Genomic DNA, 56,517 nt, shown 5'->3' with positions numbered 1-56,517 from the left:
TCACCCCGGGCGGCTCCTGGGTGCTCACCGACGGCGACCCGGACGCGTTGGCGATCAGCAACCGCCAGCTGCCCGCGGTGACGCCGGCGTCCGGTGCGGCGTTGGCCCTGCCCGCCGACCCGCAGCGCTCCGGCCAGCTGGTGGCGTTGTCGCCCGGCGCCGGGGAGGTGCTGGCCTCGGTGGATGTGGTGTTCCCGGTGCTGCACGGTCCGTACGGCGAGGACGGCACCGTCCAGGGGCTGCTGGAGCTGGCCGGGGTGCCGTATGTGGGCGCCGGGGTGCTGGCCAGCGCCGCCGGCATGGACAAGGAGTTCACCAAGAAGCTGCTGGTGGCCGAGGGGCTGCCGATCGGCGCGCACGCGGTGCTGCGGGGATCGCAGCCGACGCTGGACGCTGCGCAGCGGGAGCGGCTGGGGCTGCCGGTCTTCGTCAAACCCGCGCGCGGCGGCTCCTCGATCGGGGTCAACCAGGTGTCGCAGTGGAGCGAGCTGCCCGCCGCCATCGCCGACGCCCGCCGCCACGACCCGAAGGTGATCGTCGAAGCCGCGATCGCCGGCCGGGAGTTGGAGTGCGGGGTGCTGGAGTTCCCCGACGGCTCGGTGCGGGCCAGCACGATCGGCGAGATCCGGGTGGCCGGGGTGCGGGGTCGGGAGGACTCCTTCTACGACTTCGCCACCAAATACCTCGACAGCGGAGTCGCCGAGCTGGACGTGCCCGCCAAGATCGACGACGACGTCGCCGACGCGGTGCGGGCGCTGGCCGTCCGGGCGTTTCGGGCCATCGACGGCCAGGGGCTGGCCCGGGTGGATTTCTTCCTCACCGAGGACGGGCCGGTGATCAACGAGGTCAACACCATGCCCGGGTTCACCACCATCTCGATGTACCCGCGGATGTGGGCGGCCAGCGGCGTGGACTATCCCACCCTGCTGGCCACCATGGTGGACACCGCGCTGGCCCGCGGCACCGGCCTGCGCTGACCGGCCTAACCCACCGGCGCCGGATTGATCGGCACCGCGGCGAGGGTGGCCGCGATGAGATCGGAGAGCTGCTGGATGGGGGTCGGGCCCGACCCCGGCGGCAACGTCAACGCCACATACACCGGCCGGTCCACGGCGTACCAGGTGGTGCGGTCCTCGACGCCCACCCGGAACCACTGCACGGCGTTGACCACCTGGATCGGGGCGCTCGCGACGAAGTCGGCGGGCCGGTCCAGCCCGCAGCGCAGCACCACCGGCTCGCCGTCGCCGTCGGGACGCCAGGCGGCCGCGCCCGCGGGGGCCGGCTGGGCCACCTCGGCGCGCCGAAAGTCGCCGAGCTGCGGGGGCAGCGCGTCGAGCAGGGCGTGACAGGACGGGTCGGCGGCGTGCGGCGCCGGGACCGCGGCCAGGGCGACCGGTTGCTGCGCCGCCCGGTGGGACGCCGCCACCGCCAGCACCACCCCGACCGCGGCGACGGCCAGCAGCAGCGCGGCGATCAGCGCCGCGCGTGGGGGGCCGTCGGCCTCGGTCATCGCGTCGCCTCCTCGCCTGCGCCGCCTACACTCCAGCTGTGAACCGGGAGCCTGACCCCACCTTGGGCCAGTTGGGAGAGTTTCCCATGATCGACCGGCTGACCGCCGACCGCCGCCAGCCGGACACCACGTTGCTCGGTCCCGGCGACGACGCCGCGGTGGTGTCCGCCGCCGACGGGCGCACCGCGGTGTCGACCGACATGTTGGTGGCCGGCCGGCACTTTCGGCTGGACTGGTCGACCCCGCACGACGTCGGCCGCAAGGCGATCGCGCAAAACGCCGCCGACATCGAGGCGATGGGCGCGCGGGCCACCGCGTTCGTGGTGAGCTTCGGCGCCCCCGCCGACACCCCGGCCGCCCACGTCAGCGCGCTGGCCGACGGCATGTGGGCCGAGGCCGCGCGGCTGGGCGCCGGCATCGTCGGCGGCGATCTGGTCCGCTGCCCGCAGTGGGTGGTGTCGGTGGCCGCGCTGGGCGACCTGGACGGCCGCGCGCCGGTGCTGCGCTCGGGGGCGCGGGCCGGATCGGTGCTGGCCGTGGCCGGCGAGCTGGGTCGCTCAGCCGCCGGGTACTCCTTGTGGCACAACGATATTCGTCGATTCGACGAGTTGCGGCGACGGCATCTGGTGCCCGAACCGCCGTACGGTCAGGGCCGGCGCGCCGCCGAGGCCGGGGCCCAGGCGATGACCGACGTCTCCGACGGCCTGATCGCCGACCTGGGCCACCTCGCCCACGCCTCCGGGGTGGGCATCGACGTCAGCCTCGACGCGTTGGCGCCCGACCGCGACGCGCTGCGGGCCGCCGCCGACGCGGTGGGCGAGGACGCGTGGTCGTGGGTGCTGGGCGGGGGAGAAGACCACGCCCTGGTGGCCTGCTTTGCCGCCGCCGTGCCGGCGGGGTGGCGGGTGATCGGGCGGGTGTTCGACGGCCCGGCCCGGGTGCTCGTCGACGGCCGGGAGTGGGACGGGCACCCGGGCTGGCAGTCGTTCGACGGGTAGCTGATTGGTCTGGTTATTGACCAATCCTGGGCTAGACTTCGGTCTATGACGATCGCCTCCACACCGGTCCCATTGTCCGAGGCCAAAGCCCGGCTTTCCGAGCTCGCCCGGCGGGTCCGTCAGCAACACGAGCGCATCACTTTGACCCGCAACGGGGAGGCGGAGGCCGTCTTGCTGTCCGTGGATGACCTCGAGGGCATGGAGATGACATTGGAGATTCTCGGTGACCCCGACGCCGTTGGGCGGATCTCGGAGAGCCTGGCAGCGTTGAGCCAGGGCGAGCCCGGCGTGGATATGGCGACCGTTCGTCGGGATCTGGCGCGTCGTCGCACCAGCGGGGCGTGACCGCACCGGAGCAGCGTTACGAAATCCGATTTCAGGCTGCGGCACGAAAAGCAATTGCCCAGCGGCTTCCGGAAGCTGTCGCTGCTGCCGTGCTGAAGTTTTGCGATACCGCGCTTGCCGCCAACCCGCGTCGGGTCGGCAAGTCGCTGTTCGGGCCGCTGGTCGGGTGTCACGCGGCCCGGCGGGGCACGTATCGCATCGTCTACCGAATCGACGAGGCCAGCCGCGTGGTGCACGTCCTCGACGTCGACCACCGTTCGCGGATCTACCGTCGGGACCGCCCTGACCGCTGGGCATCGTCAATCGGCCTGGGAGCCCCTACGTTCAGTGCGCCGGTCTAGGGTGTTGCGGGTGACTGCACGCCCGCTCAGTGAACTCGTCGAGGAAGGTTGGGCCGCCGCCCTGCAGCCGGTCGCCGACCAGGTCGCCGCCATGGGGAAATTCCTGCGAGAGGAGATCGCGGCCGGGCACCACTACCTGCCCGCCGGCCCGAACGTGTTGCGCGCCTTCACCTCTCCGTTCGACGCGGTGCGGGTGCTGATCGTCGGGCAGGATCCGTACCCGACGCCCGGGCATGCGGTGGGGCTCAGCTTCTCGGTGGCCCCGGAGGTGCGGCCGTTGCCGCGCAGTCTGGAGAACATCTTCGCCGAATACGCCAGCGATTTGGGTTATCCACGGCCGTCGTGCGGGGACCTCACCCCCTGGGCCCAGCGCGGGGTGCTGCTGCTCAACCGGGTGCTCACCGTACGGCCGGGCAACCCGGCGTCGCACCGCGGCAAGGGCTGGGAGGCGGTCACTGAGCGCGCGATCCGGGCGCTGGTAGACCGCCGGCAACCCATGGTGGCCATCTTGTGGGGCCGCGACGCATCGACGCTGAAACCGATGCTGGCCGGCCAATGCGTCGCGATCGAATCCCCGCATCCCTCGCCGTTGTCGGCGTCCCGCGGGTTTTTCGGGTCGCGGCCGTTCAGCCGCGCCAACGAGCTGCTGGCGCAAATGGGCGCCGACCCGATCGACTGGCGGCTGCCTTAGTTCAGCCATAAAACCAGGAAGCCAGTAAACTGGCTTCGTGAAGACCACGCTGGATTTGCCCGACGAGCTGATCCGCGCGATCAAGGTACGCGCAGCTCAGCAGGGTCGCAAGATCAAGGATGTGGTGGCCGAGCTACTGCTCCGCGGCCTGCAGAGTGGTGAACCGGCGGGTGTGCCCGCACAGCGGGTGCAGCTGCCGCTGGTGCACTGCGCACGCCCGGCTCGCCCCGAGTTGACGCCGGAACGCGTTGCCGCCGCCCTGGTCGACCAGGATGCCGAGTGGGCCGCCGCGGGTGATGATGCTGCTGTGTGACACCAACGTCTGGCTGGCGTTGACGCTTTCTGCGCACACGCATCACCCGGCCGCGCGGGCCTGGCTGGACACCGTCGACGAGCCCGCGGCCATCCACTTCTGCCGGGCAACGCAACAGTCGTTCCTCCGATTGCTGACGAACCGCACGGTCCTGGGTGCCTACGGCAACGCCGCGCTGACCAACGCCGAAGCCTGGTCGGTGTATGCCGCGTTGCGGGCCGACGATCGCGTCACGATGACCGCTCAGGAGCCCAGCGGTGTGGAGGCCAGGTGGAGAACATTCGCGGTTCGCGATTCCGCCTCACCCAAGGTCTGGATGGACGCCTATCTGGCCGCGTTCGCTGTCTCCGGCGGATTCGAATTGGTCACCACCGATACCGCTTTCCGGCGGTACCCGGGAATCGCGCTCCGGGTACTAGGTCAGTCGTGACAATTGCTCGAGGGCATCCGTGAGTGTGCGGCCTCATCCGCCCACACCGGCGTGTCGCGGATAAAGCTGCACAGCCGGCGGCCAGCGGCACTTAGCCGCGGGTGACTTTCCCGGCCTTGATGCAGGAGGTGCAGACGTTGAGCCGCTGCTTGTTGCCGCCGGGGCGGGTCACGGCGTGCACGGTCTGGATGTTGGGGTCCCAGCGCCGGCTGGTCCGGCGGTGCGAATGCGACACCGACTTACCAAAGCCGGGGTGCTTCCCGCAGATATCGCACACGGCAGCCATAACTGAACTCCTCGAAACGTCTGCTTGAGGGCCAACGACCGTAAGGGTGACCCGACAACCCGATAAGGATAGCCGTCGCGGCGGGCAAGTGCCAAAACGATCAACACCCGGCCCCGACCTTATGACCAGTGCTGTCGGCGTCACTGGCTAGGCTGGCGCCCATCGGAGGCGCGAGGAGGTGGGGCATTGGTGCGACGGTCGGAACGGCTGCTGGACGCGGCCGCGCTGCGTGATTGGGCCCACACCGCGGTCGGTGACCTGATCACGCACACCGACGAGATCAACCGGCTCAACGTCTTCCCGGTCGCCGACGCCGACACCGGCATCAACATGCTGTTCACCATGCGGTCGGCGCTGGCCGAAGCCAGCTCCGAGGCCGGCTCGGGGGACGTGGCCCGGGTCGCGGCCGCGTTGTCGGTGGGCGCCATCCACGGGGCCCGCGGCAACTCCGGGGTGATCTTGTCCCAGATTCTGCGCGGCCTGGCCGACGTCACCGCCAGCGCGGCCGCCGACGCCGACGGCGAACTGCTCGACATCAACCCCGCCGTGCTCGGGGCGGCGCTGCGCCACGGCGTCGCCCTGGTCGTCGCCTCGATGGGCGGTCAGGAGGTCCCGGGAACCATCGTCTCGGTGCTGCGGGCGGCCGCCGAGGCCGTCGAACACTGCGCCAGCGACGGGGAGGACCTACCGGCCGCGGTCGCCGCCGCCGGCGACGCCGCGGCCGTCGCGCTGGAGAAAACCCCCGAGCAGCTCGAGGTGCTCGCCGACGCCGGAGTGGTGGACTCCGGCGGGCGCGGCCTGCTGGTGCTGCTCGATGCGCTCAGTGCGACGATCACCGGGCGCGCCCCGGCCCGAACCGTCTACGAACCGGCGCCGCGGGCACCGCAGCCGCAGCCCCCCGCGGCGACCCCCGGCCCGCAATTCGAGGTGATGTACCTGCTGCACGGCTGTGACGCCGCGGCCGCCGATGTGCTGCGCGACCGGCTCGGGCAGCTGGGGGAGTCGGTGGCGATCGCCGCCGCCGGCGCCGACGCCGACGGATATTCGGTGCACGTGCACACCGACGACGCCGGCGCCGCGATCGAGGCGGGGCTGGCCTTCGGGCGCCCCAGCCGCATCCAGATCTCGGCGTTGATGCCCGGCGCGAGCGGCCTGCCGCCGGGCAGCTGGGTGCGGGAACGGGCCGTGCTGGCCGTCGTCGACGGCGACGGCGCCGCCGGGCTGTTCGGTGGGGAGGGCGCCTGCGTGCTGCGCCCCGACCCCGACGCCGCCGACCCGACCATCATCAGCGCGCATCAGCTGCTGCGCGCCCTGGTCGACACCGGGGCCGCGCAGGTGATGGTGTTGCCCAACGGCTACGTGGCGGCTGAGGAGCTGGTGGCGGGGTGCACCGCGGCCATCGGCTGGGGCATCGACGTGGTGCCGGTGCCCACCGGATCCATGGTGCAGGGCCTGGCCGCGCTGGCCGTGCACGAGGCGGATCGCCCGGTGGTCGACGACGGGTACAGCATGGCGCGGGCGGCGGGCGCGGCCCGGCACGGGTCGGTGCGCATCGCCACCGAGGAGGCGCTGACCTTCGCCGGGGCGTGCCGACCCGGTGATGGCCTGGGCATCGCCGGCGACGAGGTGTTGATCGTGGCCGACGACGTCGCCGCGGCGGCGATCGGCCTAATCGACCTGCTGTTGGCCGCCGGCGGTGAGCTGGTGACGGTGCTGGTCGGTGACGGCATCACGGCCACGGTGGGCGGGATTCTGGAAGCCCATGTGCACGACCATCATCCGGGAACCGAGTTGGTGGCCTACACCACCGGGCACCGCGGCGACGCGCTGTTGATCGGGGTCGAGTAGCCGTGGTGGCGCTCGGCGACCGGCTGGACTACGTGGTGGGCGCCCGCTCCGCCGACCGGCTCAACGAAGTCTTCGGCATCCGGACCGTCGACGATCTGCTGCGGCACTATCCGCGCAGCTACGTCGAGGGCACCACGGTGCGCGGCGCCGACGACGAGCGGCCCCCCGCCGGCGAACACATCACCATCGTCGACACCATCACGAACGCCGTGATGCGGGACATGACCAAACGCAAGGGCCAGTACCTGGTGATCACCGTGGGGCGCGGTCGAAGCAAGGTGACCGCCACCTTCTTTAACGCCAAGGGCCTCAAGTGGAAGCTCACCCCGGACACCAAGGTGATGCTGTCGGGGGAGGTGGGCTACTTCCGCAACACCATGCAGCTGACCCACCCGGACTTCCTGGTGCTGGATGCGTCGCAAAAATCGAACTTCGGCAGCGATTCGCTGCGCAACATCGCCGAGGCGTCGCAGGCGATCAGCGGGGAAGTGCTGCAGTCGGAGTTCGAGCGCTCCTGCTACCCGATCTATCCGGCCAGCACCAAGCTGCAGAGCTGGGACATCTTTGCCTGCGTGCGCCAAGTGCTCGAAATGCTCGACCCGGTCCCCGATCCGTTGCCGGAGGCGTTTCGCGCCGAGCACGGACTCCTCGGTGAGCAGGAGGCGCTGCGCGCCATCCATCTCGCGGAAAGCGACACGGAGCGCCAGCGCGCCCGTCACCGGCTGACGTTCGACGAAGCCATCGGCCTGCAGTGGGCGTTGGTGGGCCGCCGCCACGGCGAACTGTCCCGGTCCGGGCCCGCGGCACCGCACCGCTCCGACGGGTTGGCGGGACAATTGTTGCGCCAGTTGCCGTTTGAATTGACCGACGGTCAGCGTGCGGTGCTCGAGGTGCTGCACCGCGAAATCGCCGCCACCCGCCCGATGAACCGGCTGCTGCAGGGGGAGGTTGGATCGGGTAAAACCATTGTGGCGGTGGCGGCGATGCTGCAAATGGTCGACGCCCAGTACCAGTGCGCACTGCTGGCGCCGACGGAAGTCCTTGCCGCCCAGCATGTTCGATCCATCCGTGACGTGCTCGGACCGCTGGCGATGGGTGGTCAGCTGGGCGGGGCCGACGACGGCATCCAGGTGACGCTGCTGACCGGCTCACTGTCACCGGCGCACAAGAAGCAGGTTCGCGCCGAGATCACCAGCGGCCAGGCCGGGATTGTGGTGGGCACCCACGCGCTGCTGCAGGACGCGGTGGAGTTTCACCGGCTGGGCATGGTGGTGGTCGACGAGCAGCACCGGTTCGGGGTCGAGCAGCGAGACCAATTGCGTGCCAAGGCCCCCGACGGAATCACCCCGCATCTGCTGGTGATGACCGCGACGCCGATACCGCGCACGGTCGCGCTGACCGTCTACGGCGACCTGGAGACCTCGACGTTGCGCGAACTGCCGCGCGGACGTCAACCGATCACCACCAACACGATCTTCGTCAAGGACAAGCCGACCTGGCTCGGCCGGGCCTGGCAGCGCATCCGCGAGGAGGTCGCCGCCGGGCGGCAGGCCTACGTGGTAGCCCCCCGCATCGACGACACCGACAGCGCCGAGGAGGACGGCAGACCCTCGGCTACCGCCGCCGAGCTGTTCGCCCGGCTGGGCTCGGGCGAGCTGGCCGGCTTGCGGCTGGGCCTGATGCACGGACGGCTCAGCGCCGAGCAGAAGGACGCCGCCATGGCGGCGTTTCGGGCCGGCGACACCGATGTGCTGGTCTGCACCACGGTGATCGAGGTCGGTGTCGACGTGCCCAATGCCACCGTCATGGTGGTGATCGACGCCGACCGGTTCGGCATCAGCCAGTTGCACCAGTTGCGCGGCCGGATCGGGCGGGGCAGTCATCCCAGCCTGTGCCTGTTGGCGACCTGGGCCTCGGAAGGCTCCAAGGCCGGCCAGCGGCTGCAGGCGGTGGCCAACACGCTGGACGGGTTCGCGTTGGCCGACCTGGATCTCAAGGAACGCCGCGAAGGTGATGTGTTGGGCCGCAGCCAGTCCGGGCGCGCCGTCACCTTGCGGATGTTGTCGCTGGCGGACCACATCGACATCATCGAAGCCGCCCGCGACTTCTGCACCCGCGCCCACGAGAGCAATCCGGCCGATCCCGGATTGGCGCTGCTGGCGGCGCGGTTCATCGACAGCGAACGCATCGAATACCTGGACAAGTCATGACCGCCGGCGACGACGCAGAGCGCAGCGACGAGCAGGAGCGCAGATGAACCGCAAAGCGCTGCTGTGGCTTTCTGCGCTGACCGTGCTCGCGGTGGTGGTCGCCTATCAGGTGGTGTCCTCGGCGGGCAGCCACGCCAACGAGTTCCGCGCCCGGGCCGGCGTGCCGACCGTGCACGCCGGAGCCGACGTGTTGACCGGAATCACCGTGGTCGGTGCCCGCACGCATCGCTACGGCTACCACCGCGCGGCCTACGGCGACGCCTGGGATGACGAGAACGACGCCCCCGGCGGGCACAACGGATGCGACACCCGCGACGACATCCTCACCCGCGACCTGGTCGACAAGACGTTTGTGTCGACCAAACGGTGTCCCAACGCGGTGGCCACCGGCACCCTGCACGACCCCTACACCAACGTCACCGTCGCGTTCCGGCGCGGCGCCCAGATCGGGGCGTCGGTGCAGATCGACCACATCGTGCCGCTGGCGTTGGCCTGGGACTTCGGCGCCGACGCCTGGCCGTTCCGCCGACGGCTGCGGTTCGCCAACGACCCGGCCAACCTGCTGGCGGTGCAGGGGCACGCCAACCAGGACAAGGGCGACGCGCAGCCCGCGCTGTGGATGCCGGCCAATGCCGCGTTTCACTGCCAGTACGCGATGCAGTTCATCGCGGTGCTGCGCGGGTACGCGCTGCCGGTCGATCGGCCGTCGTCGGAGGTGCTGCGCACCGCGGCGGCCACCTGCCCGACCGGGTAGGGGGCCCTCCTAGATAGCGCGAGCAGACGTAAAAGCCCCCAAATCGGCGGAGATTTGGGGGCTTTTACGTCTGCTCGGCGGGCTTAGCCGGCGTAGGTCAGCGGGTCCTCGCGGAACCGGGTGCCGTCGTTGAGCCCGTTGAGGGCGTCCATGTGCTCGGCGGCCAACTCGAAATCGAAGATGTCCAGGTTGGCCGCGATGCGCTGCGGGTCGGTCGACCGGAACACCACCGCGTTGCCCAGCTGCACATTCCACCGCAGCAGCACCTGCGCGGGGGTGCGGCCGTACTCACCGGCCACCGACGTCACCGTCGGGTTGTCCAGCAGCCGGCCGACACCCAACGGGCTGTAGGCCTGGGTGACGATGTTGTGGCTGGTGTTGGCGCTGCGCAGCTCGGCCTGGTTGAGTAAGGGGTGCAGCTCGATCTGGTTGACCGCCGGCGTCTCGAAGCTGAGGTCGATGACGTCGGACAGCTGCTCGTCGGTGAAGTTGCACACCCCGATCGAGCGGGCGTGGCCCTCGCCCCGGCACTGGATCAGCCCGCCGAAGCTGGCCACGTACTCGCCCAGCGGCGGGGCGGGCCAGTGGATCAGGTACAGGTCGACATAGTCGAGGCCGAGGCGTTCCAGGCTGGCGTTGCAGGCCCGCTGTGAGGCCTCGAAGCCCTGGTCGGCGTTGGCCAGCTTGGTGGTGACGAACAGCTCGGCGCGGGGAATGCCCGACGCCGCGATCGCCCGGCCCACGCCGGCCTCGTTGCCGTAGACCGCGGCGGTGTCAATGGACCGGCAGCCCACTTCCAGGGCCGCGGCCACCGCGCGTTCGGCGTCGGCATCGGAGAGTTCACCGACGCCGACACTGAGCACCGGCAAGGTGTTCTCGTCGTTGAGACCGATGGTCGGGACAGCGGCGTCCGCACCAGACGTCATCTCACCTGCCTGTGTAGTTGAAGGTTCGTGGATCGGGGCCCCGTCGGGTGCCGTCGTCGAGCGAGGATATCGAAGCCATCTCCTCGGTGCCGAGTTCGAAATCGAACACGTCGAAGTTGCTCTCAATCCGTTCAGGATGGACCGACTTGGGGATCACGATATTACCGAGTTGGATATGCCACCTAATCAGCACTTGGGCCGGGGTTCGACCGCACGCGTCGGCGACGGCGGTGATCGTCGGGTGCGACAGCAGCTCGCCCTGGCCTAGCGGCGCCCACGCTTCGGTGGCGACGCCCAGCCGGGCGTGCGCTTCCCGCAGCGCGGTCTGCGGGAACCGGGGATGCAGCTCCACCTGGTTGACCGCGGGCACGATCCCGGTGGCGTCGATCAGTGCCCGCAGGTGTTCGGGTTCGAAATTGCTGACCCCGATGGACCGGATCCGGCCCTGGTCGCGCAGCTGGGCGAAGGCCTTGAAGGTCTCCACGAACGTGTTGAGCTGCGGGCACGGCCAATGGATCAGGTACAGATCCAAATAGTCGACGCCGAGCCGGTTCATGCTGGCGTCGAAGGCCGCCAGGGTGGCGTCATAGCCCTGATTGGCGTTCCACAGCTTGGTGACCAGGTAGACCGCCTCCCGCGGCAGGCCCGATCCGGCGATCGCGGCGCCGGTCTGGCGCTCATTGCCGTACAGTGCCGCGGTGTCGATATGGCGATAGCCGACCTGCAGCGCGGTGGCCACCGCCTGCTCGGTGTCGTCCGGCGGAATCTTGTAAACGCCGAATCCAACGGCGGGAATCGAATTACCGTCGTTGAGCGTGACTAAGGGAGCAGTCATGACACAGAGTGTGCCAGGCACGCGGTCCGCGCAGTCGGCGTCGCGGCCGAGGCGGTGGGCGGGCCGGCTGTCCCGCCCCGCGACCAGCGTGGGCCTGAAGGTCATGCCCTGGATCCCGCCCGGGATCAAGTGGCTGATGGCCGGCGGGCGGTCGGTCACCATCGACGGCAACACCTTGGACCGCACGCTGCAGGTGACGCTGGCCGGGCAGCGGGCGATGGGCATCAACGGCCTGATCATCGGCGGCGATCCGGTGTTGTCCCGGGCCCAGATGCGGCAGACCTGCCAGGCGATGGGCGGCGGCCAGATCCACGTCGCGGTGCGTGACCTGACGCTGCCCGGACCCGCCGGCGAGATCCCCGCCCGCCACTACCGTCCGCCCGGCGCGGACCCGGCGCCGCTGCTGGTGTTCTACCACGGCGGCGGATTCGCCATCGGCGACCTGGACACCCACGATGCGTTGTGCCGGCTGACCTGCCGCGACGCCGGCATCCACGTGCTGTCGATCGACTACCGGCTGGCGCCCGAGCATCCCGCCCCGGCCGCCGTCGACGACGCCTACGCCGCGTTCGGCTGGGCGCACGCCCACGCCGCGGACCTGGGCGCGGTCCCGGGCCGGGTCGCGGTCGGCGGCGACAGCGCCGGGGCGAACCTGGCCGCCGTGGTGGCCCGGCTGGCCCGCGACGCCGGTGGCCCGGCCCCGGTGCTGCAGTGGCTGCTGTATCCGATCACCGACGCCACCGCCCAGACCCGGTCGCGCACCCTGTTCGGGGACGGTTTCCTGCTGACCAAGCGCGACATCGACTGGTTCCAGGACCAGTACCTGGACGGCTCCGAGTTGGCGCCGACCGACCCGCGGGTGTCGCCGCTGCTGGCCGAGGACCTGTCCGGGCTGGCGCCGGCGCTGATCGCCACCGCCGGGTTCGATCCGCTGCGCGACGAGGGGGAGCAGTACGCGGCCGCGCTGCGTGCCGCCGGCACGGCCGTTGACCTGCGGGCCATGGGCTCGCTGTGCCACGGGTTCGCCAGCCTGTTCCCGCTGGGCGGCGACAGCGCCGTCGCGACAGCGGAGTTGATCTCGGCGCTGCGCGCGCACCTCAGCCGGGGCTAAACGGGCCAGGTCGTCGCCGGTACTCTGGTAACGCCGTCGTCGGCACACGCCGCGACCGTCCCCGCAACCAGCACACGAGGATCAGCGAACCTGTGGCCAACAAACCCAAACGCCCCGCGCGCTTCGACCTGCAGGCCGCCGGTCGCCGGCGCAATCTGATCATCCAGATCTCGCTCATCGCGCTCGTCGTGATCTTCGCGGTGGCCGTGGTCGGCTACATCGTCTACAAGAAGCCGCCCACCGGGGACCGGGCGGTGCGGGTGACGTCGGAGAAGCTGATCAAGGACGACAGCGGCCAGCCCAAGGCCGTCATCACGTTCTACGAGGACTTCCTGTGCCCGGCGTGCGGCAACTTCGAGCGGGCGTTCGGCCCGACGATGTCCCGGCTCATCGATACCGGGGCCGTCGCCGCCGACTACCACATGGTCGGCATCTTGGACCGGGCCGCTAACGACCACTACTCCTCGCGCGCCGGGGCGGCGGCCTACTGTGTCGCCGACGAGAACATCGACGCCTTCCGCCGGTTCCACACCGCGCTGTACACCGAGCAGATCCAGCCCGCCGAGGTCGGCGGGAACTATCCGGACGACACCCGGCTGATCGAAATCGCCCGCCAAGCCGGCGTGATCGGCCACGTGCCGGACTGCATTCACAGCGGTAAATACCTCAAGATGGTCAAAAACATGGCCAAGGTCGCCGAGATCCACGCCACCCCGACGGTGCGGATCAACGGCGCGGACTACAAGTGGTCGACACCGGACGCGCTGGTCGCCAAGATCAAGGAAATCGTCGGCGACGTGCCGGGTCTCGAGTCGGTGGCGGCCCGGCAGGCATCGTGACCGACACGGTGTCGGTGCCCGCGCCGACCGAGGCATCCGGCGACCCTGCGCCGGGGGTGCCGGTCGCCCCGCTGAGCGCCTGGTGGGTGCTGGTCGCCGGGGTGATCGGTCTGATCGCCTCGGTGACCCTGACGGTGGAAAAGATCCGGTCGCTGGCCGACAAAGGCTATGTGCCGTCGTGCAATATCAACCCGGTGCTGTCGTGCGGGTCGGTGATGGTCACCCCGCAGGCGTCGCTGCTGGGCTTCCCCAACCCGCTGATCGGGATCGCGGCGTTCACCGTCGTGGTGGTCACCGGCGTGCTGACGGTGACGAAAGTGCGTCTGCCGCAATGGTATTGGGTGGGAATGGCGGCCGGGACACTGGTCGGCGCGGGGTTCGTGCACTGGCTGATCTACCAGAGCCTGTACGTGATTGGCGCGCTGTGCCCGTATTGCATGGTGGTGTGGTCGATCACCATCCCGTTGCTGGTGGTGTTCGCATCTATTGCAGATCAACCGATCCGTGGACACAAAATTTTGCAGGTTTTGCACCGGTGGCGGTGGACGCTGACTGCGTTATGGTTCATCGCGTTGATCATGTTGGTTTTCATTCGATTTCAGGATTACTGGTCGACGCTGATTTGAGAGGTGCCCTGTGATCTCCAAAGTGCTGGTCGCCAACCGCGGCGAGATAGCCATCCGCGCGTTCCGTGCCGCCTACGAACTGGGTGTGGGCACCGTCGCGGTCTATCCCTACGAGGACCGCAACTCGGTGCACCGGCTCAAGGCCGACGAGTCGTATCAGATCGGTGAGGTGGGCCACCCGGTGCGGGCCTATCTGTCGGTCGACGAAATCGTCGACACCGCACGCAGCTGCGGCGCCGACGCGGTGTATCCCGGGTACGGCTTCTTGTCGGAGAACCCGGAGCTGGCCGCCGCCTGCGCGGCGGCGGGCATCACGTTTGTCGGGCCGAAAGCCGAAGTGCTGGAGCTGACCGGCAACAAGTCCCGGGCGATCGCGGCCGCCCGGGAGGCCGGGCTGCCGGTGCTGAGCTCGTCGGCGCCGTCGGCGTCGGTGGACGAGTTGTTGGCGGCGGCGGCCGACATGGAGTTCCCGGTGTTCGTCAAGGCCGTCGCCGGCGGCGGGGGCCGCGGGATGCGTCGGGTCACCGAAATCGGCGCGCTGGCCGAGGCGATCGAAGCCGCCAGCCGGGAGGCCGAATCGGCGTTCGGGGATCCGACCGTCTACCTTGAGCAGGCGGTGATCAACCCGCGCCACATCGAGGTGCAGATCCTGGCCGACAACCACGGCAACGTGATCCACCTCTACGAGCGGGACTGCAGCGTGCAGCGCCGCCACCAGAAGGTCGTCGAGCTGGCGCCGGCGCCGAACCTGGATCCGGCGCTGCGGGAGAAGATCTGCGCCGACGCGGTCGCGTTCGCGCGCCACATCGGCTACAGCTGCGCGGGCACCGTCGAGTTCCTGCTCGACCAGCGCGGCCACCACGTGTTCATCGAGATGAATCCGCGGATCCAGGTGGAGCACACCGTCACCGAGGAGATCACCGACGTCGACCTGGTCTCCAGCCAGTTGCGCATCGCCGCCGGCGAATCCCTGGACGATTTGGGGCTCAGCCAGCAGGCGATCGCCCCGCACGGTGCGGCGCTGCAGTGCCGGATCACCACCGAGGACCCGGCCAACGGGTTCCGGCCCGACACCGGCCGGATCAGCGCGTACCGCAGCCCGGGCGGCGCCGGCATCCGGCTGGACGGCGGCACCAACCTGGGGGCGGAGATCAGCGCCCACTTCGACTCCATGCTGGTCAAATTGAGCTGCCGGGGCCGCGATTTCACCACCGCGGTGAACCGGGCGCGCCGCGCCATCGCCGAGTTCCGGATCCGCGGGGTCTCGACGAACATCCCGTTTCTGCAGGCGGTGCTCGACGACCCGGATTTCCAGGCCGGCCGCATCACCACGTCGTTCATCGATGAGCGCCCGCAGCTGCTGACCGCCCGGTCCTCGGCGGACCGCGGCACCAAGATCCTCAACTACCTGGCCGATGTCACCGTCAACGCCCCGCACGGTGCCCGGCCGTCGGCGGTGTACCCGCACGACAAGCTGCCGGAGATCGATCTGGACGCCCCGCCGCCGCCGGGGTCCAAACAACGGCTGATGCAGCTGGGGCCGGAGGGCTTCGCCCGGTGGATGCGGGAGAGCCGCGCTGTCGGGGTGACCGACACCACGTTCCGCGACGCGCACCAGTCGCTGCTGGCCACCCGGGTGCGCACCAGCGGGCTGCTGAAGGTCGCACCGCACATCGCCCGGCTGACGCCGCAGCTGTTGTCGATGGAGTGCTGGGGCGGGGCAACCTACGACGTGGCGTTGCGGTTCCTCAAGGAGGACCCCTGGGAGCGGCTGGCCGCGCTGCGGGAAGCGCTGCCCAACATCTGTCTGCAGATGCTGCTGCGGGGCCGCAACACGGTCGGCTACACGCCCTATCCCGAGTTGGTGACGTCGGCGTTCGTGGAAGAGGCCACCGCGACGGGCGTGGACATCTTCCGCATCTTCGACGCCCTCAACAACGTCGAGTCGATGCGCCCGGCGATCGACGCGGTGCGCGAAACCGGTTCGGCCGTCGCCGAAGTCGCGATGTGCTACACCGGCGACCTGTCCAACCCGGACGAGCAGATCTACACCCTGGACTACTACCTCAAGCTCGCCGAGCAGATCGTCGACGCCGGGGCGCACGTGCTGGCCATCAAGGACATGGCCGGGTTGCTGCGGGCACCGGCGGCCACCACGCTGGTCGGCGCGCTGCGCAGCCGGTTCGACCTGCCGGTGCACGTGCACACCCACGACACCCCCGGTGGTCAGCTGGGCACCTATGTGGCGGCCTGGCAGGCCGGGGCCGACGCCGTCGACGGCGCCGCCGCCCCGATGGCCGGCACCACCAGCCAGCCGGCGCTGAGTTCGATCGTGGCCGCCGCCGCGCACAGCGAATACGACACCGGGCTGTCGCTGCGCGCGGTGTGCGATCTGGAGCCGTACTGGGAGGCGCTGCGCAAGGTGTACGCGCCGTTCGAATCCGGGCTGCCCGCCCCGACCGGGCGGGTGTATCGCCACGAAATCCCGGGCGGCCAGCTGTCCAACCTGCGCCAGCAGGCGATCGCGCTGGGGCTCGGTGATCGCTTCGAACAGATCGAAGAAAGCTACGCCGCCGCCGATAGGGTGCTGGGCCGGCTGATCAAGGTCACCCCGTCGAGCAAGGTGGTGGGGGATCTGGCCCTGGCGCTGGTCGGCGCCGGGATCACCGCCGACGAATTCGCCGCCGACCCAGCACGCTTCGACATCCCCGAGTCGGTGATCGGGTTCCTGCGCGGGGAGTTGGGGGATCCGCCCGGCGGCTGGCCCGAACCGCTGCGCAGCACCGCGTTGGCCGGCCGGGGTCCGGCCCGCCCGACCGAGGCGCTGTCGGCCGAAGACGAGGCCATCCTGGCCTCGGCGGGGCCGAAACGGCAGGCCACCCTCAACCGGCTGCTGTTCCCCGGCCCGACCAAGGAATTCGAGGCGCATCGGGAGCTTTACGGCGACACCTCGCAGCTGTCGGCCAACCAGTTCTTCTACGGGCTGCGGCACGGCGAGGAGCACCGGGTGCAGCTGGAGCGCGGTGTGGAGCTGCTGATCGGGCTGGAAGCCATCTCCGAGCCCGATGAGCGGGGGATGCGCACGGTGATGTGCATCATCAACGGGCAGCTGCGCCCGGTGCTGGTGCGCGACCGCAGCATCGCCAGCAGCGTTCCGGTGGCCGAGAAGGCCGACCGCACCAACCCGGGCCATATCGCCGCGCCGTTCGCCGGCGTGGTCACCGTCGGGGTGGCCGAGGGTGACGCCGTGGAGGCCGGGCAGACCATCGCCACCATCGAGGCCATGAAGATGGAGGCCGCGATCACCGCGCCGGCCGCCGGCACCGTGGCGCGGGTGGCGGTGTCGGCCACCGCCCAGGTCGAAGGCGGGGATCTGCTGGTGGTGGTGAGCTGACGCGGATCGTTGGCGGCGTCGCCGGGGGCCGGCGGATCGCGGTCCCGCCGCGCGGCACCCGCCCGACCACCGATCGGGTGCGTGAAGCGCTGTTCAACGTGTTGACCGCGCGGCTGGACCTGACCGGGATGGCGGTGCTGGATCTGTACGCGGGTTCCGGCGCGCTGGGGCTCGAGGCGCTCTCCCGCGGCGCGGCCTCGGCGCTGTTCGTGGAGTCGAATCAGCGGGCGGCGGCCGTCCTGGCCCGCAATATCGCCGACCTCGGGCTGCCCGGGGCCACCCTGCGCCGCGCACCGGTGGCCGCGGTGCTGGCCGCCCGGCCTGCGTCCCCGGTGGATCTGGTGTTCGCCGACCCGCCCTACGAGGTTCCCGCCGCCGACATCGAGGCCGTGGTCGCCGCGCTGACCGCCGGCGGCTGGGCCGCCGCGGGCACCGTACTGGTGCTCGAGCGCGGGCTGTCCAGCCCCCCGGCGAGCTGGCCGCCGGACTGGGAGCGGTGGCCGCCGCGGCGCTACGGCGACACCCGGCTGGAGCTGGCCGAACTGGTGTAGCCGGGCTGCTAGCGTCACGTGCCATGGCCGACGACGGCGCTGCCGAGCGGCGCGATGAGGAGGAGCGGGGTCGATGAGCGGCGCGGTATGTCCAGGTTCCTTCGACCCGGTGACCCTGGGGCACGTCGACATCCTGGAGCGCGCCGCCGCGCAGTTCGACGAGGTGGTGGCCGCCGTGCTGGTCAACCCCAACAAGAAGGGCATGTTCAGCCTCGAGGAGCGCATCGCGATGATCGAGGAATCCACCGCGCACCTGCCCAACCTGCGCGCCGAATCCGGTCAGGGGCTGGTGGTCGACTTCGTGCGGCAGCGCGGCTTGACCGCGATCGTCAAGGGGCTGCGCACCGGCACCGACTTCGAATACGAACTGCAGATGGCCCAGATGAACAAGCACATCGCCGGGGTGGACACCTTTTTCGTGGCGACCACGCCGCGGTATTCGTTCGTGTCGTCGTCGCTGGCCAAGGAGGTCGCCTCGATGGGCGGCGACGTCTCGGATCTGCTGCCCGAGCCGGTGAACCGGCGGCTGCGCGAGAAGCTGCGGCCCTGAGCAGCGTCCCGAGATCGACGTTTTCGGGCCGCGCACCCGCACTTAGGCCCGGAAACGTCGATCTCGGCGTTAGTCGCCGGTGTCGTCGCGCGGCTTGGCCGGCCGCATCTTGAACGAGATCCGCAGCTTGATGCGGTAGGTGATCGCGCCCTTGTCGTCGAGGGCCATGTCCTGCTCAACGACCTCGGCGACCCGGATGTCGTTGAGGCTCTGCTGGGCTCGGCGCACCGCCTCGGCCGCGGCGTTCTCCCACGACGACGGGCTGGTGCCGATCAGGTCGATGACCTTGTAGACGCTCATGCGGTTCAACCTAAAGCAGCCGCGCCGCCCTTGTCCGCGAAAACCGGGCGTTGGCCCGGTCGTGTCGGCCGAGGGCGGTGAGATTGCGCCCAGGGTCGTGACGGGCGACGCAGGCGCAGCCCTGGCGGCAATCTCAACGGCCCGCCGGCGGCCCGCCCCGCCATGGGCTTGTGCCGCGGCGCCGGAGATCCCGTGCGGCCGGCTGTGACCAGCCGATACGCTGGGGCAAAACCGGGCCTGGAGCGCCGACACACCGACCGAAGCTCCGCTGTCACACGCGCAACACCAGGCACACTAGTAACAACAACGAGGCCTGGAGGGTGTTGCCGTGTACCGAGTGTTTGAAGCGCTGGACGAATTGGGCGCCATTGTCGAAGAAGCCCGCGGGGTGCCGATGACGGCGGGCTGCGTGGTTCCCCGCGGCGATGTGCTGGAGCTGATCGACGACATCAAGGACGCGATCCCCGGCGAGCTCGACGACGCCCAGGACGTGCTCGATGCCCGTGACTCCCTGCTGCACGACGCCAAAGAGCACGCCGAATCGATGGTGTCCAACGCCACCAACGAGGCGGAGTCGCTGATCAACCACTCCCGGGGTGAGGCCGACCGGCTGCTGGCCGACGCCAAGGCGCAGGCCGACCGGATGGTGGCCGAGGCGCGCCAGCACAGCGAGCGGATGGTCAGCGAGGCCCGCGACGAAGCCGCCCGCATCAGTGCCACCGCGAAACGGGAGTACGACACCAGCACCAGCCGGGCCCAGGCCGAATGCGACCGGCTGGTCGAGAACGGCAACCTGGCCTACGAGAAGGCCGTCCAGGAAGGCATCAAGGAGCAGCAGCGGCTGGTCTCCCAGACCGAGGTGGTCAGCGCGGCCAACGCCGAGGCCACCCGGCTCATCGATTCGGCGCACGCCGAGGCCGACCGGATGCGCGGGGAATGCGACATCTACGTCGACGCCAAGCTGGCCGAGTTCGAAGAGTTCCTCAACGGCACGCTGCGCTCCATCAACCGGGGCCGTCACCAACTGCGGACCGCCGCCGGCACCCACGACTACGCCACCCGATAAGCCGTCGGGAGCCGTATTAGCCGCGCCGTAAGATTGCCGGTATGGCGAGGCAACCGGGCGCGACCACCCAGCGGCATCCGCACTCGCCGTTCGTCATCAATATCGCGCGGTTGGGGCGGCGTCCCGGGGCGATGCTGTCGACGCGCGCGCAGGTCCCCAGCCCGTCGCGGATCGGTCTGGATCTGGTGGCGATCGAGCGCGGCGCGGTGCTGGATCTGGACTTGCAGGTGCAGTCGGTGTCCGAAGGCGTGCTGGTCACCGGGACGGTGAGCGCCCCCACCGCCGGCGAGTGCGCCCGGTGCCTGACCCCGCTCACCGGTCACGTCGAGGTCGAGCTGACCGAACTGTTCGCCTACCCGAACAGCGCCACCGACGCCACCACCGAGGAGGACGAGCTCGGCCGGGTCGTCGACGACGCCGTGGACCTGGAGCAGCCCGTCATCGACGCGGTCGGCCTGGAACTGCCGCTGTCGCCGCTGTGCCGGCCGGACTGCCCGGGGCTGTGCCCGGAGTGCGGCGTCCCGCTGGCCACCGCCGAACCCGATCACCACCACGACCAGATCGACCCGCGGTGGGCGAAACTGGCCGGGATGCTGGGGCCCGAGGCCGAGGAGCCGAACCGGTGACCCGGCAGGCGCTGCTCGACGCGCTCGGTGTCGACCTGCCCGAAGAGCTGCTCACCTTGGCGTTGACGCACCGCAGCTACGCCTACGAGCACGGCGGCCTGCCGACCAACGAGCGGCTGGAGTTCCTCGGCGACGCGGTGCTGGGCCTGACGGTCACCGACGTGTTGTTTCGGCGTCACCCGGAACGCTCCGAAGGCGACCTGGCCAAACTGCGGGCCAGCGTGGTCAACACCGCCGCGCTGGCCGACGTCGCGCGCGCGCTGACCGACGACGGTCTCGGTGCCCACCTGCTGCTGGGCCGCGGCGAAGTCAACACCGGCGGGGCCGACAAGTCCAGCATCCTGGCCGACGGGATGGAGTCGCTGCTGGGCGCCATCTACCTGCACCACGGGATGGAGTCGGCCCGCGAGGTGATCCTGCGGTTGTTCGGCGCGCTGCTGGACACCGCACCCACGCTGGGCGCCGGGCTGGACTGGAAAACCAGCCTGCAGGAGCTGACCGCGACGCGGGGCCTGGGCCCGCCGTCGTATGCGGTCACCTCCACCGGGCCCGACCACGATAAGGAATTCACCGCGACCGTCGTCGTGCTGGACACCGAATACGGGTGCGGGGTGGGCCGATCCAAGAAGGAAGCCGAGCAGAAAGCCGCCGCCGCCGCCTGGAAGGCGCTCGACGCCGTGGACAGCGCGCTGCCGGGGAAAACCTCGGTGTAGATGCCCGAACTGCCCGAAGTCGAGGTGGTGCGGCGCGGTTTGCAGGCCCATGTGGTGGGCCGGACGATCACCGCGGTGCGGGTGCACCATCCGCGCGCGGTGCGCCGCCATGAGGCCGGCCCGGCCGATCTGACGGCGCGGCTGCTGGGGGCCACGATCCGCGGCACCGACCGGCGCGGCAAATACCTGTGGCTGATCCTCGACGATGAGGCGCTGGTCGTGCACCTGGGGATGAGTGGGCAGATGCTGCTGGGTGCCCTCCCCAACGCCAATCACCTGCGCATCGCCGCGCTGCTCGACGACGGCACCACGCTGAGCTTCGTCGACCAGCGCACCTTCGGCGGATGGCTGTTGGCCGACCTGGTCACCGTGGACGGCAGCGCGGTGCCCGAACCGGTTGCGCACCTGGCCCGCGACCCGCTGGATCCCCGCTTCGACGCCGATGCGGTGGTGGAGACGTTGCGGCGCAAGCACTCCGAGATCAAACGCCAACTGCTGGATCAAAGCGTGGTGTCCGGAATCGGCAACATCTACGCCGACGAGGCGCTGTGGCGCGCCCGGGTGCACGGCGGCCGCAGTGCCGCCACGCTGACCCGCCCGCGGCTGCGGGCCGTGCTGGACGCCGCCGCCGACGTGATGCGTGATGCGCTGGCCGCCGGCGGCACCTCGTTTGACGCGCTGTACGTCAACGTCAACGGCGAATCCGGCTACTTCGACCGCTCACTGGACGCCTACGGCCGGGAGGGGGAGCCGTGCCGGCGCTGCGGCGCGGTGATCCGCCGGGAGAAGTTCATGAACCGTTCGTCGTTCTCCTGCCCGAAATGCCAACCCCGCCCGCGCGGGTGACCCGCGTTTCTCCCGCGAGCGTGCGCAGTTGTACGCCAAAACGCGCCTGGGCTGGCATTCTGCGCACGCTCGCGCGGGTGGGGCGCGCGGAACGACCCGCACCGGAGACACGGTAGAAATGTCCCCATGACCGAACTGTGGGTAGAACGCACCGGAGTCCGCCGCTACACCGGGCACAGCTCGCGCGGCGCGCAGGTGCTGGTCGGCTCCGAGGACGTGGACGGGGTGTTCACCCCCGGTGAGCTGCTCAAGATCGCCCTGGCGGCCTGCAGCGGGATGGCCAGCGACGCCCCGCTGGCCCGCCGGCTCGGCGACGACTACCCGGCCACCGTGCGGGTGTCCGGCCCGGCCGACCGAGAGCAGGAACGCTACCCGCTGCTGGCCGAAACCCTGGAGCTGGACCTATCGGGCCTGACCGAGGCCGAGACGCAGCGGCTGCTCACCGTGGTGCAGCGGGCAATCGACCAGGTGTGCACGGTGGGGCGCACGCTCAAATCCGGCACCGAGGTCACCTTCGAGGTCGCCGACCGTGCCCGAACCTGACGCCCGGCTCACCGCCTGGGTGCACGGCCGGGTCCAGGGCGTCGGGTTCCGGTGGTGGACCCGGGCGCGGGCGCTGGAGCTGGGGTTGACCGGATACGCCGCCAACCGTCCCGACGGCCGGGTGCAAGTGGTGGCGCAGGGGTCCCGGGCCGACTGCCAGCGGTTGCTGGATCTGCTGCAGGGCGGCGCGACGCCCGGCCGGGTCGATACCGTTGTCGCTGATTGGTCGGCCGTGGGCGACCCGATCGCCGGCTTCACCGAGCGGTAGCCGGTGGGGCGGTACGCTGGCACGTCGTGCACCTCAAGAGCCTGACGCTGAAGGGCTTCAAGTCCTTCGCTTCGCCGACGACTCTGCGCTTCGAGCCGGGCATCACCGCCGTGGTGGGGCCCAACGGCTCGGGCAAATCCAATGTCGTCGACGCGCTGGCCTGGGTGATGGGGGAGCAGGGCGCCAAGACGCTGCGCGGCGGCAAGATGGAAGACGTCATCTTCGCCGGCACCTCCTCGCGCGCTCCGCTGGGCCGCGCCGAGGTCACCGTCACCATCGACAACTCCGACAACGCGCTGCCCATCGAGTACGCCGAGGTCGCCATCACCCGCCGGATGTTCCGGGACGGCGGCAGCGAATACGAAATCAACGGCAACGGTTGCCGTTTGATGGATGTGCAAGAGCTGCTGAGTGACTCCGGGATCGGCCGCGAGATGCACGTGATCGTGGGGCAGGGCAAGCTGGCCGAGATCCTGGAGTCACGCCCCGAGGACCGCCGCGCGTTTATCGAAGAAGCCGCCGGGGTGCTCAAACACCGCAAGCGCAAGGAAAAGGCGGTCCGCAAGCTCGACGCGATGTCGGCGAACCTGGCCCGGCTGACCGATCTGACCACCGAGCTGCGCCGCCAGCTCAAACCGCTGGGCCGGCAAGCCGAGGTGGCTCGGCGCGCCCAGACCATCCAGGCCGATCTGCGCGACGCCCGGCTGCGGTTGGCCGCCGACGACCTGGTCACCCGGCAGGCCGAGTTCGCCGGAACCCACGACGCGGAGGCGGCGCTGCGCCGCGAACACGACGAGGCCGCCGCCCGGATGAGCGTGGCCTCCGAGGAGCTGGCCGCGCACGAAGCCACCCTGGCCCGGCTGTCCGAGCGCGCCGAAGCGGCCCAGCAGACCTGGTTCCGGCTCTCGGCGCTGGCCGAGCGGGTCAGCGCCACCGTGCGAATCGCCACCGAACGCGCCCAGCACCTGGAGGACGAACCGGCCCCGAGCAGCGGCCCGGACCCCGAGGCGTTGGAGGCCGAAGCCGAGGAGGTGGCCGCCCGGGAGCGGCAGCTGCTGGCCGAGCTGGACGAGGCCCGCGGCCGGCTGCAGGCCGCCGGCGCCGAGCTGGCCGAACGCCAACGCGCCGCCGCCGAGGCCGAAAAGGCGCATATGGCCGCGGTCCGCGCCGAGGCCGACCGGCGGGAAGGCGTGGCCCGGCTGGCCGGTCAGGTGGAGACCATGCGCGCCCGGGTGGAATCCACCGACGAGGCCATCGCCCGGCTCTCGGCGCGCATCGAGGAGGCCGCCGCCCGCGCGCAGACCGCCCAGGCGGAGTTCGAAACCGTGCAGGGCCGGGTAGGGGAGCTGGATCAGGGCGAGGTCGGCCTCGACGAGCAGCACGAACGGACCGTGGCGGCGTTGCGGTTGGCCGACGAACGCGTCGCCGAGCTGCAGTCCGCCGAGCGGGGCGCCGAGCGGCAGATGGCGTCGCTGCGGGCCCGCATCGAGGCGCTGTCAATGAGCCTGGAACGCAAGGACGGCGCCGCCTGGCTGGCCAACAACCACAGTGGCGCAGGACTTTTCGGGTCGGTCGCCAAGTTAGTGAAGGTGCGCGCGGGCTACGAGGCGGCGTTGGCCGCGGTGCTGGGCGCAGCCGCCGACGCGCTGGCCGCCGACAGTGTGGGGGCGGCGGCCTCCGCGCTGACCGCGCTCAAGGACGCCGACGGCGGGCGGGCGGCGATCGTGCTGGGGGATTGGCCCAGCGGCGAGCCGCCCCGCTCCGACGCGCTGCCCGACGGTGCGGTGTGGGCGCTGGACCTCGTCGAGGCGCCGGCGCGGCTGCGCGGCGCGATGACCGCGATGCTGTCGCACGTCGCGGTGGTCGAGCGGCTGCCGGCCGCCCTGGACCTGGTCGCCAACCGCCCCCAGCTGCGGGCGGTCACCGTCGATGGTGACCTGGTGGGCGCCGGCTGGGTGAGCGGCGGCTCGGACCGCAAACCGTCCACGTTGGAGATCACCAGTGAGATCGACAAGGCCCGCGCCGAGCTGGTCGACGCCGAAGCGCAGACGGCTCAGCTGGGCGCGGCGCTGTCCGGCGCGTTGACCGAGCAAGCCGCCCGTCAGGATGCCGCCGAGCAGGCGTTGGCCGCGCTCAACGAATCCGACGCCGCCATCTCGGCGATCTACGAGCAGCTGGGCCGGATGGGGCAGGAGGCCCGCACCGCCGAGGACGAGTGGCGTCGGCAACTGCGGCAGCGCGAAGAGCTGGAGACCGGGCGCGCGCAGACCGTCAACGAGCTTTCCGAGCTGGAGACCCGGCTGCGCAACGCCGAACAAACCCCGCAGGTGGTCCACGACGGCCCCGCAGATCGCGAACAGGTCGCCGCCGCGGCCGAGGCGGCCCGCGGCGCCGAGGTGGAGGCCCGGCTGACGGTGCGCACCGCCGAAGAACGCGCCAACGCCGTTCGGGGGCGGGCGGATTCGCTGCGCCGGGCCGCCGCCGCCGAACGTGAGGCCCGGCTGCGTGCGCAGCGGGCCCGGGCGGCCCGGGAGCACGCCGCGGCGGTGGCGGCCGCGGTGGCCGACGCCGGCCGCAAGCTGGCCCAGCGGCTTTCCCAGGTGGTGACCACCGCCTCGCAGGCCCGCGATCAGCTGGCCGCCGAACGCCAGCAACGCACGGTGGCCATGGCCGCGGTCCGCGACGAGGTCAACACGCTAGGCGCGCGCATCGGCACGCTCACCGAGGCGCTGCACCGCGACGAGGTGGCCAAGGCGCAGGCGGCGCTGCGCATCGAACAACTCGAGCAGATGGTGCTCGAGCAGTTCGGGATGGCGCCGGCGGATCTGATCGCCGAATACGGCCCCGACGTCGGCCTGCCGCCCTCGGAGCTGGAGATGGCCGAATACGAGCAGGCCCGCGAACGCGGCGAGCAGGTCACCGCGCCGGCCCCGATGCCGTTCGACCGGCCCACCCAGGAGCGCCGGGCCAAACGCGCCGAACGGGAGTTGGCCGAGCTGGGCCGGGTCAACCCGCTGGCGCTGGAGGAGTTCGCCGCGCTGGAGGAACGCTACAACTTCTTGTCCACCCAGCTCGAGGACGTCAAGGCGGCCCGCAAGGATCTGCTGGACGTGGTCGCCGAGGTCGACGACCGGATCCTGCAGGTGTTCGCCGAGGCCTACGCCGACGTCGAACGCGAATTCCGGGAGGTGTTCGCCGCGCTGTTCCCCGGTGGGGAGGGCCGGCTGCTGCTCACCGACCCCGCCGACATGCTCACCACCGGCATCGAGGTGGAGGCCCGCCCGCCCGGCAAGAAGATCAAGCGGCTGTCGCTGTTGTCCGGTGGCGAGAAGTCGCTGACCGCGGTGGCGATGCTGGTGGCGATCTTTCGGGCCCGCCCGTCGCCGTTCTACATCATGGACGAGGTGGAGGCCGCGCTCGACGACACCAACCTGCGGCGGCTGATCGGGTTGTTCGAGATGCTGCGGGCGAAATCCCAGCTGATCGTGATCACCCACCAGAAGCCGACCATGGAAGTCGCCGACGCGCTGTACGGCGTGACGATGCGTGATGACGGCATCACCGCGGTGATCTCGCAGCGGATCCGCGGTCAGGAGCTGGTCAGCAGCCCGAGTTAGCCGTCGGTCAACGCCTCCAGGGTGAAATCCATTGCGGCCGGCTCGTACACCCGGACCCGGTTTCCGTTGAGCGCCGCGACCGGGCGATACACGTCGCCGTCGAGGCGATATGCGAGGAACCGTTCATCACCCGGCGCCTCGACGTCGACGATCCAGTAGTGCTCGATGCCCGCCTTGGCGTACTCACTGCTCCAGGGTCATCAAGCCGCGAGGCAGATCCTCTGCCAGCTCGGACACCGTGCACCTCCTCCCGATGGCAGCTCGAGTAGTTGCAGATTACGCCCGAAGGCGTCGTGGCAGCAGGCTGCCGGGCACCACCGACAACCCATGCCGACGAAGGCCCTGAAACAATGGCGTGGTGTCTGAAGGTCTCTGGATTGCCATAGCGGTCGCTGCCGCCCTGATCGTTATCGCCGCGCTGGTGGCGGGCCTGGTCCGCTACCGGCGGCGACGGATCAGCCTGTCGGCCCCGCAACAAACCCTGGACCGCTCCGGCGGCTACACCGCGTCGTCGGGGATCACCTTCAGCAAGAGCGACCAGCCGGTCCAGCCGGTCGAGCGCATCGATACCTCCGGGCTGCCCGCGGTCGGCGACGACGCCAGCATTCCGCGCGACGCCCCGAAGCGCACCATCGCCGATGTCGAGCTGCCCGAAGCCGACGTGGCGCCGGCAGCGCCGCCAACCCCGCTGGCCCCCAAAGCCCCCGACGTCGAGGCCATCGAGCCGGTCGAAGGCCGGCTGGAGCGGCTGCGCGGCCGGCTCGCCAAATCCCAGAACACGTTGGGGCGCAGCATGCTTGGCCTGCTCGGCGGCGGCGACCTGGACGAAGACTCCTGGGAGGAAGTCGAGGACACCCTGCTGATCGCCGACCTGGGACCGGTGGTCACCGAGTCGGTGGTGTCCCAGCTGCGCGGCCAGCTCGCCACCAAGGATGTGCGCACCGAGGCCGACGCCCGCGCGGTGCTGCGCGACGTGCTGATCGGCGAACTGCACCCCGATCTGGACCGCTCCGTCCGCGCCCTGCCGCACGACGACCACCCGTCGGTGCTGCTGGTGGTCGGTGTCAACGGCACCGGCAAGACCACCACGGTGGGCAAGCTGGCGCGGGTGCTGGTGGCCGACGGCCGCCGGGTAGTGCTCGGCGCGGCCGACACGTTCCGGGCCGCCGCCGCCGACCAGCTGCAGACCTGGGCCGCGCGGGTGGGCGCCGACGTGGTGCGCGGTCCCGAGGCCGCCGACCCCGCCTCGGTGGCGTTCGACGCCGTCGATGAGGGCATCACCACCGGCGCCGACGTCGTCGTCATCGACACCGCCGGGCGGTTGCACACCAAAACCGGGCTGATGGATGAACTCGGCAAGGTCAAGCGGGTGGTGACCCGGCGCGCCGCCGTTGATGAGGTGCTGCTGGTGCTGGACGCCACCGTCGGGCAAAACGGGTTAGCGCAGGCCCGGGTGTTCGCCGACGTCGTCGACATCACCGGGGTGGTGTTGACCAAGCTGGACGGAACCGCCAAGGGCGGCATCGTGTTCCGCGTCCAGCAGGAACTCGGTGTTCCGGTCAAGCTGGTCGGGCTCGGTGAGGGGCCCGACGACCTGGCGCCGTTCGAGCCGGCCGCCTTCGTCGACGCGCTCCTGGGCTGAGCCGCGACGGTGAGCATCATGTAACCCCCGCGACATGCGTCTGCGTTGGAGTCGAAACAACCACTGAGCATTGTTTGACCAGCTCATCGGTCACATGTCAGTTCGGTCGGCGATGGCTCCGGCGGAGGAGGTTGAGGCGCGTGGATCACTACCCGAGCATGGGGGTGCCCGACACCGGCGATACCGCCTGGATGTTGGTCAGCGCCGCCCTGGTCCTGTTGATGACACCCGGCCTGGCCTTCTTCTACGGCGGCATGGTTCGCGCCAAGAGCGTTTTGAACATGATCATGATGAGCGTCAGTGCTCTGGGTGTGGTCGCCGTGCTCTGGGTGCTCTATGGCTACTCGGTGGCCTTCGGCGACGACGTCGGCGACGTCGTCGGCAATCCCAGCGACTACTGGGGTTTGAAGGGTCTCATCGGAGGCAATGCCGTCGCGGCTGGCCCCGCGAACCCAACGGCGGAGGTCCAGATTCCGCTGGTCGGCACCGTCCCGCACACCGTGTTTGTGGCGTTCCAGTTGATGTTCGCGGTGATCACGGTCGCGTTGATCTCGGGCGCGGTCGCCGACCGGTTGAAGTTCGGCAGTTGGGTGCTGTTCGCCGCACTGTGGGCGTCCGTTGTCTACTTTCCGGTCGCGCATTGGGTCTTCGCGTTCGACGGGGTCGCGGCCGAACACGGCGGCTGGATCGCCAACAAGTTGCATGCCATCGACTTCGCCGGCGGCACCGCGGTTCATATCAACGCCGGGGTAGCCGGTTTGGTGTTGGCGGTGATCGTGGGCCGACGCCGCGGCTGGCCCGCCGCGCCGATGCGGCCACACAATCTGCCATTGGTGATGCTGGGCGCGGGTTTGTTGTGGTTCGGTTGGTACGGGTTCAACGCCGGTTCGGCTCTGAGCGCCAACGGTGTCGCCGGTTCGACGTTCATCACCACCACCATCGCGACCGCCGCGGCGATGCTCGGCTGGCTGCTCACCGAACGTATCCGCGATGGCCACGCCACATCGCTGGGTGCCGCGTCGGGTATCGTCGCGGGCCTGGTGGCCATCACACCGTCGTGCTCATCGGTCAACGCCGTCGGCGCGGTGGTCATCGGCGGGGTGGCCGGCGTGGTGTGCGCATTGGCGGTTGCCCTGAAATACCGGTTCGGTTTCGATGATTCGCTCGATGTCGTCGGGGTCCACCTGGTCGGCGGTCTGATCGGCACCCTGCTGGTGGGGCTGCTCGCGGCACCAGAGACCGCGGCCATTGCCGGCGTGTCGGGGGTATCGCCGGGGTTGTTCTACGGCGGCGGTTTCGACCAGCTGTGGCGCCAGACCATCGGCGCGGCTAGCGTTCTCATCTACTCGGCGGTCGGCACGACTATTGTGGCGCTGGTCGTGAAATATACCATCGGCCTGCGTCTCAACGAGGAGGATGAAGCCACGGGCATCGACGAAGCTCAGCACGCCGAAGGCGGCTATGACTTCGCGGTTGTCGGCAGTTCGGTTCTGGCATATCAGCCTGAAGAGGAAAGAGGAAATGAAGCTGATCACCGCGATCGTCAAGCCGTTCACGCTGGAAGACATCAAGACCGGCTTGGAGCAGGCGGGCCACCTGGGGATGACGGTCAGTGAAGTTCAAGGCTACGGGCGCCAGAAGGGGCACACCGAGGTGTACCGGGGGGCGGAGTACTCGGTGGACTTCGTGCCGAAGGTCCGAGTCGAGGTCTTGGTCGACGACTTCGCCGTGGACAAAGCCGTCGACCTTATCGTGCGGGCGGCGCGCACCGGCAAGATTGGTGACGGCAAAGTGTGGGTCAGCCCGGTGGAAACGGTGGTGCGAGTCCGCACCGGTGAACGCGGCGTCGACGCGATATGAGCCTCGCCGTACCACGGTGACCCGAGCCGGGCCGCGATGAGACCGCGTGGCCCAGACCCGCCCCGGCCGGCGGGAAGGCATCCCGGCGCCGCCACCGATTTGGCTACGGCACGGGACAAGCTGCTATCCAGCGCTTCGCCCCAGCTGGGTTCCGCGGCGCTGCGTGCAGCGTGCCAGCAGCTGCACGAAGAGTGGTTGGCCGCCAAGGCGACGGAGATCGGAATCGTGGCTGGCAGCGGTTTCGCTATTGTCGCGACAGGTTCACTGGGGCGCCGCGAGTTGCTGCCTTACTCCGACTTGGATCTGCTGCTGGTGCACGACGCTATGCCCGACGACATCGTCGAACAGACCGCCCAGTTGTTGTGGTATCCATTGTGGGACGCCAACATTCGTCTTGACCACAGCGTGCGCACGGTCGCGGAGGCGGTACAGGTGGCCGATACGGACATGCCGGCGGGCCTGGCCCTACTGGACGCACGGCACATCGCCGGTGACGAATGGTTGTCGGCGCGCCTCATCGACGGCATCCGGCGGCAGTGGCGGATCGGAATCCGTTCCCGCTACCGCGAACTCGTCGACGCGACGCACGCTCGGTGGCGTCGCAGCGGTGCGATTGCGCACCGTGCGGAACCGGACCTGAAATGCGGCCGCGGCGGGCTGCGGGATGTGCAGCTGCTCGACGCGCTGGCCCTCGCCCAGCTCGCCGATCGTCCCGCGGTGCACCGACCGGATAGCCCGGTAGGGCCGTTGACCGGCGCCTATCGGACCCTGCTGGATGTTCGCACCGAACTGCACCGCGTCTCCGGTCGTGGGCGTGACCAACTGTTGGCCCAGTACGCCGACGAGATCGGCGCCGCGCTAGGCATCGGGGACCGATACGAGTTGGCGCGGACATTGTCCGACGCGGCGCGCACGATCAGCCACCGAGTCGACGCCGGGTTACGGATTGCCGCCAACGCGCTGCCGCGGCGCGGCATGTCGGTGATGCGGCCTCGGCTACGTCGACCGCTGGACGAGGGCGTGGTCGAGTACGCCGGCGAAATCGTGTTGGCCCGCTCGGGTTTGGGGGCCCTGCCGGAACGCGATCCCGGTCTGCTGTTGCGAGTGGCGGCCGCCTCGGCGGTGACCGGGCTGCCCATCGCGGTGTCGACACTGAGCCGGCTGGCAGACCGCGCGGCGGCGTTGCCCACGCCGTGGCCGCGCGAGGCGCTCGATGACTTGTTGGTTGTGCTGGCCGCTGGCCCGACCACCGCGGCGGCCATCGAAACGCTCGACCGGGCCGGGCTGTGGGGTCGCCTGTTCCCGGAATGGAACGCAATCCGCGATCTACCGCCTCGCGACGTCGTCCATATCTGGACGGTCGACCGCCACCTGGTCGAAACGGTTGGCCGAGCACGGATGCTGACCACCCGGGTGGGGCGACCCGACCTGTTGATGCTCGCCGCATTACTACACGACATCGGCAAAGGCCGCGGCGGCGATCACAGCGTGATCGGTGCGCGCCTGGCCACCCAGATCGGCACCAGGCTGGGCATGTGGCCGTCCGACGTGCAGATGCTGTCGAAGCTGGTGGCCCACCATCTGTTGCTCTCGAAGGTCGCGACCCGGCACGACCTCAACGATCCTGACACCGTCGCCACCGTCTGCGAGGCGTTGGACGCGGACCCGGTGCTGCTGGAGGTGTTACATGCGCTGACCGAAGCCGACGCGCTGGCCACCGGTCCCGGGGTGTGGAGCGATTGGAAAGCGTCGCTCGTCGCCGACCTGGTGCGGCGTTGCCGGCTGGTGATGGCCGGTGAACCGCTGCCGCACCCCGACCCGATCGACCCCGAGCACCTTGCGCTGGCGGCGATGCATCGCGTGCACGTGGGGCTGCACCAGCTCGCCGGCCAACACCTCTACCAGGTGGTGGTGATCGCCCCGAACGCCCGGGGCCTGTTGTCGAAGGCTGCGGGCGTGCTGGCGCTGAACCGGCTGCGCGTGCACCTGGCCTCGGTGAATATCCACAACGAGGTGGCCATCGACGAGTTCGTGGTGTCGCCGCAGTTCGGATCGCCGCCCGCCGCCGAACTGTTGCGGCAGCAGCTGATCGGGGCGCTCGCGGGCGACATCGATGTGTTCGGCCTGCTCGAGCAGCGCGACACCGACGTGCAGCGCACCCCCGTCGCCGAGGTGGCCACCGGGGTGCCGGCCCATAGCGGGGTCGCCCCGCCCCGCGTGCTGTGGTTTGAGGGCCCACCGGGCCGACTGATGATCGAAATCCGCGCGACCGACCACACCGGTTTGCTCGCCCGGCTCACCCGGGCCATCGAACGCGCCGGAGCCGACATTGCCTGGGCTAAGGTCACCACCCTGGGGTCGATGGTGGGCGACGTGTTCTGCGTGGTGCCGCCGGCCCGGGGCGCCCGCGCCGCGGTGGAGCGAGAGCTGGCCGCGGTGTTGCCCGCCGCAGTGGTCGAGCCGGCCAGCTAGCCCGCCGGCCGGCGGGTCGTGGCGTCTCCCCGGCGGGGGCGCAGAGTACCGTAGTTGCTATGCGCGGGCTAGGCGACGGCAAGTCACGTAACCAAGTTTTAACTCAACGGCGGCGGCGGGCGTGCTGCGGTGCCTTCGGTCGGGTCGCCGCCCGCGCAACGGTCGCCCTGGGCATCGCGGCTACCGTGCTGGCCGGCGTCGGTGGCACCACCCCGTCCGGCACGGCCCGCGACGGCGCCGGTGCTTACCTGGCCAGCTACCAGGACGGCTGCATTGCCGGACTCAACTGCGGTCCGGTACACCACCGGCATGCCAGACATTCCCAGCACTCGGGACACGCCTGACCCCGATGCGCGCCGGCCTCGATGCACCCGACGAGCCGTCGCCCTGGGCTTAGCCGTTCGCCGCGAACTCGGTGGGCCGCGGGCCTTCCCCGGTGTCCTCGGGCGGCGTCGGCGACGTGTCCGGCCCGGCAGCGCTCGCGCCCAGCAGCCTGACCGCCATCTCGTGGATCGCCCGGGCCTCGGCGCTGACCGCCTGATATGCCGCGGCGTGCACGGCGAATTGCGTCGCGAGCAACGCCGAGACCTCATCGGCTCCGGCCGGCGGTAGCCCAATTGTCGGGGCCATGGCAGCGGCATTTTGAGCGGCCAGTGAATCGCCGGCCTCGCGCAGGTTTCCGGCAATCTTCGATAGCGTTTCTTTTCGTATGGTCATCGTGATGTTGATCCTTTCTGGAAATATGCCGGCTTTAGGAGAACTCGCCGTTGTTTTTGGGCCTTCAGCGGCGAGCTACTGTGCAATATCTCGGTGGTTAGGCGGGTTTAATTGCGCTCGTGCCGGTAACCGGTCGGGCATCACACGAGCAGCTTTTTGGGCATCACCGTGGGCCTGATGCCGTAGCGGGGGGCGCCGAAACCGAAACCCCCGCGCCCGGCCGCGGCCGCCGAGGGCATTCCGGCCGGAACGGCTTCTACCCCGGGGGCTTCCTCGGCGGCGGCCGTCCAGCCGGTGCCGGTCAGCGTGGTCGCCTCGACGCTGGCCGCCGGGGCGGCAGCAGACCAGGTGGCCGGCACCGACAACCCGCCGACCGAGGAGGCCTGGGCCAGGGTCGCCGTCGCCACGGGTCCCGCCCCGAGGCCCACGGCGCCGGCCGGTGCGACCGATCCGGCCAAACCCGTCGCCAGGCCCTCGGCGCCGACGGCTTCGGCGGCGACCGCGGCCGCGGGGGCGTTGGCCAAGGTGTGGCCGAGGGAGACCGCCGTCGGGATGGTGTTCATCACGAACCAGGCCGCCGTGTTCACCCCGCCGTTAATGGCGTTCGAGAACAACGGGGTGCCGAGCAATCGGTCGATGCCGTCGGCGATACCGGAGATAGGCGACGATGACGACGTCAGCGGGGTGGCCAAGGACTGGACCGCACCCTGCAGGGTGGTGAGCGCCTGCCCGAGCTCCTGTTGGAGCCCGCCGGCAGAACTTGCGCCGGTCTCGGCCAGCGCCATGCCTTGAGCTAGCGACCCGGCCGAGTTGGCCACCGGGGGCGCCTGGGTCATCGGGGTCAACGTCCCGGCGCTGGCCGAGGAGGCGCTGTAGCCGAACATGGCCAGGGTGTCTTGCGCCCACATCTCCATGTAGTGGGCCTCGGTGGCCAGGATCGCCGGGGTGTTCTGGCCCAGGATGTTCGACGCGACGAGGGTCGCCAAAAGGGCTCGGTTGGCCGCGATCACCGGCGGGGGCACCGTGGCCGCGTGCGCGGCCTGGAAGGCGCCCGCGGAGGCCGTGGCCTGCGCGGCGGCGTGCATGGCAGCCGCCGCGGTGGAGTTCAGCCAGCCCAGGTAGGGCGTGACGGCCGCGGTCATCGACGTCGATGCCGGCCCCTGCCAATACGCGCCGGTCAGCTCGTAGACCACCGACTGGATCGCCGTCGCCGCCGATTCCAACTCGGCGCCTAGGTTGCTCCACGCCGATCCGGCCGCCATCAGTGGCCCCGGCCCGGCCCCGCCGTACATCCATCCGGAGATAATCTCGGGGGGTAACGCTCCGAAATCGTAAGCCATAACCGTCCTTCCGTCCTTTGTCCGAGCAGCTGGATTCCGATCGCAAGTCGCTAGACGACCACCGGCTTGGGCGCTTTGGGCAGCACGGTGGGTTTGACCCCGTAGCGCGGGGTACCGAGGCCGGTGGCGCCGCGTCCAGCCGATGCCACCGACGGCATTCCGGCGGGGATGGTGGCCGTCGGCGCGGCTGCTGGGGGGGCGACGGTCCAGCCGGTGCCCACCAACCGCGCCGCGCCGGTGCCGGCCGCCGACAGGGGTTCCGCGGCCCAACCGGGCGGCACCGACAACCCGGCCACCGTGGATGCCTGGCCCACCCCGGCCAGCACCGGTGCTGCACCGAAAGCGGCGGGCGCCACCGGCTGCGCGGCACCGACCAGCACCGCCCCGTCCAGGCCGGCCAAGCCGCCTTCGGCTTCGGCGGCTTCCTCGGGGAAGTCGAGCAGGCCGCCACCGGCGAGGCCGATCAGATCGGAGCCGGCGGAGGCCCAGTTACCGAACCCGATGTTGGCGATGTTGGCGGCGTTGCCCGATCCCACCGAGGTGCTCCCGCTGCTGGGAACCCCGATGATGTTGGTCAGGAACCACTGGATTCCGTCGCCGATCGATGTCGTCGCCTGGTTGGTTTGCTCGGTGCCGGCATACGTGACGGCGTTTTCTCCCAGGGTGTGCACCAGCTGCTGGTGAATTGCCGTCGCTTGCTGGCTGATCGACTGATACAGCTGACCGTATGTTCCGAACAGCGCCGCCTGCAGCTGCGATACCGGATCGGCGCCGGCTGGGGCGATCGAAGTTGTCACGCCGAGCGAGGACGCGTTTTGCGCGGCCAGGTTTTCGCCGATACTCCCGAGCTGGCCGGCGGCCGACGTTAACGCTTCAGGCACTGTTTTCACAAACGACATGAAGTTCTCCTTGTCAAGGTTCGTGCAGCAGAAAAATGAGCGCCCTTGTGGCGGTATCGGCCGCCCTGGCACCCGAAGAATTTCAGTGGTTTGAAGAGATGAACGCCGCGGTAACGGGCTATTAACCGTTCTGCCTCGATTTTAACGAATACGAGTCTCCTGTGAGAAATTTGCAACTTGCCTTTAAGCGTGCTGAATTGCGGTATTAACAGTGCGATTTTTTTAACTTTTCCGTCACATTGTTGTCGCGGTAAGAAAGGGCGGTTCGCGGGTGACCGGCCATCCCGTGGTCACCGGGGCGCCCCGGTCAGCTGGTCGAGCAGGAGCGAAATCGGCACCGCCGCTTTGACATCAAGGATCCTGGCGGGACGCGAGCCCGGCCGCGGGGCGCGTGATCGGCAAGAAACCGTCAAGATTCGTAAAAAAAGCGTTTGGTCGCCAGCCACGGTCTTGCCTGGCCGCGGGGGGTGGCGTTACATGACGCAGGCATCGATTCGGCGATCGGTGGAATCGGCTCATCGTGGACGGAAGGGCACGTTCGTGTTGTTCGATTTCGGGTTGACGGTGGTCGGCAACCCGTGAGCGTGGCTAACGGTGTTGGTCTGCCCGACGCCGTCACCGCCAGCGGTCATGATCCCGACATCTCACCGGCCTGCGCCGGCCTGGCCCGGGCCCGCCGCAACCAGGGCTACCCGGTGCGGTCGTGGACCCGGCACCGAACGTGGCGGCCATGACGCGCGTGCTGGTCGTCGACGACGACGCCCGGTTTGTGCGGACGCTGCACATCATGCTGTCCGCACGGGGATACGAAACCATCACGGCCGCCACCGGGTCTGCTGCACTGCGCGCCGCCGCCATCCACCAGCCCGACGTGGTGCTGCTGGACCTGGGCCTGCCCGACTTCTCCGGCATCGAGGTGCTGGCCGGGCTGCGGGGCTGGATGCCGGCTCCGGTCATCGTCGTGTCGGCGCGCACCGACTCCGCCGGCAAAGTGGCCGCACTCGACGCGGGTGCGGTGGATTACGTGACCAAGCCAGTCCGGTCGGAGGAACTGCTGGCGCGGCTGCGCGCGGCGGTGCGCCGGGCCTCCACACCTGATCAGGTGGTGCGAACCAGGTCGTTCACCGTCGATCTGTCGGCCAAAAAGGTGCTCAAGAACGGCAGCAAGGTCCATCTGACGCGCACCGAGTGGGCGCTGCTGGAATCACTCGTGCGGCACCGCGGCGAACTGGTCGGCCGCGAGCAGTTGCTCACCGAGGTGTGGGGGCCCGGTTTCGTGCTGGCGACCAACTATCTGCGGATCTACCTCTCCCAGTTGCGACGCAAGCTTGAGGATGACCCGTCACGCCCGAAACATTTGCTGACCGTTGCGCGCGTGGGTTACCGCTTTGAGGTGTAACCATTATTCTGTGCGGTAGGGAAAAGTGCGCTCCGACCGGATCGGTCGGCGTATTTTCCGCACGGGTTATGGTCGGCGGTGCGGCGCGGTCCAATGCTATTTCTCATTGCGGCGGAACTTTTGTGTGCACGAGATATGACACTGCACCGTTTGGTGGCTCGGCGCGGCGAACGGGGCCGCGGCGCCGCCTCCGGTTAGCGGGGGTTGCCGGAGGGCATCAGCCGACCCCGACCGGGCGGGGCATTACCGTCGGTTTGACCCCGTAACGGGGGGCGCCGAGGCCGAACCCGCCGCGGCTGGCCGAAGCCGCCGACGGCATCCCGGCCGGCATGGGTCCGGTGGGCGTGCTGTCTTCGGCGGCAGCGGTCCAGCCCGTGCCGGTCCATGCCGCGGTGTCGGCGCTCGTCGGCGGGGTGGCCGCCGACCAGGTGGTCGGTACCGACAACCCGCCGACGGTGGCGGCCTGGGCCATCCCCGCCAACACCGGCGCACCGCCGACGGTGGCGGACCCGGCCGGCGCCGCGGCACCGGCCACCACGGCCCCCAGGCCCGCTCCTAAGCCCGCCGGGGCGACCGCCTCGGCGGTCGCTGCTGCCGGGGCGGCTCCGGCCAGGGTGTGGCTGAGCGAAACCGCGTTCGGGATGGCGGCCATGACGAACCACGCCGCGGTGTTCACCGCGCCGTTGGTGGCGTTGGACACCAGCGGAATACCGAAGAAGCTGTCCACACCGTCGGCCATTTCCGACATCGCCTCCGAGAGTCCCGACACCCCCGATCCGGCGTTCAGCGGTGACGCGAGCCCCTGCATCGCAGCGGATGCGTGGGAGAGGAGCTGGGACGGCTCGGTGTGCCCGGCGGCGGTGGCCGCACCGGCGTGGGCTTGACCGACCGCGGCGGTTTGCCCGGCCAGCCCCGCGGGATTGGTCACCGGCGTCGGCGTGGCCAGCGGGTTCAACGTCCCGGCGGTCGCCGAGGAACCGGCGTAGCCGTACATGGCGGCGGCGTCCTGGGACCACATTTCGCCGTAGAGGGCCTCGTTCGCCGCGATCGCCGGGGTGTTCTGCCCCAGGACATTCGTCGCGGTCAGGGCCGCCAGCGCGGCCCGGTTGGTGGCGATCACCGGCGGCGGCACCGTCATTGCGAACGCGGTCTCGAACGCCGCCGCCGAGGCCATGGCCTGGGCGGCGGCGTGCTGGGTCGCGGCCGCGGTGGCGTTCATCCAGCCCAGGTAGGGGGTGACGGCGGTGGCCATCGACGCCGACGCCGGGCCCAGCCAGTCAGCGCCGGTCAGCTCGGCGACCACCGCGTGGCAGGAGGTCGCCGTGGTGTCCAACTCGGCGGCCAGGCTGTTCCACGCCGCCGCGGCGGCCATCAGCGGGCCCGGCCCGGCCCCGGCGTACATGCGGGCCGAGTTGATCTCCGGGGGCAACGCTCCGAAATCCATATCGTGTCGTCCTGTCTGCTCAAGCGATGGTGGCTGCGGGATGCCTAAACAACGCCCGGTTTGGGCATCACGGTGGGTTTGATGCCGTAGCGCGGGGTGCCGAAACCGGGGGCGCGCCCGGCCGAGGCCACCGAGGGCATCCCGGCGGGCAGCGTGCCGGGGCCCGCCGGAGCGGCGTGGGGGGCCGCCACCCAGCCGGCGCCCGCCAACCGTGCCGGCGCGGCGTTCGTCGGCTCCCCGGCCCAACTGGGTGGCACCGACAAACCGCCCACCGACGATGCCTGAGCCACCCCGGCCGCCACCGGTGCCGCACCGGCGCCCACCGGAGCCACCGCGCCGGCCAGCAGCGGTGCGTCCAAACCGGCCAGGCCGCCCGCACCGAGCGCCTCGGCATCCGCGGTTGCGGCCTCGTCGGGCAGGTCGAGCAGCCCGCCGCCGGCCATGCCGAGCAGGTTCGACGCGGCCGAGGCCCAGTTGCCGGTCCCGATGTTCCCGATGTTGGTCAGGTTGCCGGACAGCCCGCCCGGCCCGGTCCCGCCGAGGAGGTCGGTGAACCACGACCACGGGTCCGACCCCGACCCCGATCCTGACCCGGTCAGTCCCCCGAGCAGTCCCGGCAACGGTGTGGTGGCCGCGCTGGCGTTGACGGATTCGGTGTCGCCATAGGATCCGGCGCTGGTCTGCAGAATGTGCACGAGCTGGTTGTGGATCTGCGTCGCTTCCGCGGCGATCGACTGGTAAAGCTGGCCGTACGCGGCGAACTGGACGGCCTGCAGCGCCGACACCTCATCGGCGGCCGCCGGGGCCAGCGTGGTGGTCGGGCCGGCGGCGGCCGCGTTCTGGGCGGCCAGGGCAGATCCGGCCGCCGCAAGTTTGCTTGACGCCACGGTCAGGGCGTCCGGGCGTGCGGTCACAAACGACATGGGGTTCTCCTCACAAATATGCGCTCGTTCGAAGAAATGGGTGACCTTCCGCGCTGGCATACGGCCACTCGTTGCGCGCCCTTCATCTTGCTGGAAAGCGGGAGAAAAAGACCTCCAGTAAACCCTTTATTGACGGCTTTATAACGAATGTATGGAAAGGCGTTAAAGTGCAAATAGCGGTGACGATATGTGGCTATTCGCGTGATTGCTCGGACCTGCCCGTCGGGTGTTTCGGCGGCGCCACCGGTTGTCGTCCGGAGCTGCCCCACCCGGTCAGGCACGCGGCGGGGCGATCCGCGGCGCCGAGCGCAGCCGCAGCGGCCTATTAGGCTGGCGGCGTGTTTGAATCTCTGTCCGACCGGTTGACCGGGGCCCTGCAGGGGCTGCGCAGCAAGGGTCGGTTGACCGACGCCGATATCGACGCCACCGCCCGGGAAATCCGGTTGGCGCTGCTCGAGGCCGACGTGTCGCTGCCGGTGGTGCGCGCGTTCATCGGCCGGATCAAGGACCGGGCCAAGGGCGCCGAGGTGTCCGGGGCGCTCAACCCGGCCCAGCAGGTCGTCAAGATCGTCAACGAGGAACTGATCGGGATCCTCGGCGGACAGACCCGCCAGCTGGCGTTCGCCAAGACCCCGCCGACCGTGGTGATGCTGGCCGGTCTGCAGGGCACCGGTAAGACCACCCTGGCCGGCAAGCTCGCGCAATGGTTGCGCGGCCAGGGGCACACCCCGCTGCTGGTGGCCTGCGACCTGCAACGGCCCGGCGCGGTCAACCAGCTCAAAATCGTCGGCGAACGCGCCGGGGTGGCCGTGTTCGCCCCGCATCCCGGGACCGCGCCCGACGGTGCGCACGACGCCGGCCCCGGGGACCCGGTGGCGGTCGCGTCGGCGGGGCTGGCCGAGGCCAAAGCCAAACACTTCGACGTCGTCGTCGTCGACACCGCCGGCCGGCTCGGCATCGACGAGGAGATGATGGCCCAAGCCGCCGCCATCCGCGCCGCCGTCGACCCCGACGAGGTGCTGTTCGTGCTGGACGCCATGGTCGGTCAGGACGCGGTGGCCACCGCCGACGCCTTCCGCGAGGGCGTCGGGTTCACCGGGGTGGTGCTGACCAAACTCGACGGCGACGCCCGCGGCGGGGCGGCGCTGTCGGTTCGCGAAGTCACCGGGGTGCCGATCCTGTTCGCCTCCACCGGGGAGAAGCTGGACGACTTCGACGTCTTCCACCCCGACCGGATGGCCAGCCGCATCCTGGGCATGGGCGACGTGCTGAGCCTGATCGAGCAGGCCGAGCAGGTCTTCGACGCCCAGCAGGCCGAGGCCGCTGCCGCCAAGATCGGCTCCGGTGAGCTGACCCTGGAGGATTTCCTCGAGCAGATGCTGGCGATCCGCAAAATGGGTCCGATCGGCAACCTGCTGGGGATGCTGCCCGGCGCCGGCCAGATGAAAGAAGCGCTGGCCGAGGTCGACGACCGCCACCTGGACCGGCTGCAGGCCATCATCCGCGGCATGACCCCGGCCGAGCGGGCCGACCCCAAGATCATCAACGCCTCCCGGCGGCTGCGGATCGCCAACGGCTCCGGGGTGAGCGTCTCGGAGGTCAACCAGCTGGTCGACCGCTTTTTCGAGGCCCGCAAGATGATGTCGTCGATGATGGGCGGCATGGGCATCCCCGGCCTGGGCCGCAAAAGCGCGACCCGCAAGGCCGCCAAAGCCAAAGGCGGCAAAGGCAAAAAGGGCAAGAAGAGGGGCCCGACACCGCCGAAGGTGCGCAATCCGTTGGGCGCAGCGATGCCCGACGGGTTCCCCGACCTGTCGCAGATGCCCGCCGGTCTGGATGAACTGCCGCCCGGGCTGGCCGATTTCGACCTGTCCAAGCTGAACTTCCCGGGCAAGCGGTAAGTGCGCCTGCACGTTCGGGGCCGCGGGCTTCCCGACGAGGAGCAGGTCGAGTTCTGGATCGTCGACGGCCGGCTGTCCGCCGAACCCGCCGCCGACGCCGACACCATCTTCGACGGCGGCTGGATCCTGCCGGGGTTGGTCGACGCGCACTGCCACGTCGGGATCGGGCCCGGCGGCGCGGTCACCGCCGAGCAGGCCATCGCCCAAGCCGAGGCCGAGCGGTCGGCTGGGGTGCTGCTGCTGCGTGACGCCGGATCACCGATCGACACCCGGGCCCTCGATGACCGCGCCGACCTGCCGCGCATCATCCGCGCCGGCCAGCACCTGGCCCGCCCCAAGCGCTACATTCCTGGCCTGCCGATCGACCTCGACGACGAGTCGGCGCTGCCCGACGCGGTGGCCGTGCAGGCCCGCCGCGGCGACGGCTGGGTCAAGCTGATCGGCGACTGGATCGACCGCGAGGTGGGGGATTTGGCGCCGCTGTGGTCCGACGAGGTGTTGACGGCGGCGATCGGCGCCGCACACGCGAACGGCGCCCGGGTCACCGCGCACGTGTTCGGCGAGGACGCGCTGCCCGGTCTGATCACCGCCGGCATCGACTGCATCGAACACGGCACCGGCATCACCGACGATGTCATCGACTTGATGCGCGCTCACGGCACCGCGCTGGTCCCGACGCTGATCAACATCGACAACTTCCCCGGTATCGCCGATTCGGCGACCAGGTACCCGACCTATGCCGCGCATATGCGCGCCCTGTACGCCAGTGCCCGGCCGCGGATCGCCGCGGCCCGCGAGGCCGGGGTGCCGATCTACGCCGGCACCGACGCCGGCGGCGGCATCACCCACGGCCGGATCGCCGACGAGGTGGCCGCGCTGACCGGGGTCGGGATGAGCCCCACCGCGGCGGTGGGCGCGGCGTGCTGGGACGCCCGCCGGTGGCTGGGTCAACCGGGGCTGGAGCACGGCGCCCCCGCCGACCTGCTGTGTTTCACCGCCGACCCGCGCACCGGCCCGGCGGTGCTGAGCCGACCCGACCTGGTCATGCTGCGCGGGACCGTGTTCTAGAGAACAGGCGGGTTCGGCGCCGACGTTTTAGGATTTTGGCCATGTGGCTGTCCAGCGGCGCGACGTTCGCTGGTTACACCATTGAGCGGTTGCTGGGCTTTGGCGCGATGGGTGAGGTGTACCTGGCGCAGCGCGCCGGGCTGACCCGCTACGACGCCCTGAAGATCCTGCCCGCGGCGATGACCGCCGACGTCGAGTTCCGTGAGCGCTTCACCCGCGAGGCGCAGACCGCCACCACCTTGCATCACCCGCACATCGTGGACGCCCACCAGCGTGGCGAATCCGACGGCCGGCTGTGGACCGCGATGGACTACATCGACGGGGACTCGGCGACCCAGGTGGTGGCGCAGCGCTACCCGTCCGGGATGCCGGTGGCCGAGGCGCTGGGCATCGTGGCGGCGCTCGCCGGGGCACTCGATTACGCGCGCCGGCGCGGCATCCTGCACCGCGCCGTCAAACCCAGCAACGTGCTGCTCACCAACGACGATGAACCGCGAATCTTGCTGGTCGACTTTGGTATCGCGCCCATCGGGCAGACACCGGCCACCCTGCATTACGCCGCGCCCGAACAAGTCACCGGCGGCGTCGTTGACGAGCGCACCGACCAGTACGGTCTGGCCGCCACCGCCGTCTATCTGTTGACCGGGGCGCCGCCGCAGCAGCAGTCCGATCTGGCGGCACCCAAGCTGGGCGACCGGCGCCCCGACCTGGCCCCGCTCGACGACGTGCTGGCGGTCGCGTTGGCCCCCAATCCCACCGACCGGTTCGGCCGGTGCGGCGAGTTCGCCGCCGCGCTCAGCCAGCGAGCCCACGGGCGGTCGGGGGTGTACCGCCCCGACGCCGGTGTCATCGACTACCCCGACGACCCGGAACCGCCCGCGTCCGGCGCCGCGTCGCGGCGCCGGACGCGGGCGCTGGTCGGCGCCGCTGCGCTGGCACTGATACCGGCGGCGCTGCTCGCCGGTATCCTGATCGGCCGGCACACCGATGCCCCCGCCGCACCGGTTGCGGGGCCCGCCCCCAGCGCCCCGGTGCCGTCGCCGATGCCGACCAGCACCACCGCCGCCGAGCCCGCACCGGATCAACTGCTCGACGGCGCGTACCAGGTCGACGTCAACCGGGCGCAGCAGACGTTCAACGACACCCCGGCCCCGCAGCCGCCCAACGTCAGCACTTGGTGGGCGTTTCGGTCCTCGTGCAGCGCCGCCGGATGCGTCGCCACCGGTATCCAGCTAGACGACACCGACCACCAGCGGGTCAGCCCGGCCGCCGCCAGTCAGTTGCTGATGCTGGATTTCCGCGACGGCGCCTGGCAGTCGCGGCCGCAAACGCTGCGGTTCCCGTGTGTGGGACCGAGCGGGGCGGCCGCCAACGAAACCACGATCCAGGCGCTGCGGCTGCAGCCGCAGCCGCACGGCCCGATGCACGGTGTGATGACCGTCACCGTCGAAACCGATGAGTGCGGTCAGCGCGGCGGCAAGATCGAAATACCCGCCGTCGCCGGGCGAGTGGGCGCGGTACCGCCCGGCGTCACCGTGCCCCGATGAGCCCGGGCCCGGTGCGGGTCGCGCAATCCGCCAGGTCACGCGCGTGATGCGGTAGCGTCACGCAGATAGCGTGAACCCCGAGTAGGCACGGTCTGGACTTAGCACTCCCGGCAATGCGCCCGCGAAATGCCCAACGCCTGAGGAGACCGATGTCGACCGTCTACACCGACGTGGACCTGCTGCGCGAACTCGAACCGACCGTGGAGGCCAACCTCAGCCGTCACCTGTCGGCGACCACCGACTGGCAGCCGCACGATTACGTCCCGTGGGCGCAGGGACACAACTACGCGGCGTTGGGCGGTGCCGACTGGGACCTTGCCGAATCGCGACTGTCGAAACTGGCGCGGATCGCCATGGTCACCAACCTGCTCACCGAGGACAACCTGCCCTCCTACCACCGTGAGATCGCCCAAAATGTGGGGATGGACGGCGCCTGGGGCGCCTGGGTGAACCGCTGGACCTGCGAGGAAAACCGGCACGGCATCGCGTTACGCGACTACCTGGTGGTCACCCGAGCGGTGGATCCGATCCAGCTGGAGACGGCCCGCGTCGAACAGGTGACCGCGGGGTTCAGTCCCGGTCAGCAGGGCCAGGGCGTGGTCTTCGCCGACACCCTGTTCGACTCCATCACCTACGTGACATTCCAGGAGTTGGCCACCCGGGTCTCCCATCGCAACACCGGTAAGGCCTGCGGCGACCCGACCGCCGAGGGGTTACTGCGGCGCATCTCCAATGATGAAAACCTGCACATGATCTTCTACCGCAACGTGATGGAGGCCAGCCTCGAGATTGCCCCGGACCAGGCGATCGAGTCGATCCGGCGCATCCTGACCCACTTCCAGATGCCGGGTTTCTCGATGCCCGACTTTCGGCGCAATGCCGTCACCATGGCCGTCGGCGGCATCTACGACACCCGTCAGCACCTCGACGATGTGGTGATGCCGGTGCTGCGTAAGTGGCGCATCTTCGATCGCACCGACTTCAGCGGCGACGGGGAGAACCACCGCGACCAGCTGGCCACCTTCCTGCACGGCCTGGAGGCGGAGGCGACGAAGTTCGAGGAATCCCGGGACCGCTACCTGGCGCGGGAAAAGCGCAGGGCCGCAGCAAAACTGGGCTAAGTAGCCCGCCGAATTACAGCGCGCCGACGGCCGCCTGCGGACCCTGCGCGAAGCCCCAATCCAGCAGGCTGGCGGCCTGATCCCAATACGTCGGACCGCCCTCGTGGATCAGCCCGTACATCATCGCGATCACCAACCGGCGGCCGTTGCGGGCGGCGGCGCCGACAAACGTCTTGCGGGCGGCGTTGGTGAACCCGGTCTTGCCGCCGATCGCACCCGGATAGCGCTGCAGCAACTCGTCGGCGTTGAGGATCTGCTTCTCACCGGTATCGGTGGGGAACATCGCCGACGGCTCCGCGGTGATCAGCGCGAACACCGGATTGGCCAGGGCGGCCCGGAAGATCACCGCCAGGTCGTGCGGGGTGGTCGACCCCGAACCGCCCGGGCCGTCCAGCCCGGAGGGGGTCGCGGCGTGGGTGCTGGTGGCGCCGATCGCGGCGGCCTTGGCGTTCATCTTCGCCACCGCGGCATCAGGGCCACCGAGCATGTCGGCCAAGGTGTTTGCGGCGTCGTTACCGGACACCAGCAGCGTCGCATCCAGCAGCTGGCGGGCGGTGTAGCTGCGGCCGGGTTTGATCCCGACGCAATTGCACTCCACCTCGGTGTCGGCGGGGGTGGCGACCACACTGGAGTCCAGGTTCAGCTCCTCGAGCGCCACCAGCGCCAGCAGCACCTTGATGGTGCTGGCCGGCGGGTGGAGCGCATCGCCGTTGCTTTCGGCCAGGATCTGGCCGCTGTCGAGGTCCGCGACGATCCAGTTCGGCGCCGGGCCGGCCGGGATCGGCACCGAGCCCGCGGGCTGGGACACGTCGGCCGATGCAACGGGGGACTGGACGGTGAGCATCCCGACCGCACCGACCAGGCTGCTCACGGCGACCGCGACGCACGCGATGAACTTCCGCATGGCCGCTGAGCCTAACCCGGGAGCCGGGCCAGCGCCCAGATCGACGTTAGCGACCTGCGCTCTCGACCTTTCTCGCGCTCCCGTCGATTTCGGCGGCATGGGCGGGACCACATTGATCGTGTTCAATCGAGGAATGCTGAGTCAGGCCGAAATTTCCGACCGGTGGCAGATCCAGCAACTGCTGGTCGACTATTCCACCGCCATCGACCTTCGCCGATTCGATGATCTCGATCACGTATTCACCCCGGACGCCTACATCGACTACCGCGCGATGGGCGGAATCGACGGCCACTATCCGCAGGTCAAGGCGTGGCTGAGCGAGGTGTTGCCGGCCTTCGCCAACTACGCCCACATGCTGGGCCTGCCGTCGATTCGGGTCGACGGCGACCGCGCCGCCGCGCGGACCTTCTGTTTCAATCCCATGGTGTTCACCGGCGACCAACCCACCACCATGCTGTTGGGGCTGTGGTACGACGACGAGTTCGTCCGCACCGGGGCGGGCTGGCGGATGAGTCGGCGCGTCGAGACCAAATGCTTTGACCGGGTCGGGTGACGCCGTTGAGCCCTGATTGCGATGCCCGGGTGATTGAACGCGCCCTCGTCGATGTCGACCTGGCCGCGGCGACGGCCGCGGTCCGTCGGCTGAGCCCGCCGCAGACGGTGGATGTGCTGGAGCGGCTGAATCGTGAACAACGCGCGGTCCTCTACCGGCTGCTGACCAAAGAGCAGGCGCTTGCAGTGTTCGAGGATCTCGAACCGACGCTGCAGGGTGATTTGGTGGGGGCGTTGCAGCAGGAGGACGTCGCCACCCTGTTCGCCGACCTGGATCCCGACGATCGGGTGGAGTTGCTCGATGAGCTGCCCGCCTCGGTGGCCCGACGGTTGATCCAGGGACTTCCGCCGCATGAGCGGGGGCTGACCGCGACCGTCCTGGGTTATCCGCACGGGTCGATCGGGCGGCGGATGAGCCCGGAATTCGTCGCGGTCCGCTCGGATTCCACTGCCGCGCAGGCGTTGTCGCGTGTTCATCAACGCCTCGAGGACGCCGAAACCGTCTACACGCTGCCGGTCACCGACGACCGACGCGCGCTGGTCGGGGTGGTCAGCCTGCGTGATCTGCTGCGGGCGTCGCCGGCCACCCCGATCGGCGAGATCATGCAGCCGGCGCACCCGGTGCGGGCCACCGACGACGCCGAGACCGCCGCCCGGCGCTGCGCCGACCTGAAGGTCCTGGTGCTGCCGGTGGTGGACAACGAGTCGCGGCTGGTGGGCATCCTCACCGTGGACGACGCGCTGCGGATCCTGGAAACCGCCGAGACCGAAGACCAGGCCCGCACCGGGGGCACCGAGCCGCTGCGGCGACCGTATCTGGCCAGTCCGATCCGCAACCTGGTCCGGGCCCGGGTGGTCTGGCTGCTGGTGCTGGCGGTGGGCGCCACGTTCACCGTGCAGGTGCTGTCGGCGTTCAAGGGGACCCTGAACCACGTGGTGGCCCTGGCGCTGTTCGTCCCGCTGCTGATCGGCACCGGCGGAAACACCGGCAACCAGGCCACCACCACCGTGACCCGGGCGTTGGCGCTGGGGGACATCGGCCCGCGTGACACCGCCAAGGTGGTGGCCCGCGAATTCCGGGTGGGGCTGATGCTGGGCCTGCTGCTCGGGTCGGTGGCGTTCGTGCTGGCCAGCGTGGTCTACAACCGCTCGCTGGGCACGGTGATCGGGCTGTCACTGGTCAGCGTGTGCACCATGGCCGCCACCGTCGGCGGGGTGATGCCGTTGGTCGCGCGGGCGCTGCACGCCGACCCGGCGGTGTTCTCCAACCCGTTCATCAGCACCTTCGTCGATGCGACCGGTTTGGTGATCTACTTCCTGATCGCCAAGGCCGTGCTGCCCATCTGAGCCTGGATTACCGGCGGCGCGGCGCGTTGTGGCAGGATAGGCGGCTGTCCGCCGCGCGACTACGCGCCGCTCGGCGGTCATACACGCAAGGCAAAACCGGGTCTGGGCAGTCCCGCCCCGATCGCTGAATTGCAGCGTGACACCACAGGAGATACCCGCATGGCTGTCAAGATCAAGCTCACCCGGCTTGGCAAAATCCGCAACCCCCAGTACCGCATCGCCGTCGCCGACGCGCGCACCCGCCGCGACGGTCGAGCGATCGAGGTCATCGGCCGCTACCACCCCAAAGAAGAGCCCAGCCTGATCGAGATCAACTCCGAGCGGGCCCAGTACTGGCTGTCGGTGGGCGCCCAACCGACCGAGCCGGTGCTCAAGCTGCTCAAGATCACCGGGGACTGGCAGAAGTTCAAGGGCCTGCCCGGCGCCGAGGGCACCCTGAAGGTCAAGCCGCCCAAGCCCTCCAAGCTGGAGCTGTTCAACGCCGCGCTGGCCGAGGCCGAGGGTGGGCCGACCACCGAGGCCGCCACCCCCAAGAAGAAGAAGGCCCCGGCCAAGAAGGCGGACAAGGCCGAGACCAAGGCCGACGACGCCACGACCAAGGCCGACGACGCCGAGGCCGCGCCGGCCGCCGAGAGCGAGAGCTGACCCGCCGATGAGCACCGTTGTCGTGGACGCCGTCGAGCATCTGGTTCGCGGGATCGTCGACAACCCCGACGATGTCCGGGTCGACCTGGTCACCAACCGACGCGGCCGCACCGTCGAGGTGCACGTGCATCCCGATGACCTCGGCAAGGTGATCGGCCGCGGCGGGCGCACCGCCACCGCGCTGCGCACCCTGGTCACCGGGATCGGGGGACGCGGCATCCGCGTCGACGTGGTGGACACCGACCAATAAACACCGCGGAGCTCTGATGGAGCTGACAGTCGGGCGGGTCGTCAAGGCGCACGGGATCACCGGCGAGATCGTCGTCGAGGTGCGCACCGATGACCCCGACGCCCGGTTCGTCCCCGGGGCCGCGTTGCGCGCTCGCAAATCCGGCGGCCCCGAGCGCAGCTACGTCATCGACACCGTCCGCGAGCACGGCGGGCGGCTGCTGGTGCGGCTGGCCGGGGTGGCCGACCGCGACGCGGCCGACGCGCTGCGCGGCAGCCTGTTCGTCATCGACTCCGACGAACTGCCGCCGATCGAGGACCCCGACGAGTTCTACGACCACCAGCTGGAAGGTTTGCGGGTGCAGACCACCGCCGGTCAGCGGCTCGGCACGGTCACCGAGGTGCTGCACACCGCCGCCGGGGAACTGCTCGCGGTCCGCCGGGAGGGCGCCGCCGAGCTGCTGGTGCCGTTCGTGGCCGCGATCGTCACCTCGGTATCGCTGGAGGCGCAGACGATCGAAATCGATCCGCCCGAGGGCCTGCTGGAGCTGGGGACCTAGTGCGTATCGACGTCGTGACGATCTTCCCCGACTACCTGGAGCCGCTGCGACAGTCGTTGCCGGGTAAGGCGATCCAATCCGGGCGGGTCGACGTGGGGGTGCACGACCTGCGCCGCTGGACCCACGACGTGCACCGGTCGGTGGACGACGCGCCCTACGGCGGTGGACCGGGGATGGTGATGAAGGCCCCGGTGTGGGGGCCCGCGCTCGATGAGCTGTGCTCCCCGGACACCTTGCTGGTGGTGCCCACCCCGGCCGGGGTGCTGTTCAGTCAGGCCACCGCCCAGCAGTGGACCGGCGAGCAGCACCTGGTGTTCGCCTGCGGACGCTACGAAGGCATCGACCAGCGCGTCATCGAGGACGCGGCCCGGCGGATGCGGGTGGCCGAGGTGTCGATCGGTGATTACGTGCTGGCCGGCGGCGAAGCGGCGGCGCTGGTGATGATCGAGGCGGTGCTGCGGCTGCTGCCCGAGGTATTGGGTAATCCGGCATCGCACCACGACGATTCGCACTCGCCGGGCACCGATGGGCTGCTGGAGGGACCCAGCTACACCCGGCCGCCGAGCTGGCGCGGGCTCGACGTCCCGGAGGTGCTGCTGTCGGGCAACCACGCGCGGATCACCGCCTGGCGCCAGCAGGCCTCGCTGCAGCGCACCCGGGAACGCCGCCCCGACCTGCTGTAGCCGGGGCAACGCCACCGAGCGTGAATTTCCCGACGCGACACGCCGGCGATGCGTCGGGAGATTCACCCCCGGCGACGAAATCAGATCCGTCCGCCGGGGAACATCGTCTTGACGGCCTGGGTGATGGTCTGCCGCGCGGTGGCGTCGTCGCTGGGCTGCAGCGACTCGACCACCACCACGTAGCGGTGATCGCTGCCGACGACGCCGGTCGACAGGTGCATCCAGTCGGCCCCGATGCAGCACATCCAGCCCTGCTTGACGGCGACCGGTTCGGCGTACAGGCCCTCCGGGATGCCGAACCGCTGCGGGTAGCCGTCGATGCCGGCCGCGGTGGAGTGGGCCAAGTCGGTCATGATGATGCTGGCCCGCTCCCGGGGTAGCCCGCCGGCCCCGTCGAGCAGCATGTCGTAGTAGCGGGCCAGATCCGCAGCCGTGCTGATGGTGTTCCACCAGCGCCCGTCGCTGCCGGGCGTGGTGGCGGCCAGACCGTAGCGGGTCGCCACCCGGGTGATGATCGCGTCGCCGCCGCCCGCGTTCCAGAACTTCTCGGCGGCGTTGTCGTCGGACGACCGCAGCATCACGTCCAGCTCGGCGCGCTCCTCCGGGGACAGCTCGGCGGCCCCGTCCGACTCGTGCAGCAGCAGATCGTCGGCGATGAACAACTTCGCCACCGACGCGGTCGCGATGCTGTGGCTCGGGTTGTTGGAGATCAGTTGACCGGTGGCCCGGTCGAGCACCGCGGCCGAGATGGCGGCGCCCTGGGCGGCCGCGTCGGCGGTGGCCTGTTCGATCCGGGCCGGCAGGCCGTCGAGGTCGGGGGTGGCCTGTCCGGCCGGCACGCCCGGGCCGTTCAGCGCGGTAGCCATCGGGGTGACCACGGCGATCCGGGGCGTGGGCGCGCTGGCCGCCGGCGCGACGTGCACTTTGCCGACGCATGCCCCCACCAGCACCGCCACCGAGGCGATGGTGAGCAGCAGCTTCGACGGCCGCGCGCGCATGGGCCTCCTCGAGACGCGTAACGCAAACTGTGAGTGGGCTCGCCGCAATCCGCCGCCCGCGCATTAGGGTACCGGAGCTGGGCCCGGCTCCTCGTCACATCGGTCACGTCAGCGTGCCTTGCGGCGCCGGATAGACCCCCCGGATTTCCGGCGATTTCACCGCATGGAGGCCATCTGGCACAATTGAGCAGTTGTCGTCGAGCGGTTGCCGGCTGCCGGTTGGCTTTGCCTGCTGCACGACACGCCACAATGCCCGAATCCAATCGGCTCGGTGAGCACGCCACGCCCCCTGCGTGAGCAGCTGCCCGCAGTCGCGACCCGCAAGGAAGTGCCTTCGGAAATGAACACGCTGGACTTCGTCGACAAGGCGTCGCTGCGCGACGACATCCCGGCCTTCGGACCTGGCGACACGGTCAACGTGCACGTCAAGGTGATCGAGGGCAACAAGCAGCGCATCCAGGTGTTCAAGGGTGTGGTGATTCGTCGGCAGGGCGGTGGTATCCGCGAGACGTTCACGGTGCGCAAGGAAAGCTACGGCGTCGGCGTGGAGCGGACCTTCCCGGTGCATTCCCCCAACATCGACCACATCGATGTCGCGGTCCGCGGCGATGTGCGTCGCGCGAAGCTGTACTACCTGCGCGAGCTGCGCGGCAAGAAAGCCAAGATCAAGGAAAAGCGCTGACCTGGTGGGTGGCGACCGGCGCAGCGCCCCGCGCCGCCGTGTGCGGCGCGCAGCGCCGCGGGCCCCGCTGACTACGCTGATCTCGTGACTGAAACCACCGACTCGTCACCTGAGAATCCCCCCGGTGCTGACTCGGCGGCCGCCGACGCCGCGCCCGAGCCGCCGGTCGACGCCGCGCCGGAGGCACCGGCCCCGACCGCGGAGCAGGCGCCCACCGAGGGCGAGCCCGCCGACAAAAAGCGGGCGGCGCTGCGCGAGGGCGTGATCCTGGTGTCCATCGCGGTGGTTCTCTACTACCTGATGCTGACGTTCGTCGCCCGGCCCTACCTCATCCCGTCGGAGTCGATGGAACCCACGCTGCACGGGTGCCCGGGCTGTGTGGGTGACCGCATTCTGGTGGACAAGATCAGCTACCGGTTCTCTTCGCCACGCCCGGGCGACGTGGTCGTCTTCAAGGGCCCGCCGTCGTGGAACATCGGCTACAAGTCGATTCGGTCGCACAACGCCGCGGTGCGCGCCGTGCAAAACGCGCTGTCCGTCATCGGATTCGTCCCACCCGACGAGAACGACCTGGTCAAACGGGTCATCGCGGTCGGCGGCCAGACCGTGCAGTGCCGTGCCGACACCGGGCTGACCGTCGACGGCAATCGCCTCAACGAGCCGTATCTGGACCCGGCCACCATGATGGCCGACCCGACGGTCTACCCGTGTTTGGGCAGCGACTTCGGGCCGGTCACCGTCCCGCAGGGGCGGCTGTGGGTGATGGGCGACAATCGGACCCATTCGGCGGATTCCCGCGCGCACTGCGCCAACACCCCCGACGGCGTGCGTGAGCACCTGCTGTGCACCGGTGACCCGACGGCCGGGACGGTGCCGGTGGGCAACGTCATCGGCAAGGCGCGGTTCATCGCCTGGCCCCCGACGCGCTGGGGTGGTGTTGATTCGGTAAACCCGCAGCAGGGTCCCTAGCCATGGCGTCGACCTGGCCGCCGCGCCCGGTGATCCGCAAGTCCTCCGGGTTACGCACCCTGGAGTCGGTGCTCTACCGCACCGGGCTGGGGCCGGTGGCCGGCGTCGACGAGGTGGGGCGCGGCGCCTGCGCGGGTCCGCTGGTGACCGCGGCCTGCGTGCTGGGGCCGGGCCGGTTGGACAGCCTCGCGGCGCTGGACGACTCGAAAAAGCTCACCCCCCAGGCGCGGGAGAAGCTGTATCCGCTGATCTGCCGGTACGCGCTGGCCTACCACGTGGTGTTCATCGATTCGGTGGAAGTCGACCGCCGCGGGGTGCACGCCGCCAACATCGAGGGGATGCGCCGGGCGGTGGCCGGGCTGTCGGTGCGCCCGGGTTATGTGCTGTCCGACGGGTTCCGGGTGCCGGGGCTGCCGATGCCGTCGCTGCCGGTGATCGGCGGCGACGGGGCGGCGGCCTGCATCGCCGCGGCCAGTGTGCTGGCCAAGGTCAGCCGGGATCGGTTCATGGTGGCGATGGACGCCGATCACCCCGGCTACGGGTTCGCCGAGCACAAGGGCTATGCCACCCCGGCGCACACCGCGGCGCTGACCGCGCTGGGGCCCTGCCGCGAACACCGGTTTTCGTTCATCAATGTGCGCCGGGTGGCGACCTCGTCGGGTCTGCAGATGATCGCGGAGCCGGTGGCGCCATGCGGCGAGCCCGGATGAGGAAAGATGGAACTGACAACCGCCGAGAAGGACAGCTGAGCAGATGAGTGCCGAAGATCTCGAGAAGTACGAAACCGAGATGGAGCTCTCGCTGTACCGCGAATACAAGGACATCGTGGGCCAGTTCAGCTACGTCGTGGAAACCGAGCGGCGCTTCTACCTGGCAAACAGCGTGGAGATGGTGCCCCGCAACGCCGACGGCGAGGTGTATTTCGAGCTGCGGCTGGCCGACGCCTGGGTGTGGGACATGTACCGCCCGGCCCGCTTCGTCAAACAGGTGCGGGTGGTGACCTTCAAAGACGTCAACATCGAAGAGGTGGAAAAGCCCGAGTTGCGGCTGCCCGAGTAGCACCGCGGACCGGTCGGCGGGGGCAGACTGGGAAGTAGCGCGGTTTGCAAGGGAGCTCCGATGAGCGGCTACGTGGACGTCGTCACCGACGCGTTGCAGCGGATGGACGACTTGGGCTACGAACGCGGTGAGCATCACTTCGCCAACCACGGGCCGATGGCCGCCGAAGCATTGGCGGTGCTGGGCTTTGGCGCCGAGGTTCCCGACTGGGTCGGCGCATATCGACGCCGGATGGACCACCACCCGCCGCCGGCGCCGCGGTTTGCGCTCGACGCCGGCGACGAGGCGTCGTGGCGGCCGGCGCTGGGGGCATTCGACCGGGCCGGCGACTGGGAGCTGCTGTTTCGTCGCCAGCTCGACACGCAGCCCTGGCGCGCCGTCCTCGCGGCATGGTGGCCGCGGCTGCTGCCCGGGTTGTTCGCGCGCCTCACCCACGGGCTGATCCGGACCGCGCACGCGGTGCGCGGCGTGGCCGGGGCCGCCGACCCGAACCCGGTCCAACTCGGCGAACTGGCCCGCGGACTGGCGTTTTGGGCCGCGGGCTACACCGCCCTGCCCGGCACCGCGCGCCTGACCGGGTCGGCGAGCGTCGCCGCCGCGGTGGCCGCGCTGCCGCGCAGCGACGGTGACGCGCCGCACCCGGCCACCCTGGATTCTCACGCCGGGTACGCGGCGGGTTTGGGCGCCCTCGCCGCGGCCGACCCGGATGGGCTGCTCAGCGACATGACCGCGACGTTCGCCGGCGTGTATCTGGCGCACCCGGAGGCGGCCCCGGTGCCGCTGGTGCACGGCGTGACCGCGCCGGCGGCGATCCGGCTGGTGCTGCCGTACCTGCCGGATGAGCTGCGGCTGCCGACGGTCGCCGCGATGTGGCAAAGCCACCTGGCCATGCTGCTGACCTTCACCGACGCGGCCGCCGGCGAAGACGACGTCACCGGGCGGGCCGCCGACATCGACGCCCCGCCGGTGGCCGAGTTGATCGGGCGCGCCCTGGACCACGGCGACGAACACGTCATCAAGTTCACCGAGGCGGCGCTGCGTGAGCACGCGCTGCGCCCGGATGCGCGGTACCTGCCGGCGATCCTCGCCGCCCAGCAACGGATCCCGCGCCCCGGTTAAACCGGCGCACGATTTCGTCGGCGGGGCGCGGGCGCCGCAGCGCCTGCTCTACGCTTACGCCATGACCGATCAGGACCGCGCCGTCGCGCGCCGCGAGATCACCGACGCCCTGCTCAAAGCGCTGGAGCGCCGCCACGAGGTGCTCGACGTGATCGTCGACGCCGAGGATCGGCCCGCGGCGGTCGACGCGATCGCCACCCTGCTCGACACCTCACGGCTGGGCTGTGAAGCCGTGATGGGGATGTCCTTCGATCAGCTCACCAAGGACTCCCGCCGCCGGATCGCCGACGAGCTGGACGACCTGAACAAGCAGTTGACCTTCACCCGCACCGAGCGGCCGGCCAGCGTGGCCGACGCGCTGGAGTTGCGGGTGTTCGCCGGCGACACCGACCGCGACATCTTCGCGGTGCGCACCGCCGAGATCGGGGCCCGCGGCGACGGATCCGGCGAGCCCGCCGGCGACCTCGACGACGAGATCCGCGCGGCGCTATCCCGGGTGGACGACGAGGAAGCCGCCTGGTTCGTCGCCGTCGACGACACCGAAAAGGTCGGGATGGTGTTCGGCGAGCTCGCCCACGGCGAGGTGAACGTCCGGATCTGGATCCATCCCGAGCACCGCAAGAAGGGCTACGGGACCGCCGCGCTGCGCAAGGCCCGCTCGGAGCTGGCCGCGTATTTCCCGGGGGTGCCGCTGGTGGTGCGCGCGCCCGGCGCCAAACCCGGCTGACCCGTCGAACGGGGCACACCCCACCGCCCGACGTGCTCACGCCACCGATCAGCCGGGCCTGGGAACGCTCGAAGTACGGGACTCGTCACCTCCATGTCGCGCGTGTGTACCCGCGCCACGCGCACCGCTGGCAGCCGTGGTGCGACCTGACACTCGGATCCCGTCAGTGTGACGATCAGGTCCAGCTGCGCATCTACGCCGATAATCCGTTTTCGGGCGCGGCGGGTTTTGACGTCGAGCCCCGACACCCCGCCTGGCATGCTAAGGCCGCCACCGCAGCGGGGAAGCAGCCACAGTCAGCGATCGGGTCTCCTTGCCCGTTCCCGGTTGCGATCCACCTCGTGCCATCGATGCGGACGCGGCCGATTACCACGCCGTCAAGGGCGACAACCCGGATCACCGGGCTCTGCGGGAACAGCCGCGTCCAGGTCAGTGCGCTGGTGCCCGCCAGTCGCGCGGCTGCTTGCTCCTCGCATACACGCCATTTCTCTCGGTAGACGATGCGTTCAGCGTCCTTCACTACGTCGACATCGGGCGCTTGATGGTTATCCATGGCTTCTCCCTCACTTTGCGGGGTAGAAGCCATCAGCGCCGTCTGGCGCGAACGGTGGTGGCGGAGCTTCATCGCCAAGCCGCGCAGTGGCTAATCGCGGTTGAATTCACGGTAGCAAAGGCAGGATCGGCATGCTACCGCCGGAAACCGGAAAGATGGCTGGCGCTGGGCCCCTGCTACGTGGCCCGCCCGCTGGTATTCTGAAATCGGCTGCGGTATCTGGATTGGTGGCCGGCGGATGAAGCTCCGCCACCCTTTGCGTCGCTCGGCGCTGATGGCTTCTTCCTAACAACATCTGTTTGGAGACGTACGTCTCCCAGGCGGAAGGGGCCGTCATGGGTACTGCGATTGACGTTAAAGGACTGACCAAGTCCTTCGGTTCTGCGCGAATCTGGGAAGACGTCACGATGACGATTCCCTCGGGTGAGGTCAGCGTGTTGCTGGGCCCGTCGGGTACCGGCAAAACGGTGTTCCTGAAAGCCCTGATTGGTTTGATACGGCCTGAGCGCGGCTCGATCATTGTCGAGGGCACCGACATCATCGAGTGCTCGGCCAAGGAGCTCTACGAGATCCGCACCTTGTTCGGGGTGTTGTTCCAGGACGGCGCGTTGTTCGGGTCGA

At 69.9% G+C, this 56,517-nt stretch carries 58 protein-coding genes, 1 pseudogene and 1 riboswitch (1 of these 60 only partly in view); of the genes and pseudogenes, 47 read left to right on the top strand and 12 right to left on the bottom strand.

The genetic code is table 11. The annotated features are described in order from the left end of the window. Positions 1-977: the 3' portion of a D-alanine--D-alanine ligase family protein gene (locus tag ACAG26_RS23940; RefSeq protein WP_370485562.1), read on the top strand. The gene continues 136 nt to the left of window position 1, outside the view; 977 of the gene's 1,113 nt are visible here — the last part of the coding sequence; its start codon lies beyond the left edge, outside the window; its stop codon occupies positions 975-977. Positions 978-982: 5 nt separating this feature from the next. On the opposite strand, the gene ACAG26_RS23935 is transcribed toward ACAG26_RS23940, so the two are convergent. Further along, on the bottom strand, positions 983-1,510 hold the full coding sequence (locus tag ACAG26_RS23935; RefSeq protein WP_370485561.1) for a DUF3515 domain-containing protein: 528 nt from the start codon (positions 1,508-1,510) through the stop codon (positions 983-985). Between the two features lie 38 nt (positions 1,511-1,548). On the opposite strand from ACAG26_RS23935, the gene ACAG26_RS23930 reads away from it, so the two are divergent. The 6 genes from ACAG26_RS23930 to ACAG26_RS23905 are packed head-to-tail and all read left to right on the top strand — an operon-like array spanning position 1,549 to position 4,628. Beyond that, positions 1,549-2,508: a thiamine-phosphate kinase gene (locus ACAG26_RS23930; RefSeq protein WP_370485560.1), complete on the top strand. Its 960-nt coding sequence runs from the start codon at positions 1,549-1,551 to the stop codon at positions 2,506-2,508. A 45-nt stretch (positions 2,509-2,553) separates the two neighbouring features. Beyond that, the gene (locus ACAG26_RS23925; RefSeq protein WP_370485559.1) at positions 2,554-2,853 is read left to right on the top strand and encodes a type II toxin-antitoxin system Phd/YefM family antitoxin; all 300 of its coding nucleotides are present in this window, start codon (positions 2,554-2,556) and stop codon (positions 2,851-2,853) included. After that, entirely contained in the window at positions 2,850-3,194 is a 345-nt protein-coding gene (locus ACAG26_RS23920; RefSeq protein WP_370485558.1) for a type II toxin-antitoxin system RelE/ParE family toxin, read from the top strand. Before ACAG26_RS23925 ends, ACAG26_RS23920 begins: the two co-directional genes overlap by 4 nt. Positions 3,195-3,204: 10 nt before the next feature. Beyond that, positions 3,205-3,885: a uracil-DNA glycosylase gene (locus ACAG26_RS23915; protein ID WP_370485557.1), complete on the top strand. Its 681-nt coding sequence runs from the start codon at positions 3,205-3,207 to the stop codon at positions 3,883-3,885. Positions 3,886-3,922: 37 nt separating this feature from the next. Next, positions 3,923-4,198, top strand: coding sequence for an antitoxin (locus ACAG26_RS23910; protein ID WP_370485556.1), 276 nt, complete (start codon positions 3,923-3,925; stop codon positions 4,196-4,198). After that, entirely contained in the window at positions 4,185-4,628 is a 444-nt protein-coding gene (locus ACAG26_RS23905) for a TA system VapC family ribonuclease toxin (RefSeq protein ID WP_370485593.1), read from the top strand. The genes ACAG26_RS23910 and ACAG26_RS23905 overlap by 14 nt, the downstream gene beginning before the upstream one ends. Positions 4,629-4,719: 91 nt before the next feature. Here ACAG26_RS23905 and rpmB read toward each other — a convergent pair whose 3' ends face one another. Then, positions 4,720-4,914: a 50S ribosomal protein L28 gene (gene rpmB, locus ACAG26_RS23900; RefSeq protein WP_071024654.1), complete on the bottom strand. Its 195-nt coding sequence runs from the start codon at positions 4,912-4,914 to the stop codon at positions 4,720-4,722. A 210-nt stretch (positions 4,915-5,124) separates the two neighbouring features. On the opposite strand from rpmB, the gene ACAG26_RS23895 reads away from it, so the two are divergent. Genes ACAG26_RS23895 through ACAG26_RS23885 form a run of 3 tightly spaced genes read left to right on the top strand, consistent with a single transcriptional unit; the run spans position 5,125 to position 9,726 of the window. Beyond that, a complete protein-coding gene (locus ACAG26_RS23895; RefSeq protein ID WP_370485592.1) occupies positions 5,125-6,762 on the top strand; it encodes a DAK2 domain-containing protein in 1,638 nt (545 codons plus the stop codon). A gap of 2 nt (positions 6,763-6,764) precedes the next feature. Then, positions 6,765-8,972 carry an ATP-dependent DNA helicase RecG gene (gene recG, locus ACAG26_RS23890; protein ID WP_370485555.1) on the top strand — a complete coding sequence of 736 codons (2,208 nt, stop codon included), beginning with the start codon at positions 6,765-6,767 and terminating at the stop codon, positions 8,970-8,972. Between the two features lie 43 nt (positions 8,973-9,015). Beyond that, positions 9,016-9,726, top strand: a complete 711-nt coding sequence (locus ACAG26_RS23885; protein WP_370485554.1) for an HNH endonuclease family protein — start codon at positions 9,016-9,018, stop codon at positions 9,724-9,726. Positions 9,727-9,809: 83 nt separating this feature from the next. Here ACAG26_RS23885 and ACAG26_RS23880 read toward each other — a convergent pair whose 3' ends face one another. Both ACAG26_RS23880 and ACAG26_RS23875 read right to left on the bottom strand, forming a co-directional pair. Next, a complete protein-coding gene (locus ACAG26_RS23880) occupies positions 9,810-10,652 on the bottom strand; it encodes an aldo/keto reductase (protein ID WP_370485553.1) in 843 nt (280 codons plus the stop codon). 1 nt (position 10,653) lies between these two features. Continuing rightward, entirely contained in the window at positions 10,654-11,487 is an 834-nt protein-coding gene (locus ACAG26_RS23875) for an aldo/keto reductase (RefSeq protein ID WP_370485552.1), read from the bottom strand. Between ACAG26_RS23875 and ACAG26_RS23870 the strand changes: the two genes are divergently transcribed. The 6 genes from ACAG26_RS23870 to coaD all read left to right on the top strand — a co-directional run bounded on the left by ACAG26_RS23870 (position 11,486) and on the right by coaD (position 18,558). Then, positions 11,486-12,598 carry an alpha/beta hydrolase gene (locus tag ACAG26_RS23870; protein WP_370485551.1) on the top strand — a complete coding sequence of 371 codons (1,113 nt, stop codon included), beginning with the start codon at positions 11,486-11,488 and terminating at the stop codon, positions 12,596-12,598. The genes ACAG26_RS23875 and ACAG26_RS23870 overlap by 2 nt on opposite strands. A gap of 92 nt (positions 12,599-12,690) precedes the next feature. Next, positions 12,691-13,437: a DsbA family protein gene (locus ACAG26_RS23865; protein ID WP_370485550.1), complete on the top strand. Its 747-nt coding sequence runs from the start codon at positions 12,691-12,693 to the stop codon at positions 13,435-13,437. 8 nt (positions 13,438-13,445) lie between these two features. Further along, a complete protein-coding gene (locus tag ACAG26_RS23860; protein WP_370485590.1) occupies positions 13,446-14,063 on the top strand; it encodes a vitamin K epoxide reductase family protein in 618 nt (205 codons plus the stop codon). A 10-nt stretch (positions 14,064-14,073) separates the two neighbouring features. After that, positions 14,074-17,457: a pyruvate carboxylase gene (locus ACAG26_RS23855; protein ID WP_370485549.1), complete on the top strand. Its 3,384-nt coding sequence runs from the start codon at positions 14,074-14,076 to the stop codon at positions 17,455-17,457. Then, positions 17,454-18,008 (top strand): 16S rRNA (guanine(966)-N(2))-methyltransferase RsmD, encoded by a 555-nt coding sequence (rsmD, locus tag ACAG26_RS23850; RefSeq protein ID WP_370485589.1) that lies wholly within the window; start codon positions 17,454-17,456, stop codon positions 18,006-18,008. Before ACAG26_RS23855 ends, rsmD begins: the two co-directional genes overlap by 4 nt. Before the next feature lie 73 nt (positions 18,009-18,081). Next, positions 18,082-18,558: a pantetheine-phosphate adenylyltransferase gene (coaD, locus tag ACAG26_RS23845; protein ID WP_370485548.1), complete on the top strand. Its 477-nt coding sequence runs from the start codon at positions 18,082-18,084 to the stop codon at positions 18,556-18,558. 69 nt (positions 18,559-18,627) lie between these two features. Here the strand turns inward: coaD and ACAG26_RS23840 are convergent, their stop codons facing one another. Further along, the gene (locus ACAG26_RS23840) at positions 18,628-18,858 is read right to left on the bottom strand and encodes a dodecin family protein (protein WP_370485547.1); all 231 of its coding nucleotides are present in this window, start codon (positions 18,856-18,858) and stop codon (positions 18,628-18,630) included. A gap of 328 nt (positions 18,859-19,186) precedes the next feature. Here ACAG26_RS23840 and sepIVA point away from each other — a divergent pair, with 328 nt between their 5' ends. The 12 genes from sepIVA (at position 19,187) to ACAG26_RS23780 (ending at position 32,855) form a co-directional block, all read left to right on the top strand. Continuing rightward, complete coding sequence (gene sepIVA, locus ACAG26_RS23835; protein WP_370485546.1) at positions 19,187-19,924, top strand: cell division protein SepIVA; 738 nt, start codon at positions 19,187-19,189, stop codon at positions 19,922-19,924. A 41-nt stretch (positions 19,925-19,965) separates the two neighbouring features. Then, positions 19,966-20,550, top strand: coding sequence for a DUF177 domain-containing protein (locus ACAG26_RS23830; RefSeq protein ID WP_370485545.1), 585 nt, complete (start codon positions 19,966-19,968; stop codon positions 20,548-20,550). Further along, complete coding sequence (rnc, locus tag ACAG26_RS23825) at positions 20,547-21,263, top strand: ribonuclease III (RefSeq protein WP_370485544.1); 717 nt, start codon at positions 20,547-20,549, stop codon at positions 21,261-21,263. The genes ACAG26_RS23830 and rnc overlap by 4 nt, the downstream gene beginning before the upstream one ends. Beyond that, a complete protein-coding gene (gene mutM, locus ACAG26_RS23820) occupies positions 21,264-22,109 on the top strand; it encodes a bifunctional DNA-formamidopyrimidine glycosylase/DNA-(apurinic or apyrimidinic site) lyase (RefSeq protein ID WP_370485543.1) in 846 nt (281 codons plus the stop codon). Positions 22,110-22,235: 126 nt separating this feature from the next. Continuing rightward, the gene (locus ACAG26_RS23815) at positions 22,236-22,652 is read left to right on the top strand and encodes an OsmC family protein (protein WP_370485542.1); all 417 of its coding nucleotides are present in this window, start codon (positions 22,236-22,238) and stop codon (positions 22,650-22,652) included. Continuing rightward, positions 22,639-22,920, top strand: coding sequence for an acylphosphatase (locus ACAG26_RS23810; RefSeq protein WP_370485541.1), 282 nt, complete (start codon positions 22,639-22,641; stop codon positions 22,918-22,920). Before ACAG26_RS23815 ends, ACAG26_RS23810 begins: the two co-directional genes overlap by 14 nt. 26 nt (positions 22,921-22,946) lie before the next feature. Then, the gene (smc, locus tag ACAG26_RS23805; protein WP_370485540.1) at positions 22,947-26,537 is read left to right on the top strand and encodes a chromosome segregation protein SMC; all 3,591 of its coding nucleotides are present in this window, start codon (positions 22,947-22,949) and stop codon (positions 26,535-26,537) included. Between the two features lie 358 nt (positions 26,538-26,895). Next, positions 26,896-28,179, top strand: coding sequence for a signal recognition particle-docking protein FtsY (ftsY, locus tag ACAG26_RS23800; RefSeq protein ID WP_370485539.1), 1,284 nt, complete (start codon positions 26,896-26,898; stop codon positions 28,177-28,179). A 140-nt stretch (positions 28,180-28,319) separates the two neighbouring features. Further along, the gene (locus ACAG26_RS23795; RefSeq protein ID WP_370485588.1) at positions 28,320-29,795 is read left to right on the top strand and encodes an ammonium transporter; all 1,476 of its coding nucleotides are present in this window, start codon (positions 28,320-28,322) and stop codon (positions 29,793-29,795) included. Continuing rightward, positions 29,701-30,039 (top strand): P-II family nitrogen regulator, encoded by a 339-nt coding sequence (locus tag ACAG26_RS23790; RefSeq protein ID WP_071024611.1) that lies wholly within the window; start codon positions 29,701-29,703, stop codon positions 30,037-30,039. Before ACAG26_RS23795 ends, ACAG26_RS23790 begins: the two co-directional genes overlap by 95 nt. Before the next feature lie 36 nt (positions 30,040-30,075). Further along, complete coding sequence (locus ACAG26_RS23785; protein ID WP_370485538.1) at positions 30,076-32,511, top strand: [protein-PII] uridylyltransferase; 2,436 nt, start codon at positions 30,076-30,078, stop codon at positions 32,509-32,511. A 59-nt stretch (positions 32,512-32,570) separates the two neighbouring features. Further along, a complete protein-coding gene (locus ACAG26_RS23780) occupies positions 32,571-32,855 on the top strand; it encodes a hypothetical protein (protein ID WP_370485537.1) in 285 nt (94 codons plus the stop codon). A 49-nt stretch (positions 32,856-32,904) separates the two neighbouring features. On the opposite strand, the gene ACAG26_RS23775 is transcribed toward ACAG26_RS23780, so the two are convergent. From ACAG26_RS23775 to ACAG26_RS23765, 3 genes are all read right to left on the bottom strand, one after another. Then, a complete protein-coding gene (locus tag ACAG26_RS23775; protein WP_370485536.1) occupies positions 32,905-33,228 on the bottom strand; it encodes a PE family protein in 324 nt (107 codons plus the stop codon). A 140-nt stretch (positions 33,229-33,368) separates the two neighbouring features. Then, positions 33,369-34,568: a PPE family protein gene (locus ACAG26_RS23770; protein ID WP_370485535.1), complete on the bottom strand. Its 1,200-nt coding sequence runs from the start codon at positions 34,566-34,568 to the stop codon at positions 33,369-33,371. 50 nt (positions 34,569-34,618) lie between these two features. Further along, positions 34,619-35,467, bottom strand: coding sequence for a PE domain-containing protein (locus tag ACAG26_RS23765; RefSeq protein ID WP_370485534.1), 849 nt, complete (start codon positions 35,465-35,467; stop codon positions 34,619-34,621). Between the two features lie 578 nt (positions 35,468-36,045). Between ACAG26_RS23765 and ACAG26_RS23760 the strand changes: the two genes are divergently transcribed. Beyond that, complete coding sequence (locus tag ACAG26_RS23760; protein WP_370485533.1) at positions 36,046-36,201, top strand: hypothetical protein; 156 nt, start codon at positions 36,046-36,048, stop codon at positions 36,199-36,201. Further along, the gene (locus ACAG26_RS23755) at positions 36,198-36,866 is read left to right on the top strand and encodes a response regulator (RefSeq protein ID WP_370485532.1); all 669 of its coding nucleotides are present in this window, start codon (positions 36,198-36,200) and stop codon (positions 36,864-36,866) included. The genes ACAG26_RS23760 and ACAG26_RS23755 overlap by 4 nt, the downstream gene beginning before the upstream one ends. Before the next feature lie 217 nt (positions 36,867-37,083). On the opposite strand, the gene ACAG26_RS23750 is transcribed toward ACAG26_RS23755, so the two are convergent. Together ACAG26_RS23750 and ACAG26_RS23745 are read right to left on the bottom strand one after the other, a co-directional pair. Beyond that, positions 37,084-38,310, bottom strand: a complete 1,227-nt coding sequence (locus ACAG26_RS23750) for a PPE family protein (RefSeq protein WP_370485531.1) — start codon at positions 38,308-38,310, stop codon at positions 37,084-37,086. 44 nt (positions 38,311-38,354) lie between these two features. Next, on the bottom strand, positions 38,355-39,233 hold the full coding sequence (locus ACAG26_RS23745; RefSeq protein WP_370485530.1) for a PE domain-containing protein: 879 nt from the start codon (positions 39,231-39,233) through the stop codon (positions 38,355-38,357). Positions 39,234-39,571: 338 nt separating this feature from the next. Here ACAG26_RS23745 and ffh point away from each other — a divergent pair, with 338 nt between their 5' ends. From ffh to ACAG26_RS23725, 4 genes are all read left to right on the top strand, one after another. Next, positions 39,572-41,134: a signal recognition particle protein gene (gene ffh / locus ACAG26_RS23740; protein ID WP_370485529.1), complete on the top strand. Its 1,563-nt coding sequence runs from the start codon at positions 39,572-39,574 to the stop codon at positions 41,132-41,134. After that, a complete protein-coding gene (locus ACAG26_RS23735) occupies positions 41,135-42,202 on the top strand; it encodes an amidohydrolase family protein (RefSeq protein ID WP_370485528.1) in 1,068 nt (355 codons plus the stop codon). Between the two features lie 41 nt (positions 42,203-42,243). Continuing rightward, positions 42,244-43,749 carry a serine/threonine-protein kinase gene (locus ACAG26_RS23730; RefSeq protein WP_370485527.1) on the top strand — a complete coding sequence of 502 codons (1,506 nt, stop codon included), beginning with the start codon at positions 42,244-42,246 and terminating at the stop codon, positions 43,747-43,749. A 149-nt stretch (positions 43,750-43,898) separates the two neighbouring features. Beyond that, complete coding sequence (locus ACAG26_RS23725) at positions 43,899-44,870, top strand: acyl-ACP desaturase (RefSeq protein WP_370485526.1); 972 nt, start codon at positions 43,899-43,901, stop codon at positions 44,868-44,870. A 13-nt stretch (positions 44,871-44,883) separates the two neighbouring features. Here ACAG26_RS23725 and ACAG26_RS23720 read toward each other — a convergent pair whose 3' ends face one another. Continuing rightward, the gene (locus ACAG26_RS23720) at positions 44,884-45,774 is read right to left on the bottom strand and encodes a D-alanyl-D-alanine carboxypeptidase family protein (protein WP_370485525.1); all 891 of its coding nucleotides are present in this window, start codon (positions 45,772-45,774) and stop codon (positions 44,884-44,886) included. Positions 45,775-45,907: 133 nt separating this feature from the next. On the opposite strand from ACAG26_RS23720, the gene ACAG26_RS23715 reads away from it, so the two are divergent. The 6 genes from ACAG26_RS23715 (at position 45,908) to trmD (ending at position 49,789) form a co-directional block, all read left to right on the top strand. Further along, the gene (locus ACAG26_RS23715) at positions 45,908-46,327 is read left to right on the top strand and encodes a nuclear transport factor 2 family protein (RefSeq protein WP_370485524.1); all 420 of its coding nucleotides are present in this window, start codon (positions 45,908-45,910) and stop codon (positions 46,325-46,327) included. Beyond that, on the top strand, positions 46,324-47,673 hold the full coding sequence (gene mgtE, locus ACAG26_RS23710) for a magnesium transporter (RefSeq protein ID WP_370485523.1): 1,350 nt from the start codon (positions 46,324-46,326) through the stop codon (positions 47,671-47,673). Before ACAG26_RS23715 ends, mgtE begins: the two co-directional genes overlap by 4 nt. 159 nt (positions 47,674-47,832) lie before the next feature. Beyond that, on the top strand, positions 47,833-48,318 hold the full coding sequence (gene rpsP, locus ACAG26_RS23705) for a 30S ribosomal protein S16 (RefSeq protein ID WP_370485522.1): 486 nt from the start codon (positions 47,833-47,835) through the stop codon (positions 48,316-48,318). Between the two features lie 7 nt (positions 48,319-48,325). After that, the gene (locus tag ACAG26_RS23700) at positions 48,326-48,568 is read left to right on the top strand and encodes an RNA-binding protein (RefSeq protein ID WP_071023621.1); all 243 of its coding nucleotides are present in this window, start codon (positions 48,326-48,328) and stop codon (positions 48,566-48,568) included. Positions 48,569-48,584: 16 nt separating this feature from the next. Beyond that, a complete protein-coding gene (gene rimM / locus ACAG26_RS23695; protein WP_370485521.1) occupies positions 48,585-49,106 on the top strand; it encodes a ribosome maturation factor RimM in 522 nt (173 codons plus the stop codon). Then, a complete protein-coding gene (gene trmD, locus ACAG26_RS23690) occupies positions 49,106-49,789 on the top strand; it encodes a tRNA (guanosine(37)-N1)-methyltransferase TrmD (RefSeq protein ID WP_370485520.1) in 684 nt (227 codons plus the stop codon). The genes rimM and trmD overlap by 1 nt, the downstream gene beginning before the upstream one ends. A gap of 80 nt (positions 49,790-49,869) precedes the next feature. Here trmD and ACAG26_RS23685 read toward each other — a convergent pair whose 3' ends face one another. Then, positions 49,870-50,787 (bottom strand): hypothetical protein, encoded by a 918-nt coding sequence (locus ACAG26_RS23685; protein WP_370485519.1) that lies wholly within the window; start codon positions 50,785-50,787, stop codon positions 49,870-49,872. Between the two features lie 340 nt (positions 50,788-51,127). Between ACAG26_RS23685 and rplS the strand changes: the two genes are divergently transcribed. The 7 genes and pseudogenes from rplS to ACAG26_RS23650 all read left to right on the top strand — a co-directional run. Next, positions 51,128-51,469, top strand: coding sequence for a 50S ribosomal protein L19 (gene rplS / locus ACAG26_RS23680; protein ID WP_370485587.1), 342 nt, complete (start codon positions 51,128-51,130; stop codon positions 51,467-51,469). Positions 51,470-51,553: 84 nt separating this feature from the next. Beyond that, the gene (gene lepB, locus ACAG26_RS23675) at positions 51,554-52,438 is read left to right on the top strand and encodes a signal peptidase I (RefSeq protein WP_370485518.1); all 885 of its coding nucleotides are present in this window, start codon (positions 51,554-51,556) and stop codon (positions 52,436-52,438) included. Between the two features lie 2 nt (positions 52,439-52,440). Next, a pseudogene (locus tag ACAG26_RS23670) lies at positions 52,441-53,195 on the top strand (ribonuclease HII). Further along, positions 53,192-53,497 carry a DUF2469 domain-containing protein gene (locus ACAG26_RS23665; RefSeq protein WP_012393608.1) on the top strand — a complete coding sequence of 102 codons (306 nt, stop codon included), beginning with the start codon at positions 53,192-53,194 and terminating at the stop codon, positions 53,495-53,497. The pseudogene ACAG26_RS23670 and the gene ACAG26_RS23665 overlap by 4 nt, the downstream one beginning before the upstream one ends. A 60-nt stretch (positions 53,498-53,557) precedes the next feature. After that, a complete protein-coding gene (locus ACAG26_RS23660) occupies positions 53,558-54,616 on the top strand; it encodes a hypothetical protein (RefSeq protein ID WP_370485517.1) in 1,059 nt (352 codons plus the stop codon). Positions 54,617-54,677: 61 nt separating this feature from the next. Further along, a complete protein-coding gene (locus ACAG26_RS23655) occupies positions 54,678-55,343 on the top strand; it encodes a GNAT family N-acetyltransferase (RefSeq protein WP_370485516.1) in 666 nt (221 codons plus the stop codon). A gap of 569 nt (positions 55,344-55,912) precedes the next feature. Next, positions 55,913-55,981, bottom strand: a riboswitch (Fluoride riboswitch). Positions 55,982-56,231: 250 nt separating this feature from the next. After that, on the top strand, positions 56,232-56,517 hold a 286-nt coding region (locus ACAG26_RS23650), incomplete at its 3' end, for an ATP-binding cassette domain-containing protein (protein ID WP_370485515.1).

Source organism: Mycobacterium sp. pUA109, assembly GCF_041287095.1.
Lineage (GTDB): Bacteria > Actinomycetota > Actinomycetes > Mycobacteriales > Mycobacteriaceae > Mycobacterium.
The sequence above is the reverse complement of the archived record's forward strand: the minus strand, read 5'-3'. Positions and strand labels throughout refer to the sequence as shown.

Bases quoted from the DNA above. Each gene is read 5' to 3' on its own strand.
- rpmB (WP_071024654.1), bottom strand. From the start codon at position 4,914: ATGGCTGCCGTGTGCGATATCTGCGGGAAGCACCCCGGCTTTGGTAAG.
- coaD (WP_370485548.1), top strand. From the start codon at position 18,082: ATGAGCGGCGCGGTATGTCCAGGTTCCTTCGACCCGGTGACCCTGGGG.
- ACAG26_RS23745 (WP_370485530.1), bottom strand. From the start codon at position 39,233: ATGTCGTTTGTGACCGCACGCCCGGACGCCCTGACCGTGGCGTCAAGC.
- rimM (WP_370485521.1), top strand. From the start codon at position 48,585: ATGGAGCTGACAGTCGGGCGGGTCGTCAAGGCGCACGGGATCACCGGC.
- ACAG26_RS23875 (WP_370485552.1), bottom strand. From the start codon at position 11,487: ATGACTGCTCCCTTAGTCACGCTCAACGACGGTAATTCGATTCCCGCC.
- ACAG26_RS23785 (WP_370485538.1), top strand. From the start codon at position 30,076: ATGAGACCGCGTGGCCCAGACCCGCCCCGGCCGGCGGGAAGGCATCCC.
- ACAG26_RS23685 (WP_370485519.1), bottom strand. From the start codon at position 50,787: ATGCGCGCGCGGCCGTCGAAGCTGCTGCTCACCATCGCCTCGGTGGCG.
- ACAG26_RS23905 (WP_370485593.1), top strand. From the start codon at position 4,185: ATGCTGCTGTGTGACACCAACGTCTGGCTGGCGTTGACGCTTTCTGCG.
- ACAG26_RS23880 (WP_370485553.1), bottom strand. From the start codon at position 10,652: ATGACGTCTGGTGCGGACGCCGCTGTCCCGACCATCGGTCTCAACGAC.
- ACAG26_RS23755 (WP_370485532.1), top strand. From the start codon at position 36,198: ATGACGCGCGTGCTGGTCGTCGACGACGACGCCCGGTTTGTGCGGACG.
- ACAG26_RS23830 (WP_370485545.1), top strand. From the start codon at position 19,966: ATGGCGAGGCAACCGGGCGCGACCACCCAGCGGCATCCGCACTCGCCG.
- ACAG26_RS23925 (WP_370485559.1), top strand. From the start codon at position 2,554: ATGACGATCGCCTCCACACCGGTCCCATTGTCCGAGGCCAAAGCCCGG.
- ACAG26_RS23770 (WP_370485535.1), bottom strand. From the start codon at position 34,568: ATGGCTTACGATTTCGGAGCGTTACCCCCCGAGATTATCTCCGGATGG.
- ACAG26_RS23720 (WP_370485525.1), bottom strand. From the start codon at position 45,774: ATGCGGAAGTTCATCGCGTGCGTCGCGGTCGCCGTGAGCAGCCTGGTC.
- ACAG26_RS23750 (WP_370485531.1), bottom strand. From the start codon at position 38,310: ATGGATTTCGGAGCGTTGCCCCCGGAGATCAACTCGGCCCGCATGTAC.
- ACAG26_RS23935 (WP_370485561.1), bottom strand. From the start codon at position 1,510: ATGACCGAGGCCGACGGCCCCCCACGCGCGGCGCTGATCGCCGCGCTG.
- rpsP (WP_370485522.1), top strand. From the start codon at position 47,833: ATGGCTGTCAAGATCAAGCTCACCCGGCTTGGCAAAATCCGCAACCCC.
- ACAG26_RS23790 (WP_071024611.1), top strand. From the start codon at position 29,701: ATGAAGCTGATCACCGCGATCGTCAAGCCGTTCACGCTGGAAGACATC.
- ACAG26_RS23765 (WP_370485534.1), bottom strand. From the start codon at position 35,467: ATGTCGTTTGTGAAAACAGTGCCTGAAGCGTTAACGTCGGCCGCCGGC.
- rplS (WP_370485587.1), top strand. From the start codon at position 51,128: ATGAACACGCTGGACTTCGTCGACAAGGCGTCGCTGCGCGACGACATC.
- ACAG26_RS23660 (WP_370485517.1), top strand. From the start codon at position 53,558: ATGAGCGGCTACGTGGACGTCGTCACCGACGCGTTGCAGCGGATGGAC.
- ACAG26_RS23775 (WP_370485536.1), bottom strand. From the start codon at position 33,228: ATGACCATACGAAAAGAAACGCTATCGAAGATTGCCGGAAACCTGCGC.
- ACAG26_RS23885 (WP_370485554.1), top strand. From the start codon at position 9,016: ATGAACCGCAAAGCGCTGCTGTGGCTTTCTGCGCTGACCGTGCTCGCG.
- ACAG26_RS23780 (WP_370485537.1), top strand. From the start codon at position 32,571: ATGCGCGGGCTAGGCGACGGCAAGTCACGTAACCAAGTTTTAACTCAA.
- ACAG26_RS23840 (WP_370485547.1), bottom strand. From the start codon at position 18,858: ATGAGCGTCTACAAGGTCATCGACCTGATCGGCACCAGCCCGTCGTCG.
- ACAG26_RS23815 (WP_370485542.1), top strand. From the start codon at position 22,236: ATGACCGAACTGTGGGTAGAACGCACCGGAGTCCGCCGCTACACCGGG.
- ACAG26_RS23870 (WP_370485551.1), top strand. From the start codon at position 11,486: ATGACACAGAGTGTGCCAGGCACGCGGTCCGCGCAGTCGGCGTCGCGG.
- ACAG26_RS23725 (WP_370485526.1), top strand. From the start codon at position 43,899: ATGTCGACCGTCTACACCGACGTGGACCTGCTGCGCGAACTCGAACCG.
- mutM (WP_370485543.1), top strand. From the start codon at position 21,264: ATGCCCGAACTGCCCGAAGTCGAGGTGGTGCGGCGCGGTTTGCAGGCC.
- ACAG26_RS23730 (WP_370485527.1), top strand. From the start codon at position 42,244: ATGTGGCTGTCCAGCGGCGCGACGTTCGCTGGTTACACCATTGAGCGG.
- ACAG26_RS23655 (WP_370485516.1), top strand. From the start codon at position 54,678: ATGACCGATCAGGACCGCGCCGTCGCGCGCCGCGAGATCACCGACGCC.
- ACAG26_RS23700 (WP_071023621.1), top strand. From the start codon at position 48,326: ATGAGCACCGTTGTCGTGGACGCCGTCGAGCATCTGGTTCGCGGGATC.
- ACAG26_RS23715 (WP_370485524.1), top strand. From the start codon at position 45,908: ATGCTGAGTCAGGCCGAAATTTCCGACCGGTGGCAGATCCAGCAACTG.
- ACAG26_RS23665 (WP_012393608.1), top strand. From the start codon at position 53,192: ATGAGTGCCGAAGATCTCGAGAAGTACGAAACCGAGATGGAGCTCTCG.